This is a genomic window from Rothia similimucilaginosa (assembly GCF_029850875.1).
Lineage (GTDB): Bacteria > Actinomycetota > Actinomycetes > Actinomycetales > Micrococcaceae > Rothia.
This window is the reverse complement of record NZ_JAOVAM010000003.1, coordinates 1-57,671: the sequence shown is the minus strand read 5'-3', so window position 1 is coordinate 57,671 and position 57,671 is coordinate 1. Positions and strand designations below refer to the sequence as shown.

46 protein-coding genes and 1 tRNA gene (1 of these 47 running past the window's edge) are annotated in these 57,671 nt (G+C 59.0%); 24 read left to right on the top strand and 23 right to left on the bottom strand.

Going from position 1 to position 57,671, the window contains the following annotated elements; genetic code table 11:
* Together QFX05_RS03085 and QFX05_RS03080 are read right to left on the bottom strand one after the other, a co-directional pair.
* On the bottom strand, positions 1–208 hold the 5' portion of the coding sequence (locus QFX05_RS03085; RefSeq protein WP_279740821.1) for a pyrimidine dimer DNA glycosylase/endonuclease V. It extends 296 nt beyond the left edge of the window; the window shows 208 of its 504 coding nt (coding positions 1–208); it begins with the start codon at positions 206–208; the stop codon falls past the left edge of the window.
* A 2-nt stretch (positions 209–210) separates the two neighbouring features.
* Positions 211–1,977 (bottom strand): DUF7059 domain-containing protein, encoded by a 1,767-nt coding sequence (locus tag QFX05_RS03080; protein ID WP_279740819.1) that lies wholly within the window; start codon positions 1,975–1,977, stop codon positions 211–213.
* Between the two features lie 94 nt (positions 1,978–2,071).
* Here QFX05_RS03080 and QFX05_RS03075 point away from each other — a divergent pair, with 94 nt between their 5' ends.
* The 3 genes from QFX05_RS03075 (at position 2,072) to QFX05_RS03065 (ending at position 6,953) form a co-directional block, all read left to right on the top strand.
* Entirely contained in the window at positions 2,072–2,530 is a 459-nt protein-coding gene (locus tag QFX05_RS03075; protein WP_279740818.1) for a pyridoxamine 5'-phosphate oxidase family protein, read from the top strand.
* A 324-nt stretch (positions 2,531–2,854) separates the two neighbouring features.
* Positions 2,855–5,671: a type I DNA topoisomerase gene (gene topA / locus QFX05_RS03070; protein WP_279740816.1), complete on the top strand. Its 2,817-nt coding sequence runs from the start codon at positions 2,855–2,857 to the stop codon at positions 5,669–5,671.
* Between the two features lie 310 nt (positions 5,672–5,981).
* The gene (locus tag QFX05_RS03065; RefSeq protein ID WP_279740814.1) at positions 5,982–6,953 is read left to right on the top strand and encodes a Ppx/GppA family phosphatase; all 972 of its coding nucleotides are present in this window, start codon (positions 5,982–5,984) and stop codon (positions 6,951–6,953) included.
* A gap of 397 nt (positions 6,954–7,350) precedes the next feature.
* Here QFX05_RS03065 and QFX05_RS03060 read toward each other — a convergent pair whose 3' ends face one another.
* Complete coding sequence (locus QFX05_RS03060; protein WP_279740812.1) at positions 7,351–8,670, bottom strand: chloride channel protein; 1,320 nt, start codon at positions 8,668–8,670, stop codon at positions 7,351–7,353.
* Positions 8,671–9,062: 392 nt separating this feature from the next.
* On the opposite strand from QFX05_RS03060, the gene proC reads away from it, so the two are divergent.
* Entirely contained in the window at positions 9,063–9,908 is an 846-nt protein-coding gene (proC, locus tag QFX05_RS03055) for a pyrroline-5-carboxylate reductase (RefSeq protein ID WP_279740811.1), read from the top strand.
* 170 nt (positions 9,909–10,078) lie between these two features.
* Here proC and QFX05_RS03050 read toward each other — a convergent pair whose 3' ends face one another.
* Together QFX05_RS03050 and QFX05_RS03045 are read right to left on the bottom strand one after the other, a co-directional pair.
* Complete coding sequence (locus QFX05_RS03050; protein ID WP_279740809.1) at positions 10,079–10,741, bottom strand: potassium channel family protein; 663 nt, start codon at positions 10,739–10,741, stop codon at positions 10,079–10,081.
* A complete protein-coding gene (locus QFX05_RS03045) occupies positions 10,734–12,359 on the bottom strand; it encodes a TrkH family potassium uptake protein (RefSeq protein WP_279740806.1) in 1,626 nt (541 codons plus the stop codon). The genes QFX05_RS03050 and QFX05_RS03045 overlap by 8 nt, the downstream gene beginning before the upstream one ends.
* Before the next feature lie 411 nt (positions 12,360–12,770).
* On the opposite strand from QFX05_RS03045, the gene QFX05_RS03040 reads away from it, so the two are divergent.
* The 4 genes from QFX05_RS03040 to QFX05_RS03025 all read left to right on the top strand — a co-directional run bounded on the left by QFX05_RS03040 (position 12,771) and on the right by QFX05_RS03025 (position 17,446).
* Positions 12,771–14,129, top strand: a complete 1,359-nt coding sequence (locus QFX05_RS03040) for a metalloregulator ArsR/SmtB family transcription factor (protein WP_279740803.1) — start codon at positions 12,771–12,773, stop codon at positions 14,127–14,129.
* Between the two features lie 99 nt (positions 14,130–14,228).
* On the top strand, positions 14,229–16,238 hold the full coding sequence (locus QFX05_RS03035) for a FadR/GntR family transcriptional regulator (protein ID WP_279740800.1): 2,010 nt from the start codon (positions 14,229–14,231) through the stop codon (positions 16,236–16,238).
* 263 nt (positions 16,239–16,501) lie between these two features.
* The gene (locus QFX05_RS03030; RefSeq protein ID WP_005504750.1) at positions 16,502–16,600 is read left to right on the top strand and encodes a 30S ribosomal protein bS22; all 99 of its coding nucleotides are present in this window, start codon (positions 16,502–16,504) and stop codon (positions 16,598–16,600) included.
* Positions 16,601–16,756: 156 nt separating this feature from the next.
* A complete protein-coding gene (locus QFX05_RS03025; RefSeq protein WP_279740798.1) occupies positions 16,757–17,446 on the top strand; it encodes a histidine phosphatase family protein in 690 nt (229 codons plus the stop codon).
* A gap of 134 nt (positions 17,447–17,580) precedes the next feature.
* Here QFX05_RS03025 and QFX05_RS03020 read toward each other — a convergent pair whose 3' ends face one another.
* The 6 genes from QFX05_RS03020 to gluQRS all read right to left on the bottom strand — a co-directional run bounded on the left by QFX05_RS03020 (position 17,581) and on the right by gluQRS (position 24,694).
* Positions 17,581–18,039, bottom strand: a complete 459-nt coding sequence (locus tag QFX05_RS03020; protein WP_279740796.1) for a PLD nuclease N-terminal domain-containing protein — start codon at positions 18,037–18,039, stop codon at positions 17,581–17,583.
* A gap of 102 nt (positions 18,040–18,141) precedes the next feature.
* Positions 18,142–19,056 (bottom strand): 1,4-dihydroxy-2-naphthoate polyprenyltransferase, encoded by a 915-nt coding sequence (locus tag QFX05_RS03015; RefSeq protein ID WP_279740794.1) that lies wholly within the window; start codon positions 19,054–19,056, stop codon positions 18,142–18,144.
* Positions 19,057–19,167: 111 nt separating this feature from the next.
* Positions 19,168–20,547 carry an AMP-binding protein gene (locus QFX05_RS03010; protein ID WP_279740792.1) on the bottom strand — a complete coding sequence of 460 codons (1,380 nt, stop codon included), beginning with the start codon at positions 20,545–20,547 and terminating at the stop codon, positions 19,168–19,170.
* Between the two features lie 157 nt (positions 20,548–20,704).
* Positions 20,705–21,658, bottom strand: coding sequence for a 1,4-dihydroxy-2-naphthoyl-CoA synthase (locus tag QFX05_RS03005; protein ID WP_279740790.1), 954 nt, complete (start codon positions 21,656–21,658; stop codon positions 20,705–20,707).
* A gap of 141 nt (positions 21,659–21,799) precedes the next feature.
* On the bottom strand, positions 21,800–23,287 hold the full coding sequence (gene putP, locus QFX05_RS03000) for a sodium/proline symporter PutP (protein ID WP_279740789.1): 1,488 nt from the start codon (positions 23,285–23,287) through the stop codon (positions 21,800–21,802).
* A gap of 381 nt (positions 23,288–23,668) precedes the next feature.
* On the bottom strand, positions 23,669–24,694 hold the full coding sequence (gene gluQRS, locus QFX05_RS02995; RefSeq protein WP_279740788.1) for a tRNA glutamyl-Q(34) synthetase GluQRS: 1,026 nt from the start codon (positions 24,692–24,694) through the stop codon (positions 23,669–23,671).
* 308 nt (positions 24,695–25,002) lie between these two features.
* Here gluQRS and QFX05_RS02990 point away from each other — a divergent pair, with 308 nt between their 5' ends.
* A complete protein-coding gene (locus QFX05_RS02990) occupies positions 25,003–25,911 on the top strand; it encodes an MBL fold metallo-hydrolase (RefSeq protein WP_279740787.1) in 909 nt (302 codons plus the stop codon).
* Between the two features lie 108 nt (positions 25,912–26,019).
* On the opposite strand, the gene QFX05_RS02985 is transcribed toward QFX05_RS02990, so the two are convergent.
* The 3 genes from QFX05_RS02985 to QFX05_RS02975 form a co-directional block, all read right to left on the bottom strand.
* Positions 26,020–27,039, bottom strand: a complete 1,020-nt coding sequence (locus tag QFX05_RS02985) for a glycosyltransferase (protein ID WP_279740786.1) — start codon at positions 27,037–27,039, stop codon at positions 26,020–26,022.
* 276 nt (positions 27,040–27,315) lie between these two features.
* The gene (gene menD / locus QFX05_RS02980; RefSeq protein WP_279740785.1) at positions 27,316–29,145 is read right to left on the bottom strand and encodes a 2-succinyl-5-enolpyruvyl-6-hydroxy-3-cyclohexene-1-carboxylic-acid synthase; all 1,830 of its coding nucleotides are present in this window, start codon (positions 29,143–29,145) and stop codon (positions 27,316–27,318) included.
* A 79-nt stretch (positions 29,146–29,224) separates the two neighbouring features.
* Positions 29,225–30,268 (bottom strand): o-succinylbenzoate synthase, encoded by a 1,044-nt coding sequence (locus tag QFX05_RS02975; protein ID WP_279740784.1) that lies wholly within the window; start codon positions 30,266–30,268, stop codon positions 29,225–29,227.
* Positions 30,269–30,561: 293 nt separating this feature from the next.
* Between QFX05_RS02975 and QFX05_RS02970 the strand changes: the two genes are divergently transcribed.
* The 3 genes from QFX05_RS02970 to QFX05_RS02960 all read left to right on the top strand — a co-directional run bounded on the left by QFX05_RS02970 (position 30,562) and on the right by QFX05_RS02960 (position 33,789).
* Positions 30,562–32,187: a phosphatase PAP2 family protein gene (locus QFX05_RS02970; protein WP_279740783.1), complete on the top strand. Its 1,626-nt coding sequence runs from the start codon at positions 30,562–30,564 to the stop codon at positions 32,185–32,187.
* Between the two features lie 168 nt (positions 32,188–32,355).
* Positions 32,356–32,733, top strand: a complete 378-nt coding sequence (locus QFX05_RS02965) for a cupin domain-containing protein (RefSeq protein ID WP_279740781.1) — start codon at positions 32,356–32,358, stop codon at positions 32,731–32,733.
* Positions 32,734–32,955: 222 nt separating this feature from the next.
* Positions 32,956–33,789: an oxidoreductase gene (locus QFX05_RS02960; RefSeq protein WP_279740779.1), complete on the top strand. Its 834-nt coding sequence runs from the start codon at positions 32,956–32,958 to the stop codon at positions 33,787–33,789.
* 101 nt (positions 33,790–33,890) lie between these two features.
* Here QFX05_RS02960 and QFX05_RS02955 read toward each other — a convergent pair whose 3' ends face one another.
* The 3 genes from QFX05_RS02955 to QFX05_RS02945 all read right to left on the bottom strand — a co-directional run bounded on the left by QFX05_RS02955 (position 33,891) and on the right by QFX05_RS02945 (position 36,470).
* Positions 33,891–34,670: an amino acid ABC transporter ATP-binding protein gene (locus QFX05_RS02955; RefSeq protein WP_279740778.1), complete on the bottom strand. Its 780-nt coding sequence runs from the start codon at positions 34,668–34,670 to the stop codon at positions 33,891–33,893.
* Positions 34,671–34,703: 33 nt separating this feature from the next.
* Entirely contained in the window at positions 34,704–35,507 is an 804-nt protein-coding gene (locus QFX05_RS02950) for an amino acid ABC transporter permease (protein ID WP_279740777.1), read from the bottom strand.
* Between the two features lie 132 nt (positions 35,508–35,639).
* Positions 35,640–36,470, bottom strand: coding sequence for an ABC transporter substrate-binding protein (locus QFX05_RS02945; RefSeq protein WP_279740775.1), 831 nt, complete (start codon positions 36,468–36,470; stop codon positions 35,640–35,642).
* A 253-nt stretch (positions 36,471–36,723) separates the two neighbouring features.
* Here QFX05_RS02945 and QFX05_RS02940 point away from each other — a divergent pair, with 253 nt between their 5' ends.
* The 4 genes from QFX05_RS02940 (at position 36,724) to QFX05_RS02925 (ending at position 40,686) form a co-directional block, all read left to right on the top strand.
* A complete protein-coding gene (locus QFX05_RS02940; protein WP_279740774.1) occupies positions 36,724–37,455 on the top strand; it encodes a demethylmenaquinone methyltransferase in 732 nt (243 codons plus the stop codon).
* A 54-nt stretch (positions 37,456–37,509) separates the two neighbouring features.
* Positions 37,510–38,571: a polyprenyl synthetase family protein gene (locus tag QFX05_RS02935; protein WP_279740772.1), complete on the top strand. Its 1,062-nt coding sequence runs from the start codon at positions 37,510–37,512 to the stop codon at positions 38,569–38,571.
* A gap of 379 nt (positions 38,572–38,950) precedes the next feature.
* Positions 38,951–40,534, top strand: a complete 1,584-nt coding sequence (locus QFX05_RS02930; protein WP_279740771.1) for a sodium-dependent transporter — start codon at positions 38,951–38,953, stop codon at positions 40,532–40,534.
* Positions 40,535–40,542: 8 nt separating this feature from the next.
* Complete coding sequence (locus tag QFX05_RS02925; RefSeq protein WP_083311170.1) at positions 40,543–40,686, top strand: methionine/alanine import family NSS transporter small subunit; 144 nt, start codon at positions 40,543–40,545, stop codon at positions 40,684–40,686.
* A 97-nt stretch (positions 40,687–40,783) separates the two neighbouring features.
* On the opposite strand, the gene rarD is transcribed toward QFX05_RS02925, so the two are convergent.
* Together rarD and QFX05_RS02915 are read right to left on the bottom strand one after the other, a co-directional pair.
* Complete coding sequence (gene rarD, locus QFX05_RS02920) at positions 40,784–41,755, bottom strand: EamA family transporter RarD (protein WP_279740770.1); 972 nt, start codon at positions 41,753–41,755, stop codon at positions 40,784–40,786.
* A gap of 164 nt (positions 41,756–41,919) precedes the next feature.
* The gene (locus QFX05_RS02915) at positions 41,920–43,263 is read right to left on the bottom strand and encodes a DUF6882 domain-containing protein (protein ID WP_279740769.1); all 1,344 of its coding nucleotides are present in this window, start codon (positions 43,261–43,263) and stop codon (positions 41,920–41,922) included.
* Positions 43,264–43,543: 280 nt separating this feature from the next.
* Between QFX05_RS02915 and QFX05_RS02910 the strand changes: the two genes are divergently transcribed.
* On the top strand, positions 43,544–44,908 hold the full coding sequence (locus tag QFX05_RS02910; RefSeq protein WP_279740768.1) for an SseB family protein: 1,365 nt from the start codon (positions 43,544–43,546) through the stop codon (positions 44,906–44,908).
* Between the two features lie 216 nt (positions 44,909–45,124).
* On the opposite strand, the gene QFX05_RS02905 is transcribed toward QFX05_RS02910, so the two are convergent.
* Both QFX05_RS02905 and QFX05_RS02900 read right to left on the bottom strand, forming a co-directional pair.
* A complete protein-coding gene (locus QFX05_RS02905; RefSeq protein WP_279740767.1) occupies positions 45,125–46,615 on the bottom strand; it encodes a catalase in 1,491 nt (496 codons plus the stop codon).
* 130 nt (positions 46,616–46,745) lie between these two features.
* Positions 46,746–47,333 (bottom strand): Fur family transcriptional regulator, encoded by a 588-nt coding sequence (locus tag QFX05_RS02900; RefSeq protein WP_070685758.1) that lies wholly within the window; start codon positions 47,331–47,333, stop codon positions 46,746–46,748.
* 196 nt (positions 47,334–47,529) lie between these two features.
* Between QFX05_RS02900 and QFX05_RS02895 the strand changes: the two genes are divergently transcribed.
* Positions 47,530–47,793, top strand: a complete 264-nt coding sequence (locus tag QFX05_RS02895; protein ID WP_070685756.1) for a hypothetical protein — start codon at positions 47,530–47,532, stop codon at positions 47,791–47,793.
* A gap of 131 nt (positions 47,794–47,924) precedes the next feature.
* Positions 47,925–48,809: a zinc metalloprotease HtpX gene (gene htpX, locus QFX05_RS02890; protein ID WP_070685754.1), complete on the top strand. Its 885-nt coding sequence runs from the start codon at positions 47,925–47,927 to the stop codon at positions 48,807–48,809.
* A gap of 206 nt (positions 48,810–49,015) precedes the next feature.
* Here the strand turns inward: htpX and QFX05_RS02885 are convergent, their stop codons facing one another.
* Positions 49,016–49,507: a YajQ family cyclic di-GMP-binding protein gene (locus QFX05_RS02885; RefSeq protein WP_070685752.1), complete on the bottom strand. Its 492-nt coding sequence runs from the start codon at positions 49,505–49,507 to the stop codon at positions 49,016–49,018.
* A gap of 141 nt (positions 49,508–49,648) precedes the next feature.
* Here QFX05_RS02885 and QFX05_RS02880 point away from each other — a divergent pair, with 141 nt between their 5' ends.
* The 3 genes from QFX05_RS02880 (at position 49,649) to QFX05_RS02870 (ending at position 51,142) form a co-directional block, all read left to right on the top strand.
* Positions 49,649–50,035, top strand: a complete 387-nt coding sequence (locus QFX05_RS02880) for a hypothetical protein (RefSeq protein WP_070685751.1) — start codon at positions 49,649–49,651, stop codon at positions 50,033–50,035.
* 250 nt (positions 50,036–50,285) lie between these two features.
* Positions 50,286–50,367: transfer RNA gene (locus QFX05_RS02875), tRNA-Tyr, on the top strand.
* A gap of 397 nt (positions 50,368–50,764) precedes the next feature.
* Entirely contained in the window at positions 50,765–51,142 is a 378-nt protein-coding gene (locus tag QFX05_RS02870) for a thioredoxin family protein (RefSeq protein ID WP_005504813.1), read from the top strand.
* Positions 51,143–51,239: 97 nt separating this feature from the next.
* On the opposite strand, the gene QFX05_RS02865 is transcribed toward QFX05_RS02870, so the two are convergent.
* The gene (locus QFX05_RS02865) at positions 51,240–52,469 is read right to left on the bottom strand and encodes a DNA-3-methyladenine glycosylase family protein (protein ID WP_279740764.1); all 1,230 of its coding nucleotides are present in this window, start codon (positions 52,467–52,469) and stop codon (positions 51,240–51,242) included.
* Between the two features lie 221 nt (positions 52,470–52,690).
* Between QFX05_RS02865 and QFX05_RS02860 the strand changes: the two genes are divergently transcribed.
* Positions 52,691–54,553: a DUF2079 domain-containing protein gene (locus tag QFX05_RS02860; RefSeq protein ID WP_279740762.1), complete on the top strand. Its 1,863-nt coding sequence runs from the start codon at positions 52,691–52,693 to the stop codon at positions 54,551–54,553.
* Between the two features lie 658 nt (positions 54,554–55,211).
* Entirely contained in the window at positions 55,212–57,314 is a 2,103-nt protein-coding gene (locus QFX05_RS02855) for a DEAD/DEAH box helicase (protein WP_279740759.1), read from the top strand.
* Positions 57,315–57,671: the final 357 nt, after the last annotated feature.

Genomic DNA, 57,671 nt, shown 5'->3' with positions numbered 1-57,671 from the left:
GGGCATCCGCCTCATCCGCCAGTCCGGACAGGTAGGCGGCAACCGCCTCCAGCGGCTGCGGATGGGCACGAAAACGAATCAGCTGCGGATGGTTCGTGTACCCGCGAGTCAGACCCCGCAGAACCTTCTGCGCCAGCAGGGTTTCACGCCAACAAGCGACCAGGGCGCGCCGATCGAGTAGGCAGGGGTGAAGGGACCAAATACGCACGCCTAGCCCTGCGCTTCTGCCGCATGTGCCTCAGCGGCATTTTCACCAGCCGATTCTGCGCCCGCGTGCTCGTCACTAAAGTGCAAGAAGCTCTTGAGCACCAGCTCACGCACCGCGTGCAGCAGAGTGTCGCGCGGATGCTGCTCCTGCGTACCGCGTGCCGCGGCGGCAGCCTCATCGTATTCGGGCCATGACAGTAGCATGGCAAGAGCCGCCACAATCTGACCCACGGCAAGCTCACCATCGCTCGCCGAAGCAAAGCCCGCCGTCTCGGTGGAGAGCAGCTGGGCGCGGCACAGACCCGAACCAGCACGCAACAAAATGACGCTGGGATGCTCGGCGCCGGGGCGGCCGTGGCGTTCCTCAGTGACGTCCTCGGCGACCTCCAGGTGTGCGGTGAGGATTGCCTCATCGTCCATAGCGGCGAGACGGTCGTAGCGGCGCACAGACTCAGTGAGGGCGAGGGCGATGGGCTGCTGAATCGGGTAGGTAATCTCCTCGAAACGCTGCAGGGGCTCGGTCAGGCCTGCCGCGGTCGCCTCGGTCGGGCGGCGCAACCAAATCATGCCGAAACTAATAGAATGAACGTTCCTGGAAGCGAAATCGTTCAGATACGCCACATAGGTCTGCTCGTAGTGGCTACGGTCGCGGTTCTCACTCGCATCCTTCAACCAGGTCTCCGCGTAGGAGGCGGGGGTCAGCGCCTCACGCTGAATAAACCACGCCTCTGCACCGCCGTCAGCAACCCAGGCGCGCGGGCGCTCATCCCACGGACGCGGTGCTTCCGGGTCCTCAGAATCACGAATAATCTCCCAATTACCCAGCATCTGCGCGCGACCACCGGGCACCAGCACCGACGGCAGCTGACGCACCAGCGTGCTCACAATTTCGTCACCGGGCAGGCCGCCGTCACGGTAGGTGAACTGCTCCTGCGCACTCTCACCGGCAACACGCGGGGTAATCACGAACGGCGGGTTCGACACCACCAGGTCGAAAAGCTCACCGGCAACCGGCTCCAGCAGGGAACCTTCACGCAGGCTCACGCGCACCTGCGGGTTCTGCGGATCAATATTGAGTGCCTGCGCGTTCAGCAGCAGGTTAAAACGGGTGAACGCCAGCGCACGCTCCGAAATATCGGTGGCGGTCACGTGCTCAGCGTGGGCGAGCAGGTGGAAGGTCTGAATACCGCAACCGGTACCCACATCCAGAGCACGCTTGACGGGGGTGCGCTCGGTAATCTGCGCAAGAGTTAGGGAGGCGTGACCAATGCCGAGCACGTGATCCTTACGGAGGATGCCGGGGCGCTGATGCGCACCCAGGTCAGCGGCAACAAAGATTTCGGTGCCGTCATCGGCGGCGTGCGGGCGTACATTAACGCTTGCAGTCCAGCGGGCAGAATCCGCAGTGTCGCGCTCAATCAGCGCGGCATCCTCGAAATCAACCAGAGCCTTGCCGAAAACCTCGGTTGCCTCAGCCTCAGTGAGCGGGCGAGCCAGCAGGAAAAACGCAAGCAGGCGCGCCAGGTTCTTCTCCTCCACGCTGTAATCGCCGCGCAGAATCTGCTCCACACGCCACAGGCCCGGCACCACCTGGTCACGAGCCAATGCCTCAGCCGCCTCAACGCCCAGTAGCTCCTGCACAGCGTCATAGCTGTAGTTCAACGCCAGCAGGCGTTCACGGATGCGGGTCAGGCGGGCGTAATCATCGCTGCGGGGAGCATCCGCAACAGCGGCGTACTCGGGAGCGAAAGTGGCGGCAGAAATAGTCATGCACACCATTCTACGCACTCGAACAGCGCTCCACTTGCTGACCAAAACTGTAACCTACTCCAAGAGCAGTCACCCCATCGCATACACTGAAACCATGAGTAACCTGTACCCCGATGAAAGTATTAGCGTCGACAAGTGTTGGGAGCGTCTGCACGCGAACACTCTCGGCCGCCTCATCCTCACTGACGGACAGCACGTCGATGTGCTGCCCGTGCTCTACGCCGTTACCCACCAAGACGACAAACAGGAAATCTACATCCGCACCACCCGCGGCAACAAGTTCTCCTCCGTGGTGGTCAGCCGCCGCGTCGCCTTCGAAATCGACGAAACCCTCGAAGACGGCATCCGCTCCGTCATCGTGGTCGGTATAGCCCACTGGCTGCCGCCGGAAATGACCCCGCAGATTGTGCGCACCTTCGACCTGCCAGACTCCGAAACCCACGAAATGCAGTGGGTGCGTATCGTGCCGCAGACTGTGTACGGCCGCGAATACCCGCTGCTGCCCGCATACCTGGACGGAACCCACCCAGACTCTGACACTCTCACCAGCTAGAAGCGCAGGTAAGCGGGTGCGGTGCGCTCCAGTACCCGTGCACACACCACCGCTCCGGTACCGTATGATGTACCGAGTACCCCGCGCACTCATGCAAGCTCAACACTCCCGGCCCACATAAACCAGAACCGGGTCAGCTAGCCTCGCGCCGGGACACCGCGCGCTCGCCGCATGAAATGCCCCGAACGCACCACATCAACTCAACACAAACTACATCCCCACCCACCACTCACCCACGTACATCACAACCTGCCGACGCTCACAAGCGCCAGCGTAGGTTATGGTTGAATATGTAGCTTTTCAATACACAGATAGAGGAGTGCCGTGCCCGCTCAGGCAAAGACTGGAAAAGCCCTGCTGATTGTGGAGTCTCCCTCCAAGGTCAAAACCATTAGCAGCTACCTCGGCGAGGACTACCTTGTCGACTCGTCCATGGGCCATATCCGTGACCTTCCGCAGCCCTCCGAACTGCCCGAAAACCTCAAAAAGAGCCCCGTGGGCAAGTTCGCTGTCAACGTTGAAGAGAACTTCGAACCCTACTACGTGGTCAACCCCGATAAAAAGAAAAAGGTCGCCGAACTCAAGCGCAAGCTCAAAGAAGTAGATGCGCTCTACCTGGCAACCGATGGTGACCGCGAAGGTGAAGCCATTGCGTGGCATCTGAAGGAAGTCCTCAAGCCCAAGGTACCCGTCTACCGCATGACCTTCCCCGAAATCACCCGGGAAGCCATTCAGCGTGCCTTCGGTGAACTGCGCGACATCGACCTGCACCTGGTTGACGCACAGGAAACCCGCCGTATCCTCGACCGAATCTACGGTTACGAAATCTCCCCCGTGCTCTGGCGCAAGGTCGGCCGCGGCCTCTCCGCAGGTCGCGTGCAGTCCGTCGCAACCCGCCTCGTTGTTGAGCGCGAACGCGAACGCATGGCATTCGTCGCCGCCAACTACTGGAACCTGTCCGGACGCTTCCTGACCGCATCCTCCGAAGGCTTCGACGCCAAGCTGGTCGCTGTAGACGGCAACCGCATCGCCACCGGCAAGGACTTCGCCGACGACGGCACCCTCAACACCTCCAAGGTCACCCACCTGAACGAGGAAGCCGCCCGTGCTCTCGCCACAGCCCTGCAGCCCGCCGCGTTCTCGGTGCGCTCCGTTGAGACCAAGCCGTACAAGCGCCGCCCGGCAGCGCCGTTCACCACCTCCACCCTGCAGCAGGAAGCCGCACGTAAGCTGCGTTTCTCCTCCCGCGTGACCATGCAGGTGGCGCAGCGCCTCTACGAAAACGGTTACATCACCTACATGCGTACCGACTCGGTGGCACTGAGCGAGCAGGCAATCTCCGCCGCACGTCGCCAGGCATCCGAGCTGTACGGCGCCGAGTTCGTGCCCTCCGCACCGCGCGTGTACACCTCCAAGAGCAAGAACGCACAGGAAGCCCACGAAGCAATCCGCCCCGCGGGTGACACTTTCCGCACCCCGGACGCTGTGCGCGGCTCCCTGTCCAACGATGAATTCCGCCTCTACGAACTGATCTGGAAGCGTACTGTCGCCTCCCAGATGGCTGACGCGACCGGTTCCACCGCCTCCGTACGCCTGGGCGCCGTGGCATCTAACGGCCAGGACGCCGAGTTCGCCGCATCCGGTACCGTCATCACCTTCCGCGGCTTCCTTGCCGCCTACGAGGAGGGCGTTGACGCATCCCGCGTGGCTGAGCGTGAGGCGAAGGACGCTGAGAAGCGCCTGCCGAACCTGACCACCGGCGAGGCACTGACCGCCGAGGCGATTGAGCCCGCCGGTCACGAGACCCTGCCGCCCCCGCGCTACACCGAGGCGTCCCTCGTGAAGACCCTGGACGAGCTGGGCATTGGCCGCCCGTCCACCTACGCGGCGGTTATCTCGACCATCATGGACCGCGGATACGTGAACGTTCGTTCTGGTTCGCTGATTCCATCCTGGATCGCGTTCTCCGTGGTGCGCCTGCTCGAATCCAGCTTCGGACCCTACGTGAACTACGAGTTCACTGCGCAGATGGAAGAAGACCTCGACCGCATCGCCCGCGGCGAAGAATCTCGCGTCGAATGGCTGGGCGAGTTCTACTTCGGCGGTGGCTCCAAGCGCGGCCTGAAGCCCATCGTCGACAACCTCGGCGAGATTGATGCCCGCAGCATCAACTCCATCCCGATTGCGGACGGCATTGTGCTACGTGTGGGCAAGTTCGGCCCCTACCTGGAAGCCGAAGGCACCCTCGACACCGAGACCGGCGAACTGACCGAACCAATCCGCGCGAACGTACCCGCCGACCTGGCACCGGACGAACTGACCGAAGCGAAGGCACGTGAACTGCTCGAACAGGGCAAGTCCGACGGCCGCGTGCTCGGCGTGGACCCCGTCTCCGGCAACCAGATTGTGGCACGCGACGGCCGCTACGGCCCCTACGTCACCGAAGTTATCGAAGAGATGACCGAGGAACAGATTCAGGCGTACCTGGACGCGCAGCCGACCGAATACTACAAGAACGGCAAGCCCAAGCCGAAGAAGAAGCCGAAGCCCGTCAAGCCGCGTACCGCGTCCCTGTTCAAGTCCATGGATTTGGCGACCGTGACCCTGGAGCAGGCACTGCAGTTGATGAGCCTGCCGCGCGTACTCGGTACCGACGCTGAGGGCGCGGAAATTACCGTGCAGAACGGCCGCTTTGGCCCGTACCTGAAGAAGGGCACGGATTCCCGCTCGATTGGCAGCGAGGACGAGATCTTCACGATTACGCTGGAGCAGGCGCTGGAGATTTACTCCCAGCCGAAGCAGCGCGGTCGTGCGGCGGCTAAGCCCCCGCTGGCTGAGCTGGGCGTGGACCCGGTCAGCGAGAAGAAGATCGTGGTGAAGGACGGCCGCTTTGGCCCGTACATCACCGACGGTATTACGAACATTACGGTTCCGCGTGCGGAGTCGGTGGAATCTCTGACCCACGAGCGTGCGGTGCAGCTGCTTGCTGACAAGCGTGCGAAGGGCCCGGTCAAGCGTAAGACCGCCGCGAAGAAGACTACTGCCGCTAAGAAGACGACTACCCGCAAGACTGCGGCGAAGTCCACTACCGCGAAGAAGACGACCACTCGTAAGACCGCGGCGAAGAAGACCGCCGAGTAGCCGAGCGTGTTCTATCTGAACTGAAAGCGCAGGATGCGCCCCTGATTCCCCGCGTAGGGGTGGGGCGCCTCCTGCGTCTTTTGCATGCCCGGGGAACGGATACCCGAGGAATGGGTGCCCGGCGTGTTCGCAGGTTCGGCGCGTTTTGTGCCCGCGCTGTATTTCTTGTGCCCGCGCTGTGCTGATGCTGGGCATCCGTTCGGATTGTTTGCGGAGTGAGCCGCGCCTCTGACAGACTGGAAGAGGCGCCGCACCTGCGGTACCGCACACAGACAATATCCCGCCGCGGGGCGGGGGAGGGGAGCGCATCGTGCGCCTGGGAGTTCTGGATGTCGGGTCGAATACGGTCCACCTGCTACTGATTGACGGCAGCCCTGGAGCGCGCCCCGAACCGTACGCGTCCCATAAGATTCCGCTGCAGCTCGTGCAGTACCTCGACGCTGAGGGAAATATTTCGCAGGAGGGCGCGGACGCGCTGACCCACTTCGTGACCAGCGCTCGCGACTTCGCAATCGAGAATGAGGCGGAGGACCTGCTGGCGTTCTCCACGAGCGCTATCCGTGAGGCGGGTAATGGTGCGGCGGTGCTGCATCAGGTGCGTGAGCAGACCGGTGTGAGCCTGAACGGTATTTCGGGTGATCAGGAGGCGGCGATTACGTACTTTGCGGTGCGCCGCTGGCAGGGCTGGGGTGCGGGCCGCATCCTTGATTTTGATATTGGTGGCGGCTCGTTTGAGTTCTCGACGGGTACGAATGCGTTGCCGGATGCGGCGATGAGCGTGCCGTTGGGTGCGGGCCGTTTGACGCGTGAGTTTTTTGATGAGCAGCCGCCGAAACCGAAGCAGGTGAAGCGTCTGCGTAAGTATATGCGTGAGCAGATTGCCCCGGTGGCGGAGAATCTGTTGCGTTACGGTACCCCGGATATGACGGTGGGTACGTCGAAGACGTTCCGTTCGTTGGCGCGTATTTGTGGTGCGGCGCCGTATTCGGCGGGCCCGCATGTGAAGCGTGAGATGCATCTGCAGGATTTGCGTTTGTGGACTCGTCGCATGGAGGCGATGACGGTGTCTGAGCGTGCTGATTTGCCGGGTGTTTCGAAGGCACGTGCGGAGCAGATGCTGGCGGGCGCTATTGCTGCGGAGGCGGCGATGGAGGCGTTCGGCATTGAGACGATGCGTGTGTGCCCGTGGGCGCTGCGTGAGGGCCTGATCCTGAAGCGTATTGAGCACCTGGCGGAGGGTACGGGTACTCCGGTCAACCCGAAGACCCTCCTGGGTGAGTAGCGGGGGTGTAAAGACACTCAAACGCCGAATTATGATATTCAAGAAGAATCCCAGCCTACGCATCCGCAAGGGTAAACACATGTTGTTTCTCGCTATGGGGTTGTAACCCGTGCAGAAATTGGGCCATAGGTTAGTTTCTGAGACCATGGCTTTTAACTACGACCAAAGACGCTAACCTATGGCATAAATCCGTAACCTATGACCGGAATCTCCGGCTGCGTCAGGTAGGTGAGAGCTGGTTATGGGTTATGCCTTGCCTTTTCGTCGATAGGTTAGTGACTTTAATGCGGGTTAAAGACCCACGGAGAAGACACTAACCTATCGAAAACCTCGGTCTAAAAAGCAGGCGGCCCCGGACGCACACACGCATCCGGGGCCGCCCGCCACCTGTCAGAACCTACTTCTTAGCACCAAACGCCCGCGTCCACACCCAGCGCGTCAGCACCGCCGTACCCACCGCAACCGCCATCGGCAACCACGCACTCGCACCCTGCCCCGTAAAACCAATCAACAACGTCAACGCAGACAACGGCGCATTCATCGACACACCCAAAAACGCTGCCGTACCCGTCAACGCCGCCGCATACAACACCATCGACGCACCACCCGGCACCCCGCCCAAACCCGGGAACGCCCACAGCACCAGCGCCGCCACACAAAACGCAACCGCCGCACCCAACGCCAAACCCGGCGTCAACGTACCACCATAAGAACCGAAACGCAGACTCAACACCACCACGGTAGCCTTCGCAATAGCCAACGCCAACACATACACTGCCGCCGCCGCAGTCAAACCGCTCACCGCCGCATCCAACGACACATTAAACGTATGCTGAGTCAGCAGACGACCATTACCCAGAATCTCCGGAAGCCACAGCGAAACCACCGCGACCAACGCAAACGCCACAGGAATACGCCACAGAAGAGAACGATCCTTCGCCTTCAATTTCTCCGCACGCTGCGACAACGCCCTAAAACCCAACGCCAACGGAGTCAACACCACACCCGTCAGCGCCGCCACCGTCAGCGTCGTCGCATCCAACGGAAGCTGCGGCACCGGGTACGTCGGCTCATTGACAATCACCAGATTCGCCGTGACCGTCGCCGTCCACACCGTCACCGCACCCACATACAGCGACCGCAGGCTCAGACCAACAGCCATCGCCTCCACAAGGTACACCACGCCACCAATCGGCACCTGATACACCGCCGCCAAACCGGACGCCGCACCCGCCGCCACCAGCAGACTACGCTCACGAACACCCAATAGCGGGGCACCGTCAGCGCCCACAAAACCAAGACGCTCCAGCAGATTCGAGGTACGGCCAGCCGCCAAAGCACCCAGCTCACGAGGCGCGACCTCCTTACCCACCGGGGAACCCGCACCCACCGCAACAATCTGAATCACCGAATGCGAAATCTGCCGCCACAGCGAAGGGGTACGGTCCTCCTCGGTAGCACCGGCAATCTGCGAATTCACGCCGACTACACGCCGACCGCCCGACTGCAGGTAGTACCACACCAACGCCACAAACGGGCCCAATGCCGCCAAAATCAAGGCGCGGCGTGCCGGGTCAGCGCCGTCAGTGACCATCGGGTGATGTCCCTCGGCCTGACCGAAAGTCAGCTCCTGCATAAAGTCCAGAACATAGTGCAGGGCAATTGCACCCAGACCGCTGAACACGCCCGTGACCAGTGCGGCAAGGGTCAGCCCCATCAGGAGGCGAAACGAAAAAGAGTGGGAACCCGCAGGAATATGCGGGCTATTTGAGGAGGAAGCAGTATGGGAAGACATAGAAAAATGAGGGGTGTCGTGTGTTGGTTGGGCGCTTCATACCCGGCACAAAACTGCTGCCGCTGAAGCTGCTTTCATTCTACGCCCGCGCGTTCTACGGCTCGTGGGCGGGCCACAAGCTGAGAAACGGGGCGGTACATGGTGGGGCATGCAGAGTGAGTCTGCCGCCCAGAAAAAGTACCAGAAACACGAGCCAGGTCACATGCCCGTAGCCGTACCCGCTATGCTGGAAGGGTACGTCTCCACACGCCCGCCGCGCACAGCACACCGCGCGCTCCCGCAGGGCGCAGGCACCCCATTAGGAAGGATCAACGATGACCGCAACTATTGCTTTTCTCGGCACCGGCTCTATGAACGGCTCTATCGCTGCGGGTCTGCTCGCTGCAGGCCACGACCCCGCCCACATCCGCGCCACCGTGCGTAGCGAAGAATCTCGCGCCGCCCTCGCCCAGCGCCTCGGCGACAAGGTCGAAATCATCACTACCGGCGGCGAAGCCGACGGCAACCACAAGGCAACCGCTCACGCAGACGTCGTGCTGCTCGGTGTGAAGCCCTACGGCATCGTCGAGCTTGCCCGCGATATTGCGCCCGCCCTCGCACCGAATACTGTCGTGGTATCCGTTGCTGCTGGTGTGACCCTCGAAACCCTCGCCGCGTGCCTTCCTGCAGGTCAGCCCATTATTCGCTGCATGCCGAACACCCCCTCCTCCGTGGGCAAGGGCGTGCTCGCGATCTCCACCACCGAATCCGTGAAGGATGAGCAGAAGAAGCTCGTCGAAGAGATCCTGGGCACCGTCGGTCTGGTCGTTGAGGTTCGCGAGGACCAGATGGATGCGGTCACCGCTGTCTCCGGTTCCGGTCCGGCATACGCGTTCCTGCTCGCGGAGGCGATGGCTGCCGCGGGCGCGGAGCTCGGTCTGGATCATGAGACCGCTCTCAAGCTTGCCAGCGCAACCGTCGCCGGAGCGGGTTTCTTGCTCGACACCAACCCGGATGCGCCCGCCCTGCGTCGCGCCGTGACCAGCCCGAACGGCACCACCGAGCGTGCACTGAACACCTTCGTGGACGGTGGCCTCTTCCAGCTGACCAATGATGCGATGCGCGCTTGCACCACCCGTTCGGCGGAAATGAGTCAGCTGTACACCGCTGACGAGGACTAAGCAGCGGGAATTAACCAGCGGGGACTAATACTGCCCGGTAGCATCCCTCTGATTGGGTAAAACTATAGAAAAAACAGCCTCCTCCCGGCAGAACGGGAAGAGGCTGTTTTCTGTGTCTATTCGCGGGTTGCTCAAACGCGGGCTCCTCAAGGTAGCGAGGAAAAATATTCTTAGGGGCGTGCCGCGAAACGCTCAATCAAATCCACCTGGCCGGACACAATCAGAATGTCGTGCGAGTGAATGCTGGTGGTCGCGTCCGCGTAGGTGAAGTCCTCACCGGGGGACTTAATACCGACCACGGACACGCCGTACTTGGAGCGGATATCCGACTCGGCGAGGGTGAAGCCGTGGGTTTCCTTCGGCGGGCGCATCTTCGCAATCGCGAAGTCGTCATCAAACTCAATGTAGTCCAGCAATCGACCCGAGACGAGGTGCGCGGTGCGGCGGCCGGCATCCGCCTCCGGGTAGATCACGTGGTGTGCGCCAATACGTTCCAGAATCTTGCCGTGTGCGGGGGTTATAGCCTTCGCCCAGATACGCTCCACACCAATGTCTACGAGGTTTGCGGTAATCAGCACAGACGCCTCCACGGAGGTGCCCACACCCACAACGGCGGAGCCGAACTCGTCAGCACCCAACTGGTGCAGGGTGTTGATATCGGTCGCGTCTGCGGAGACCACGTGGGTCAGCACGCCGGACCATTTCTGTACCAGTTCGGGGTCCTTCTCGATGGCGAGGACCTCTTTATTCTGCACACGCAGCTGCGCGGCAACAGCAGCACCGAAACGGCCCAAACCGATCACGAGGACGGGGGCGTTATGTGCACTAGCCAATGGTGGGCCTTTCTTCGGGGAACTTGTAGAGGCGGCGGCGTGAACGCATCGCCAAGCCGGTTGCGGCGGTGGTCGTGCCGATACGGCCAATAAGCATGAGCACGCTGAGCACGTACACGCCCGCAGGTGGCAGGCTTGAGGAGAGCCCGCTGGATAGGCCGCAGGTGCCAAAGGCGGAGATGACCTCGAACATGACTTCCTTGAGGTCTGCGCCGCTAATCATAACCAGAGTCGCTGCGCCGATACACACCATGGTAGCGCTCATAACAAGCACCGAGATAGCAATGCGTAGGGATGACTCGGGGATGGTGCGGTTGAACGCGGCAACCTTCTGGTCGCCTCGTGCTTCGGCAAGGATGGACAGAGCAATCACGGCAATGGTGGTGACCTTCACGCCGCCCGCGGTCGAGCCGGAGCCGCCACCAATGAACATGAGCATGTCCGTCAGCAGGGTGGAGACGGGCGTGATGGTGTCCATATCAACTAGGTTGAACCCGCCCGAACGCATCATCACGGAGGCAAAGATGGCGTTGAGGATTTTATCGCCGGGGGAGTAGGAGCCGATGGTTGCGGGGTTATTCCATTCGAAAAGACCCCAGAAGAAGGCGCCAAAACCGAAGAAGAAGAGGGTTGTGACCACGGTCAGTTTTGCGGTCAGCTGCCAGCGTGAGGGGTGTAAGGGGCTACGCTGAATCGCAATGAATACGGGGAACCCGAGTGAACCCAGGAATACGGCGGCACAGATGGGTCCGAGAATGAACAGGTCGTGGCCGTAGGGTACGATACCGTCCGAGTGTGGGGTAAATCCGGCGTTGTTGAAGGCGGAGATGGCGTAGAAAACGCCGTGCCATAGAGCCTCGTGTGGTGCTTCACCGAGCGCGAGGAAGCGCGGGGTGAGGAGCATAGCAATGAACGCTTCGATGGAGAAAGATGCGTACGCTACTGCTTTGACGATGCCGCCGACCTCACCGAGTCGGCTGATGTTGAGGTCTTCCTGCGCGATGAGTTTAGTGCGCAGACCCATTTTGCGGCCGATAGCCAGCGCGAGTAGGGAGGTGATGGTCAGCGTGCCCAGGCCACCCACTTGGCAGGCGATAAGAATTATTGCCTGACCGAAGGTTGACCACTGATCTGCTGTGGAGACCGTGGTCAGACCGGTCACGGTGACCGCGCTGGTTGAGGTGAAGACTGCGTTGTGTAGCGCGATGCGCTGCCCGTCTGCCGAAGAAATTGGCAGGGACAGCATGATGGTGAAGAAGCTAATGACCAGGATGAAGGCGCTGATTGCGGTGCGCGAGGGGGACGCCAGAACAGAGGAGTCGATGAAGTCGCGGAAGCGTTCGAGGGTTTTCCGGTCGAGCTCTAGCAGGTTGCGTTTGTGCTGAGCATCGGGACTCTCGTGGGTGTGGTCGCGCAGGGCGGGCATGCGGTCGAGCTTAATGCCGGGTACGCTGGTGAGGATACTGAGGTTTTCAGCTTCGAGACGGTCGCGGCGGCTTTGGCGAGTCTGCTGCTTTTGGGGCTCGGAGGTGGTGCCGCTGAGGGTATCCCAGCGGCGGTTGAGCTGGCCCTGGGGGTGGTGGTGTCGGCGCCGGGTGCGGCGGATGATGCGTCCCATGCGCCTCCTTCAGCGGTGTCTGGGTATTGGTACGTTGGGTGGCGGTTTGAGCCTGTGTTTAACGCCTTCTAGTGTATCGCGCTGGGTGCCTGCTGAGGGGGTTGAGGCTTTGGTGGTTTGGGGCTAAATATGTGAGCTTGGAGAAGGCGTGTGACTGGTTTTGTGGGTGGAACCACGAAAACTATATATTCTGCATTAGCTATATAAGTATTGAGAGGCTGGTTGGTTCGCATATGCCTGGGATGAGATACAGGAAATCAACATTAGATGTGATAGGCACTTCATGCTTTTCTCCCTTTCAGAACTTCATGTTGGGCTAGTGCTCAGGGGCTATTCAGAATTTTTGAAGGTAATTTCTGTATCAGCCTCATTCTAAGCTTGAGACGCCACTTTATATGTCATAATCGCTATATGCATTCTGATGTTTTTTCTGTCATCGCAGATTCGACTCGCCGCCGAATTGTGCGTATTCTCGCTGAGCAAACCCACACAGTGGGTGCAGTGGTTGAAAAGCTGGGTATGAGCCAGCCGACCATTTCGAAGCACCTGAAAGTCCTTCGTGATGCAGATGTGGTCTCCGTGACCGTGGAAGGGCAGCGTCGCCTCTACTCCCTGAACCCGGATGTATTCGCCACCGTGACCGAGTGGATTAATGAGACCGTTCAGATTGCGCACCAGTCCAATGAGGCGCACGTACCCGTGGCACTGCCCGGTGGCGTAACTGCGTCTGCCTCCGATAAGGCGACGGCTGAGAACGCAGGCGAGAAGCCGGTCGAGAATACCTCTGAAAAGAATGCTCCGAAGCCCGAAGTTGAAGAACCCACTCAGAAGCTTGCGCCCGCCGCAACTGTACCAGCTACAACTGCACCTGCTGCATCCGAGAAGAACGCAACCGCGGAGACCGACTCTGAGACTTTCGCTGTTGAGGCACCCACCCCCGAGGAAATCGAGCAGGCTCGTATTCAGCGCGTCCGCGCACAGCACCTGACCCCCAGTGCGCGTATCTACTCGCGCCCTGCGGAGCAGACTGCTGATAGTGCCGCTTCCGAACCTGTCGTTGAGAAGGCAGGAGCTGATGAGCCCACCTCGCAGGAAGAGGTAGTGGATAGCACCCCGATGCGCCCCTTCACTCCCGCATCCTACGGGTATGACGCTGGGGTGACCCCCGCGGCGCCTGCTGAGGCTAAGCCCGTGGTAGCGGAGAATCCGGTGGTAATCGCTCAGTCTGCGGCTGCGGTGTCTTATGGTGTCGACCCTTCCACGGTTGTGGGTGGTTCGATTCAGCCTATTGCTGCCACCCCCGAGGCTGCTGCGTCTGAAAAGGTCGCCGACGAAAAGGTTGCTGTTGAGAAGCCTGTTGCACCCGCTGAATCCGTCAGGGAAGAGACAACACGCAAGGAATGTGCAGCTGAGGAATCTGCAATTAAGGATTCTGCAACTGAAAAGTCTGTGATTGAGAAGAACGTAGTGGATGAAGCCGCGGCAGAAGAGCCCATGAATGCTGAACCTGTGAAGGCTGAATCTGCTGAGGAAGTAGCTTGGCCGGTAGAATCTACTGAGAAGGCTGAGCTCGGTAAGGTCGAGCCTGCCAATGATGAGTCTGTCGAGGGTGAGTCTGCTAAGGCTGAAACCTCTGCTGAGGAGCCCGAGTATCAGACCATGCCCTCCTACGATTCTGTGTACCGCCCCAACACTGAGGCGAACAGTGCTGAGGCGAAGGACAACCACCGCGGTGGCCTGTTCGGCTTCCTGCGTGGCCGCCGCCGCTAAGACAGGCGGCTGGGGACTGCCCCGCCAATCGCTTCCGATATTAACTCTCTGTAAAACGCACACACTTTCACTCACTTTTTGACCGAAAGACGCATTCACGTGGCTATTCATCGTAAAATTCTGCGCTGGCTCGAGAACGAACTGTTCGAGGGCAACATTCAGCTGGGCCAGGACCTGCCTAGTGATAGTGAAATTGCGCGCGCTATTGGTGTGAATCGTTCCCGTACCCGCGAGGCTCTACGCACCTTGGAAGATATGGATTTGGTGCAGCTGTACAACGGTCGCGGTAAGGAAATTCTTGTGCATTTGAGTGAGGAGCCGGCTTCCGCGGCGAGTGCTGCTCTACGCCTGCACATGTCCAGCTCGCGTTACCCGACTCGCGATCTGGTGCAGACCCGTATTTTGCTGGAAAGCTGGGCGATTGCGCGTATTGACCCGAAGACCGCCTCCTTCGCGGAAATGGACGAGGTCCTGGCGCAGATGGAAGATTTCGACCTGTCGATTCGTGATTTCCTGGAGCTTCTGCTGACTTTCCACCACCAGGTGATGCGTTGTGCGGGGAATGAACTGCTGGTGGGTATGCTCGCGTCGGTGCGTCAACCGAGCTTTGAGTCGATGCTATCGCTGGTGGGTCGCATGCCGCTGTGGAGTAGTGCTGTGGAACGTCTGCGTGCTGAGAGCCGCGCTATTGCGGAGGCTTTGAAGGCTGGCGATTCGGCGACGGCTCGTGCCATGGTGATTGCTCAGTTGCGCGGCATGTATTCCGATGCCGGTATTGATTTGGAGCAGGAGGCGACCTCTGCGAACGGTCTGCCGGGTGAGCCGGTTGCTTCTGAATTTGCGCCGGTTGATGTGGATGAGTTTACCACCGATGACTTTGATGATTTGATGCAGGACGATGCGTCCTTCGCCGATGTGGGGGCATTGCCTGCCCCGCATGCTCCTGTTGCGGCATCTGCTGAGCCGACTCAGGTTTCTGCTGCGGTGTCTGAGCAGTCTGAACACGAGGTTGCCCATGGCGATGAGGCGGTGTCTGAGGTTCCCTCCGAGCCGACTGATACTACAACTGGTGCGGATATTTATACTTTTGACAAGGTGGAACGCTCCAGTCCCGCTGCGTCTCAGGCCGCACCTGCTGCGGCTTCTGCAGCCCCCGCACAGCCTGCCGCTCATTCGGTGAGCCCGGATGTGCCGCTGAGCTTTGGCACCCCGCGCCGTAGCACCGCCCCCGTTGCTTCTGCAGCTTCGGTATCTGGTGCCCAGACACCCGCCGCCCAGGCTCCTGTCTCGCAGACTCTCAGCTCGCGGACTCTCAACGGTCAGTTGCCGAGCGTCTCTGCCGCGTACGCGCAGGAAGAGGCTGAGGGCCCCGCAAAGGTTCTGCGTGCTTCTACGGCGGCTCCGCGTCGTCGTAGCGGTCAGATCATTTCTCCGGTGCGTGCGACCATCATTAAGCCGGTGGATCGTAGCAAGATGCTGACTGCGCCTGCCCGTACCGCGCGTCCTGCGGCTGTTGTGACTGCCGCGGCTCCTGCGGAGACTGAGCCGGAGAATGTTATGCGTGCTCCGGCGCGCCAGGAGGCGCCCGCCGTTCAGCCTGCTGAACCTACCCGTCTTGAGGCGGCAGCGACCATCCACGACACCTATGAGAAGCTTCCGCATGATGAGCCGGTGCAGGAGTACCGCGGCATCTTCTCCAAGATGAAGCGTTTCTTCGGTGTGGATGTCTACGAGCCTGAGGTTGAGGATAGTACTGAGAAGGCTCAACCCGAGGCTAACACCGAGGCGAAGCCTGAGAAGTCCGCTGTGGGTGTGGGGGCGTTGGCTCGTGCCGAGGCTGAGCGCGTTGAGCGTTTGAAGGCGTTGCACGTGGCGGCTGAGGAAGAAGCCGCAGCGGAAAGCTCTGCTGAGGAGGGTTCTGTAGAAGAGCCGGTTGAAGAACCTGCTGAGGAATATAACCCCGCGCAGGAATCGGCTGAGGAGCCGGTAGAGGTCGACTCCCAGACTGAGGAGAGCATATCTGAGGGCACTGCTGTAGCTTCTTCCGGTTCGGTGCTGTCTCATGGCCGCGCTAAGGGCTCGAAGAAGTCTAAGAAGAAGCGTCGTTAGGGCTGCCGAATCCCCAATTTGACCCGCATATACCCTCGACATACCCGTGGGAAAAGCGGAAATTCAGGGAAAAACTCCTGAAAAGCCGCTCTCGAATGGTGAAAATGGGGGTAAACCTAGTACTCTAGGTAGGTAGCGCTCTAAAACGCAAGGGTATTTCTGTGCCTAAAATGCGTTTTGGATCGGTTATACCGGTATAAATATCCCCGGGTAGCTACCGAGTCGAATGGCTCGGCCGGGTACGAGTAAAGTGAGGAAATCCTATGGGTTCCGTTATCAAGAAGCGCCGCAAGCGTATGTCCAAGAAGAAGCACCGCAAGCTGCTTCGCAAGACCCGCCACCAGCGCCGCAACAAGAAGTAAAAAGACTTCTTTTGCCCCGCCCTCCGTATGGAGAGGCGGGGTTTTTATGTTCCTGCGGTTTTGCGGGCTGGGTTTTATGTCGTGTTTTTGTATTTGTAGAGCGTATGTGCGGGTCACCTGTTTGGGGTGGGGCGCGCTATTTGAGAGACTGGGATTATGACTGAAACTTCCACCATTAAAGTTCACCTCATGCGTCACGGCGAGGTGCACAACCCCGAGCGTATCGTGTACGGCCGTTTGCCCGGCTACCGTCTGTCCGATAAGGGCCAGCAGATGGTGCGTCTGAGCGCTGAGGAGTTTGCGGCTCGTGCTGAGCGCGGCACCCGTTTCGTGCATCTAGTCTGCTCGCCGTTGCAGCGTACCCGTGAGTCTGCTGCCCCGGTTGAAAAGCTGCTGGGCCTGACTGCGCAGCCGGATGAGCGCGTCATTGAGGCGGATAACTACTTTGAGGGTCTGCACGTGAACTCGCAGGAGCTGCTGAGGAACCCGCGTCACTGGACTAAGCTGTACAACCCGGCGCGCCCCTCCTGGGGTGAGTCGTACATGGACCAGATTCGCCGTATGGCTGCGGCTGTTCAGGATGCGGCGTGTACCGCCTATGAGCGCGGCGGTGAGGGTGCGGAGGCGATTATTGTGTCGCACCAGCTGCCGATTTGGATTACTCGCCTGGGTGTTGAGGGTCGCATGCTTCAACATGACCCGCGTGCCCGTGAGTGTAACCTGGCGTCGATTACGACTTTGGCGTTTAGCACCACTGATTTTGAGCATGAGATGCCGCATTTTGTGGAGTATTCGGAGCCTGCTGCGCCTCTGTACGGTGGTGTGATTCAGCTGCCCGGCAGCTAACAAACCCGGTAGCTAGTTCCTGAAGCTGTTTTTGAGCGTAGTAAGAGGCTGTGAGCATATCCGTTACGGATATGCTCACAGCCTCTTACTGTAAACCTTGAGGGGCACAGGAGCTACAAATCTAGCTGTCTTAACTAGTTCTGCCCGTTACCCTGAGTCGGGGTGCCGTCCCCAGGATCTCTAAGCTCAGGATCCTTAAGCTCGGGGTCATTAGGTTCGGAATCCTTATAATCAGAACCCTGCTTGTTGTTCGATTCTGCTTGGCGGCTGCGGCGTTCGCGTTCTGCTTTTGCCTTGAGCCAGCGCAGGTACTCTTCATCGTCGTCGGGGGAAGATACCGGGGGCACCGGGGTGTTGCGTCGCTGACTGAAGCTGGGGCGAGGAGCGCCTGCTGCGGGCTGTGCCTTGGGGCGGCCCAGGATGAGCCACATGATCGGGCCCACCATGGGGAAGAACAGGGTGACGAGAATCCACAGCCACTTGGGCAGGGTTCGCGCCTCGTGTGCGGGGGTGCGGACGGCATCCAAGAAGGTGTATAGGGTCAGCCCCACGATGAGGGCGGCGCCGCCAATAATCAGCATGGCTCGAATCATAAGCACTACTATGACATACCGCCGCGTTATTGCGGAACTATGAACCGGGTGCCCGCTAGCGGCGTAACAGCGCGGTAATCCGGTGCAGATTCGTGCGTCGGCTTAGTATCCGGTGAACACCTGAATTTCGTGGCTAATAATATCCAGCGAACCCAGCCATACGGCGAGGGCAAGAATCACGGAGTACACGAGCGCCACAATACCCGCCTGTTTGAGGACCGGAATCAGCTCGCGGCCGCCGCGTGTCCACACGGTCAAGCAGGAGTGGATGGTCGGGCCGACCAGCAGGAAAATTAGCAGGAACCAGGGGTTCTCATCGAGCAGAAGCACTACCAGACCCAGTGCCAGGGCCATCTCCACAATGTAGGTGATGCGCGACCAGCGTTCGCCCAGGCGGACCGCCAAGGTCAGCTTGCCCGCCTCAATATCGGTGGGAATGTCACGCACATTATTAGCCATCAGCAAGGCACAAGAAATCAGACCAACGCCGATAGCGCCAACCCAGCCGAGCAGGGTCAGGGTGTGCGCCTGAGTGTAGAGAGTGCCCAGGGTGGCAACTAGACCAAAGTAGACGAAGACGAACACGTCGCCCAGGCCCATGTAGCCGTAGGGGTGCTTGCCGCCGGTGTAGCCCCACGCCGCAAAGACGCTGGAGGCGCCAATCGCCAGGAACCACCACTGGTTCGCCAGTGCCACCAGGGCAAGACCCGCAAGCATCGCTAGACCGAAGCAGGCGAAGGCGGCGAACTTGACGGAGCGGGGGCTTGCCGCGCCGGAACCGACGAGGCGTAGCGGACCCACGCGGTCTTCGTCGGTGCCCTTGATGCCGTCGGAGTAGTCGTTGGCGTAGTTCACGCCGACCTGCAGGAAGAACGCTACGAGGAATGCCAAGAACGCGTAGAGTGGCTTGAATTCGTTGATCTCGTAGGCGGCAGCTGAGCCGGCAATAATGGGGGCGACGGCGAGCGGCAGGGTGCGCAGGCGAGCGCCTTCAATCCATTGGGCGGCAGTTGCCACGGGGGTTCCTTCCGGGTCTAAGTGCGTATGATGCGTGGGTGTTGTGACGGTGACGGTTAGGGCGTGCGGGCGGTTGCGTGTACGGGGTGAAAACCCGCGGATGAGCCTGCTTTAGCCCTGACGATAGTCTCTGTCCAGGATACTGTATATTTTTGCGCGATCCGGCTTGCCGGTGCTGGTAAGAGGGAAATCCGGCAGGATGCTCAGCTGCTTGGGTGCGGCGGGGGCGCCGAGCTTTTCAGTGCAGCGGGCACGTAGCAGGGTGCAGAGTTCTTCGTTTAGGGCGGGGCTATTCTCGGTAGAGGCAGCTACGGTATCGATAGAGGGTACCAGCGTGACCGCGGCGGCAATGGCGGTACCCCAGCGGGCATCGGGTAGGCCGACTACGCAGGCTTCGCGTACGGCAGGATGCTCTTCGAGGACGGTTGCCACGGCGCGGGCGGAGATTTTTATGCCTCCGCTGATGAGCACGTCGTCGCTACGGCCGAGCACCTGCAGGCGCTGCTCGCTACAGTTCTTGTTGCTGTCGGGAGCCAACCGACCGTAGTCGTCGGTGCGGTACCAGCGGGTGCCGTTAGCGGCGGTGAAGAAGTGCTCGGCGGTGCGGGCGGTATCGCCAATGTAGCCGCTGGCGAGGTGCGTGCCGCTGATCCAAATACGACCAACCTGTGCGGGCTTCCCCTCAATATCCGGCACGGCGGGCATACCTTCTTCAGGCACGAGCTCCACCCGCATACCGGGCAGAACAGAGCCGGAATAGACACAACCGCCGGCGGTTTCGGCACTACCGTAGGTGGTCACCGTGGTCAGACCCAGCGTGGTGGAGACGGCGAGCAGGTCAGCGCTGGCGGGGGCGCCTCCGAGCAGGATTCCGGTGAAGGAGCCGAGTGCCTCGTGAATCTCAGAGCCCAGGTGCGGGTCGGCGTCCGCGCTTTCAAGGAGCTTATGGAGCTGGGTGGGCACCAGGGAGATAAACCGGCGTGCTGAGTTCATCTGCTGAACCGCCTGCAGGAAAACTTCGGGGCTAAAGTGCACCGATTCGGTCACGGAGCGGGCAATGACCGGGGTGGTACCGGCAAGTACGGAGCGGGCGAGCACCTGTGCACCGGCAATATAGTGCGCCGGAAGGGCCAGGAGCCATTGCGAGGCAGCATCGGAGTTTGAGCCGAAGAAGTTCTCGGTGGCTGCCGCACTGGCGGCAAGAGCTCGCGCGGTCAGTGCGGTGCGTTTGGGGGTTCCGGTGGATCCGGAGGTGCCCACCACCAGGGCAATAGGGTCCACAGCCTCTACGCCCTCGGAGCCCGCGCTTTCCGCCTCTGCACTCTCCGTACCAGCACCCGCCGCGTACCCACCCAGCAGCTGCTCAAAGGCTCCTAGCATGGCGTGAGGGTCGGCGGGCTGATTGGCACGCACCTGTACCGCCTGCGGGTGCAGGGTAGCCTCCTGCGGGGCGGGGGAAGGCACGAGCCCGGGTACGGGGGTGTTCATCATAAGAGATCCTTGAGTGGTTGTGTGCGCCGGGGGGGCTATGCCGGGTTGGGGAGGCATCAAATGCGCCGGAGCCGGATTCTTAGCTGAAGGTATCAGGGGTTGAATCCGGCTCCGAGCCTATGCATCTGAAATTACTTCTGCGGAAAGGGGCTGCCTCTTAGAAGTAGTAGGGGTAGTTGGACCAGTCCGGGTCACGCTTCTGCAAGAACGCGTCGCGACCCTCCACAGCCTCGTCGGTCATGTACGCCATGCGGGTTGCCTCACCGGCGAAGACCTGCTGGCCGAGCATGCCGTCATCAGGCAGGTTGAAGGCGTACTTGAGCATGCGAATTGCCTGCGGGGACTGGCGGGCAATGTGTGCCGCGTATTCCAGGCCCTTATTCTCAAGCTCTGCGTGGGGGACTACGTCGTTGACTGCACCCATTTCGTACATGCGCTGTGCGTCGTATTCCTTGGCGAGGAAGAAGATTTCGCGGGCGAACTTCTGACCCACCTGGCGTGCAAGCAGCGCCGAACCGTAGCCTGCGTCGAAGGAGCCGACGGTTGCGTCGGTCTGCTTGAACTTGCCGTACTCTTCGGAAGCGATGGTCAGGTCGGCTACCACGTGCAGGGAGTGGCCGCCGCCTGCAGCCCAGCCGGAGACGAGGGCGATAACGACCTTGGGCATGGTGCGGATGAGGCGCTGCACTTCTAGGATGTGCAGTCGGCCTGCGCGTGCCGGGTCGATGCTTTCTGCGGTGTCGCCGCTGGCGTAGTGGTAGCCGTCGCGGCCGCGGATGCGCTGGTCGCCGCCGGAGCAGAATGCCCAGCCGCCGTCCTTGGCGGAGGGGCCGTTGCCGGTGAGTAGTACGGTGCCTACGTTGGAGGTCATGCGGGCATGGTCGAGGGCGCGGTAGAGTTCGTCCACGGTGTGCGGGCGGAATGCGTTGCGGACCTCGGGGCGGTCGAATGCGATGCGCACGGTGGGCAGATCGCGGAGGATTTCTCCGTTTTCGTCGCGCTCAACCTGGCGGTGGTAGGTGATGTCGGTGAAGTCTTCGAAGCCTTCGACGATGCGCCAGTTGGCGGGGTTGAAGATGTCCGAGACCTTTTCGGGAAGTTGTGCAGTCATAGACCCTATTTTACGTTGCCCGGGCATTGCCTGAGGTTGTGGCATGGGGTGCCCGCATATAAGAAGGCCCGGACCGCGTGTGTGCGGACCGGGCCTTAGAAGTTGGGTAAGGAACCTTACCCTGCCTCAGTTATTTGTAGGTTACTCGACCTTTGCGAGCTCTACTGCGCGGTCGAACTCTTCCTCAATGACCTGGTTCTTCTTGTAGGTAATCAGGGAGACGATGATTGCGACCAGCATCGCCGAAGCAAAGCCGGGAACCATTTCGTAGAGTACGGACTTCATCGGGCTCTGACCCCATGCGAACGCCACAACGGCACCGGTAATCATGGAGGCAAGCGCGCCCTGGGTGGTTAGCTTACGCCAGTAGAGGGAGAGTAGAACGGTCGGTCCGAATGCCGAACCGAAACCAGCCCACGCGAATGCGACCAGCTGCAGAATGGAGCTGTTGGGGTTCCATGCCAGGGCACCGGCGACCAGTGCCACGATTGCCACGCCTGCACGGCCGAGCCACAGGGACTTGGCGGCGCTGAGCTTCTTTGAGGAGAAGATACCGTAGAGGTCCTCCACCAGAGCGGAGGAGCACACGATCAGCTGTGAGGAGAGGGTGGACATAATTGCCGCCAGAACCGCAGCCAAGATGAGACCTGCAATAAAGGGGTGGAAGAGAATCTGCGAGAGGTCCAGGAAGACCGACTCCGCGGTTTCCGGGTTGGTGAGGGATGCCTCGGGGTGGCGTGCAAAGTAGGCGATACCCATGAATGCACCGCTGAGCGCACCGAACACGGTCAGGACCATCCAGCTGATGCCGATGCGGCGGCCGGACTTTGCGTCTTCGGGGGTGCGCATTGCCATGAAGCGCACGATAATGTGAGGCTGGCCGAAGTATCCCAAACCCCATGCGAGGGATGAAACAATGCCGGCGAAAGTGGTGCCTGCGAAGATGCTGAGTGCGTCGGGGCGAACCTGGCTGATGGATTCAACCACCGGGTCCACACCGCCAAGATCGATGATGGTGATAATCGGCACGGCAATGAGTGCTGCAAGCATGAGCAGACCCTGAACCATGTCGGTGTAGGAGGCGCCCATGAAGCCGCCGAAAAGGGTGTAGAACACGGTAATGCCTGCCAGCAGGAGCATGCCGGTGTGGTATTCCTGGCCGAAGGAGGACTTGAAGAACAGACCACCGGACACCATACCGGAGGAGACGTAGAAGGTGAAGAACACCAGAATCACGATGCCGGAGACGATGCGCAGCACGCGCTTGGTGTCATGGAGGCGGTTGCTCAGGAAGACGGGGACGGTCACGGCGTCGCCTGCTACTTCGGTGTAGCTACGCAGTCTCGGTGCCACGAACTTCCAGTTGCACCATGCGCCAATGGTCAGACCGACGGCGAGCCATGCCTGGGAGAGACCGCTGAGGTAGACGGCGCCGGGCAGACCCATGAGGAGCCAACCGGACATATCGGAGGCGCCTGCTGAGAGAGCGGCGACCGTGGGGGAGAGCTGCCGCCCGCCCAGCACGTAGTCGTCGAGGCTGTTGTTTTTGCTATTTGCCCATAGGCCGATTGCGATCATGGCAACAAAATAAATCGCCAGCGCGATGACCTGGTATGTACTCGCGGCCATAATGTTCCTTCTCTCCTGGTGATAATACGTGTCTATGTGTATTTATGCACTACGCCATAACTTTATGAGTGGCATAGGATACAGTCTAGGCTTTGAAAGGCTGAAAATAAAGTCTATTTGACGGTTAGAGATGAGAAGTTGTGGAATAAATATGTATTTGCTGTGTAAATTTTATGGTCGTACAGGTGGGGGGCTGTGGGAGCATGTGCGAAAAAGTGCCCTAAAAATCCCTGAATTTCAGGGTTTCGGGCACTTGAGTCAAAGATATGTACTTGAAAAGCAACGCAAACGCTCAATGGCATATGCATATAAAACGGATTAAACGAAAAATTTAAAAGCCGTTCAGAGTGTTGAACTGTCGTAAAACAATGTCACAGAAGCTTAGAAATCCTTCACGACCCACGGCTCAGAAGCCATACGAGCCGGGTCAAAACGCTCCAAAATTGCCGCGGCATTGGGCACCGGAGCATCCGCCGAATGGACAGAGCCATCGACGTTATACACCGGAATAGAAGCGGCAATCCACCCCAAAATCGTCGGGATTTCAATGCCCGCCTCACGCAGCTGCGGCAGGGTCACCGCACCATCACGCTTTGCCAGACGCTTACCTTCCTCGTTGAGTGCCAGTGGTACGTGAGCGTAACGCGGCTGTGCCAAACCCAAAAGCTGCGCCAAATACGACTGGCGAGGCGCAGAAGGGAGTAGATCATCACCGCGCACAATCTGCTCAACCCCCACAAAGGCATCATCCACCACGGAAGTCAGGTTATAGGCGTAGGTGCCGTCATTGCGTACCAGCACAAAATCATCCACCAGCCCCGTGTAGGCACCGTAAAAATCATCCTGCACCGTGTAGCTCGTGTGCTCAGCGCGCAGGCGCAGAGCTGGCGGACGCTGAACGCCACGCTCCTTCCGTTGTGCTTCTGTCAGCCCACGGCAGGTACCCGGGTATGCGCCCGGCGCGCCGTGCGGGGCACTTGAGGCCTCCTGAATTTCGCGGCGAGTACAGAAACACTCATAGACGAGTCCCGCCTCGCGTAGCAGTTGAACCGCCTGCGCGTAGGCGGCAATGCGCGTGCTCTGGTACAGTACGCCTGCTTCCTTGCCCTCGGTGCTTTCGCTGCCCTCAATACGCCCTGTCGGGGCGCCGGGGCTCGCATCCCAACCCAAACCCAGAGCCGCCAAATCAGCAATCTGACGCTCCGCAGCACCCGGGCGCACGCGATCCAAATCCTCCACACGCAGATAGAAGGGATTGCCACTGCGGCGCGCCATCGCCCACGCCAAAATAGCGGTACGCAAATTACCCAGATGCAAGTCTCCCGAAGGGGAAGGGGCGTAGCGTCCGGTGCCGCTGGGGAAAGGCTGAGCTGAGGGGTTAGAAAATGGGGTAGGGGAAGAAGTCATACTCCTATCCTATAGGGGTGTTAGATGCGGGTTTAACCGTACGCACAACTCTAGATTGAGTGGCATCGTGGCATAAATACTGCGTCTATGGATGCACGCCGGACTCTTTGAGGAGCTCCTTTGGCGATGCTGCGCTGTTCAAACAATCCGGAGAGGTTGATAATGCTCACCACGTTCCTGTTGCTAAAGATAAGTTTGTGCAAAATAATGCACTTTCATTGCCTTGAATCGTTAACGAACAGTAAATTTCTGTTCTCTGAAGCCTGAATAACCCCTCAGACGCTAAAAATTCCAGTAGGGTTGTATTTATGGCTCGTACTATTGAACTCGCAGACGGTGTGTACCGCATTGCGACCGATAACTACCGACTGAACACCGGATTGGTCCTCGGGCTGGAACGTGCACTAGTCGTAGATACCGGCGCTGGTCCCCGTCAGGCAACCGAAATTTATGATGAGGTTCGCCGTCTCACGCGCCTTCCTATTACCGTCGTAAACACTCACGGTCACTATGAGCGTTTCTTCGGCAACGATGTTTTCGCGGCAATGGGTGCCGAAGAATTCTGGGCGCATCCTCGCGCCGCGCGTGCAATCCGTAAATACGGTGAGGCGCAGCGTCCCTATGTCGAGACGCTGGAACCGGAAATGGCACATAACCAGGGTGCCGCCACTAATATTGTTATTCCCAACCGCTTGGTCGCCAATAGGGGCGACGGCATCACTTTCACCCCCATCGACCTGGGTGAGCGTAGCGCGACCCTGATGTACATGGGACCCGGTCACACCGATGGTGACATTATGGTCGGTGTTGAAGATGTGCTGTTCATGGGTGGTCTGATTGAAGAGGGTACCGACCCCTACTTTGAGGATTCTTTCCCCGATCGTTGGATTGATACTCTCGGTGCGGTGCTCGAATTTGATCGCTACCGCGTGTTTGTGCCCGGTAACGGTGAGCCGGTGGACCGCACCTTCGTGGAGCGTGAACGGAACACCATGGTGACCGCTATTGAGTCGATTCGTTCCTCCACTTTAGATCGTGATGACGAGGCGACGACCGCAGCAATGTATAAGCTGCCGTATGCGCCGGGTGCTACTCGCTTCCTGCTGGATCGTTTGGCTCAGCTTGAAGACGCACCGGTAGCGGCGTACCTCGAAGCGGATCACCCGGATACCAGTGGCTTCACCGGTCCGATTACTCTGGGTCAGGCTTTGCACTAAACCTCTATATGCAATATGCCTAATGGAGCATAAATACAGGTGAGGACTGGTTTCTATGACGGAAACCAGTCCTCACCTTTTATATGCCCATAACCTTAGGGTACGTATTTAGCGCTGAACGTACTGGGTGCGCATTGCCTCGCAATCAGTCGCCAAGGAAGCGGGGATATCGCCCATTGCCTTGCAGAGCTGCATAAAACGGTGACGCCAATCTAGATGCTGCAGAGCCTGACGAATCTGATGTTCACCCTGCGCGGGGGTCCAGCGGCAGGTGGCTTCGGCAACCTGCGTAAGGCCGGCGCGTGCATCCGTGTGATCAATGTCGATGGTCGCGCCGTCCCAAAGGATTTCACGTACGGTGGTGGTGTTCGGGACCTTGCCGACAACGGTCACGCCCGAAGCCAGAGCATCGGTCCAACGGCCGGTGATGTACTCCTTGGTCGGGTGAGTGTAGGATGCCGGGCTGACCGAAGTGGAGAATGCCAGCAGGAACTTCGCACGGTTCAGAGAATCCTGCAGGTGCTGAGCCGATTCGCGGTCGTTTGCGCCGAAGGGCGGGCGGCCCTCAAAACTCAGACTCAGCTCCGTGGCGAGGGCGGCTGTTGCCTCGTCATCTTCGTATGCGGCGGGCTGACGACCCACACGCAACAGATCGGTGCTCTTCGACTCCAGCGAAGCCAGACGGTCACTGAACTTGCTCCAAACATCCGCGCCCCAGGGCAGAACGCCGGGAGTCTTCACACCCGCAGCGGTCCAGGGCTGAACGTCATCAACGTCGGCAACGAAAATACGGTCGTAGGTGGAGGATTTAGCCACCGCGGGAATACGGTCATCCCAGAAGCTATCAATCACCCAGCCGTAGATAGCGCCGTAGCGGCGGAAAACGAAGGAACGCTGCGAAATGGCGTACAGCTGACCGGGATCAGAAGCAATCACCACGCATCGATTGGAACCGCCCTTGAGGCGGGGCAGACGTGCCAGAAGCTTCGTTTCCTTGCTGAGGGATGCGCCCACATCCACGGTGTGTATAGTACCGCCGGTGTAGCGAGCGAGAAGCTCCGCCATAGCGTGTACGGGAACCCAACCGGCTCCGGAGGGGACAGCGACAATAATATCGAGTGAGCTCATGAGAATCCTTGGGAGCAACGCCCGCCGCATACACCGGGCTCACCGGGGTAAAACCTCGGGTTGTGTGCGGTGTGCATCAGCGGCGAGAGCGTGAATGTCAATAAAAGATAGATAAGGTGCCTTGCATCAGCAGGCGCGCAGAAAAACGCGAATGTAGCGGCGAGTGAAACCGCTACGACCGGCTAGATTCAGCCACGGAAGGCTACGGCACAGGTAGTTTTCAGTATATCGGTCAACTCTGCGGATGGGGCTTACCTGCAACCTTTAGAAACGGCTTTAGGGTGTGTGAATGCACACCTCAATGCCTGATTCGGTACCAAAACCGGCAGCCATGCGCGCCAGATCAGTATTCGGGGCGGCAGCCACCGTAAAGAAACGATCCACAGCGGCGGTGAACTGCTTCTGACGAGCTATATCGCCGTGTTCAAGGGTCGTGAAAATACCGCCGCCGGCATCGTCAAAGACCTCAACGCGTAGTTCGGGCAGAAGCTCAGTATTTGGCAGGTTCAGCGAGGACACATCGTGCTGGAAGGTTAGGTCACCGCACAGCAGAGTCACCGGCAGCGCGGCGCCGCCAATGACCGGGCGGGAATTCTCATCCATGCCGGCAGGGTAATAGCCCGACAGGGACACGCCAATAGCGGTCGCAATGGTGCCGTCAATACCGGCAAGACCGCGATTAGCAAATACGCGCGTGGGGGCGGGCTCGCCCAGGGCGGGGGCTGCCGCATCCAAATCACGCACCAGGTTTGAGGATCCCAGCACCATGAGGCGGCGCTGAGTCACCGCATCCTGCCAGACGCGGCGGGCGTAGGAGCGGCCAGCTGTGCGGTTGCGGTAATTAGTGTAGTCAACCGAACTTTTAGCATCGGGGTGTTCGTAGGCGGCAATGGCGCGCAGGCATTCCTCCTGTAGCTTGCGTGCCGGGGTAACCCACTGCTCCAGCCAGCTCAGCTCGTCCACCTGCTCATTAGCGGCAACAGAGGATGCGCACGCAAACTCAGCAAGCTCGTGCGGGGTCGATAACTCCACGAAGGAGCGAACCCCCGGCTCGTACCAGCTGGCGCGGCGCGGGGCGTAGAACGCGCACTGAATATCTTCGCGTTCCAACAGCGCCGTAATCGGGCGCGAGAGCGTAGGGTGTCCGAAGAGCACCACATGCTCAATCTGCGCGGCGGGGGCGAACGAACCGTCAGCGAGTAGCTGCGGGTAGTGAGGAATGGAGGTCACGCCGTGGCGTGCCTCGGAGGAAGGCTCCGCAAATAGCGGCAGGTTCAGCACGCGCGCGAACTCCGCCGCAAACTCGCCGGCACCGTCAGCGGCAACCACCACGGTGCGATGCGTCGGAGTTAACTCCGCCAGGTCCGCCTGAGACTCCAAAGAATCCAGAAGCCAACGCTGCTCAGCGCTGGAGAGCCCGGGACTCTCAGCGCGGGCGGCGCGGGCGCGGCCCTCAGCCTGCGGGTCGTAATCCTCCAGTAGGCTCAGCGCCCACTGCGGAAGCATCTGCGCAAAACGACCCGAGGGGGTCAGCGGCGTATCGAAACAAATATTCAGGTGCACAGGGCCAATCGGCTCCGTCGAGTGCTTGCGCCAGTGCTCGGCGCTACGACCGGTCAGCGCATTCAGACAGGCGGCAAAAGCCTGAGTCTGCTCACCCTCCACCTGCTCGGGGTAGGAAGTCAAATCAGCTTCAGCGCGCACAAAAGGATGGAAGAAACTTGCCTGACGGGTCGTCTGATTCACGCCGCTACCGCGCAGATGCTCCGGGCGGTCCGCGCTCAGTACCGCCAGGGGCACGCCAGCGTGGTACGCCTCCATGACGGCGGGTACGTACTCGCCCAGTGCCGTACCGGAGGTGCACACCAGGCCGACGGGCTGACCGGATGCCTTGGCAATACCCAGGGCGGTAAAGGCTGCACTTCGCTCGTCCACGCGCACATGCGCAATGAGCGCGCCGGCTTCAGCGGCGGCGGCAATAGCGTAGGCAAGAGGTGCACTACGGGAACCCGGAGACACAACAACATGCCGCATACCGGCACGAATCAGCGAGTCGAGTACGGATACTGCGGTGAGCATGGCGGGGGTTGAGCGGTTCTCAGTCACCGTACCATTCTAAAGCCGTAAGGTATTTCATTCAGTTATGGTTACCCTTCACAGGTGCGACCTTGACAACTAACAGTCTTCATAGCCCGGCGGCGCGTTCCAGCACCCGGTAGCAGTCGGTGACGCGGTTTACCCACCACTGGCGGGTCTGTTCATCGGTGGCAAGACGCTCCAGACGCTGCGGGCTGGGGGTGATGGCACGCAGGTCCATAAACCCGTCGCAGGCGATGAGCGGCTCATCGGTGACGTCTTCAGCCATGAGGGAGACCGTGCCCAGGCCGCACCCGTACCTCAAAGTCGGTAGGGAAGCTGCCAGGGAGGCACCGGTGGCAATGCCCACCGAAGACTCCAGCGCAGAAGAAACCACTGCCGGAAGCTGCGCCTGCTTCACCAGTACGAGCGCACGACGTACACCGCCCAGCGGCGCCGCCTTAACAACCATCAGGTCCGCGGCGTTCGCACGGGCCACCTTCAGTGGGTCTTCCGCCTTACGAATCGACTCGTCTGCGGCAATTCGGACGGGCAGCCCCTCCTTAGCAATGGCAAAGCGGAGTGCAGCCATGTCCTCAATGGATGCCACCGGCTGCTCGGCGTAAATAATGCCGTAGTCGCAGAGCTTGTGCAGTGCCTCAAGGGCGCCACCGAGGGTGTAGCCCATGTTCGCGTCCACCTTCAAACGGGCATTCGGGAGAGCATCTCGTGCTGCCGCCACACGCGCAATATCGTCGGCGAGGCTCTGACCCTTCTCAGCCACCTTGATTTTGAGTTCCTGAATCTCACCCTCGTACTTGGTGAGCACCTGCGGAACACGCTCCGCTGCTACCGCCGGCAGGGTCGCGTTCAGCGGGATGCGCGTACGCACCGGCTCCGGTGCGGGTAACCATGCTGCCTCCAGAGCGCAGGCAAGCCACGCGGCAGACTCCTGCACGCCGTACTCGAGGAAGGGTGCGAACTCGCCCCAACCGTGCGGGCCGCGGATCAGTGCGCTCTGGCGGCTATTGACCCCGCGGAAGGTCACGGTCATCGGAATTTCGACCGTGAACAGGTTCTCCAGGACTTCCCGCAGGGGCGGCAGGGGAATGCTTGTGAGACGAAAACCGTAGCCGAGAGGTGGCACGCTCATACTGGTGTTCAAGGTATCTGCCCTTCTTTGATGCGCTATGAGCTCACCATAGCATTCTGGGGGCGGGTGGGCGCGCTCGCACCCTATCACGCATTCTCTGGAAACTCTCAGGTTATGGTCGAAAAAACTTTAGTTTTTCATAGCTTAACCTGGAATAGTAGGTAGTTATTCGCCCGAAAGAACAGGCGCTGTGGTACATGAAATCGGTGGCTTGGGGGCTACCGCCCAAACAGTGGGTACCGGCAGGGTGAATACCGCTAATAGATATGAGGGCCAGAAGGTACGGAGAGGTTATGAAGAAGACATCAAAAGAGCAAGCAACAGGTGCGGGGAATCCCGGTTGGGGTGATTCGGAGAACCTGGATGCTACTCGCGCTCTTCACCCTTCTGATAACGCGCCTACCACGGCTTTTAGCTCTGATGCGGCTGCAGTGCTCTCTGACTATCAGGACCCTACCCAGGTGCTTAGAGCCCACGAAACGGCCACCCCTGCTGCAAGGCACAGTGATGACCGTACGAAAGTTCTGAAGGATTACGGTTTATCGCTGGCTCACGAAGCTGCGTCTGTAGGTCCCACAAATGAGGGTTCCGCGAACGCTGAATCCGCGAATACCGAAGTTATTTCTTTGCACCCCGAACTTTCAGAGGTTATAGGTGCAACCCGTCCTCTGCCGCGTGCCTACCGCGCCCCCATCAAGATTCCTGAGACGATTCCCTCGCTACAGGAACGTGATTCTCAGGGCAACTACAGTGCGGATGAGCCGATGCAGGCTACTCGCCGTCTCAATCCACCGAAGCCTCCGGTGAGCGGTTTTCCGCTAAACAATCAGACGGGCGCCTCCCCAATGGGTGCGCGCCAGATGGGTGTGCCTCAGATGGGCGCGCAGCAGCCTGTTCCTCCGCAGATGCCCCCGCAGGCGCCTCCGCAGCCGGTGGCTTATCCGCCCGAGGCGTATCCTGCAGCTGCCTACCCGAACGGTGCGTATGTTCAGACCGGTCAGGTCCCCGTGGATGCTTCGGGCCGCCCGGTGGATCGTCCCGGCGAAGAGCAAGGGCACCATCTTCCGAGTAGCGGTATTCTGATGCGTCACGTGATGGCGTTGCTGTTCTTGGGGCTGTTGCTCTACGGTGTGTTCGCGTTCTTCATTTACACGACGACCGGCCAGCAGGTTGATGAGCAGGCGTACACCGAGTATGCAAACCAGTTCAAGAGCTACAGCGGTCCGACCCTGACCGCGCTGGATTCTCTCCCCGCGGTTGTCGGCATGATTGCCGTCTTGGGTCTGGTCGCGGTGCTGATTTGGAAGCATCGGTTCCTGCCCTTGCTGATTGGTGTGTTGGTCGGGGTTGCCGCGGTGACGAGTACGTATCTGCTCAAGCACTATCTGATTGTGAAACCTGATCTGGGCGTTCAGGAGGCACTGATCAACTCGGCACCCAGCGGCCACACGACCTTCGCGGCAGCAGCGGGTGCGGCTCTGTTCTTGGCGGCACCTCGTTTTTTGCGGCCTACGGTAGCGCTGTGTGCCGCGTTGGCGACCTGTCTGACGGGTGCCTCCACCATTATTAACGGGTGGCATCGCCCGGCGGATGTTGTGACCGCTATTCTGGTTACCGCCATCTGGACGGTTGTGGGTATGGGTGTGCTGCGTTATGTGCGTCCAGCAGATTTTGCGGTTCCGGCGCGTGGTGGTTTGGTGCTGGTGCCGTTGATGACGATTGCAACGCTGTTCCTGTCGTTCTGCGCGGTCATCCTGTATCTGATTGCGATTTTTGCGCCGATTCCCGGTGGTGCATTTACCGCGGCAACCTGCATGATTACTGCGGTGAGCTTTGGTACGACGGCGATGTTGGTGAGCCTGTTGCGTCCGCGTAATAGTAATCGCTCCGCCTATTCTAAGGTGTGGAGTTACCAGTAAATATTGTTCCCCTTCCTGCGCGGGTGTTTTAGTTTGATGTGAGCTGAGGCATTGTTTCGTTGCTAGCAGGGGAATACAATAATAAATAATTTAGTATTTTCTATACCAAATATAGGGAGGGGATTGTGTTCCCCCTTTCGCTCACCCCTGAAGAGAAAGGTGCGTACCATGGCAGGTACCCTTGAAGGCCGCGTCCTCGTATTTCCCCAGCTCACCGAAGCGCTGACCCCCTTTGACGATAAACCCCAGGCACGCAAGATCGTTGATGCCGACGGCGGTAACCTGACCCTCATGGAACTGGCTGCAGGCCAGTCCTGGCACGAGCACCATAGCGTACACCCCATCTTCGTGCAGGTGCTCAAGGGCGAGGTCCTCTTCCACGTGAAGGACCGCGATATTACCCTGGTGCCCGGCAAGCCCATCCACGTGACTGCCAAGCTGCTGCACTCCCTGCGCGCCGTGCAGGACTCCACCCTGCTGGTGACTATGCTGACCGGCGAATCGCACCCCGAACCCAAGGTCAATATTGACGTCGAAGAGGTCTAAACCCCGGTCTCTAAACCCCTGATCCCAAAACATTAGCTCGCCGCCGCATCTGCACAGGATGCCGCGGCGAGCTTTTTGTATGCCTTCATGCCCTTACGTATGCCGGTGAGAATACCCTCACGCTACACCCCGAGCTCTCTGCATGCTTATACACCGCGTGTAGCGTACCCTGAGAAGTACACTCCCGCTAATACTGCAGAGGACAACCCGAAAGGATACGCAATGCCCAAATCAGTACAACGCCCCGTCGTTCTTCTCACCGGCGCCAGCTCCGGTATTGGATACGACGTGGCGCCGCTACTGGTGCGCTACGGCTACACCGTATACGGTGCCGCCCGCCGCGTTGAGAAGATTGAAGAGCTCGCCTCCGAGGGTGTGAAAGCGCTGAGCCTGGACGTTACCGATGAGGCATCCATGGAAGCCGCCGTACAGCAGATCATTGACGCAGAAGGCCGCATTGACGTGCTCATCAACAACGCGGGCTACGGATTTTACGGCGCTATTGAAGACGTCCCCATCAACGAGGCACGTCGCCAGTTCGAGGTGAATCTCTTCGGCCTGGCGCGCCTCACCCAGCTGGTGTTGCCGCATATGCGCGCACGGGGTCGCGGGCGCATCCTGAACCTCTCCTCGATGGCGGGGCGTATTACCATGCCCCTCGGAGCCTGGTACCACGCCACCAAGTACGCCCTCGAAGCGTTCAGCGATGCATTGCGCATGGAAGTTGAAGAGTTCGGTATTGACGTGGTCATTATCGAGCCCGGCGGTATTAAGACCCCTTGGGGCCTCATCGCGGCAGACCACCTGGAGGAATCTTCCCGAAACGGTGTCTACGCTGAGCAGGCGCAGCGTGTTGCTGCAAATATGCGTAGGCTCTACTCGCCGTCCTCCAACCTCTCAGAGCCCAAAGTGATCTCTAGGACTATTCTGCGAGCCCTGGAGGCGCGCCGACCCAAGACCCGCTACCTGGTGGGTTTCGGTGCTAAGCCCTCCGTGTTCCTGCATACCGTGCTGCCGGACCGTCTCTTTGACAAGGTGGCGCGCCGTATCTTCTAGAACCGAAATAGCCGCGAACTAGAGCATTAAAAAGCGGGCGGTGCTGCGCGAAACAGAATGTTTCGTACAGCACCGCCCGCTATGTTTTTCAAGAGCTAGTACTAGTCTACTACGGTGTGGGTCGGATCGAGCACGCGCGCCAAGAAAGCCTGAGTACGTTCGTGCTGGGGGTTGCCAATCACCTGATCGGCGGGGCCCTCCTCCACGACCACGCCGTCGGCCATGAAGACGACCTTATCGGCGACCTCGCGGGCGAATGCCATCTCGTGAGTCACCACGATCATGGTCATGCCCTCGTTAGCAAGGTTGCGCATAATACTCAGAACCTCGCCGACCATCTCCGGGTCGAGCGCACTGGTCGGCTCGTCAAAGAGCATTAGGTCCGGGTTCATGGACAGCGCGCGTGCAATAGCCACACGCTGCTGCTGACCACCGGACAGCTGAGCCGGGAAACGGTCTTCCTTGCCTTCCAGACCCACCTTGGCGAGCTGCTCGAGGGCAACCGCCTCCGCCTCCGCCGTGGAACGGCCCAGAACCTTAATCTGAGCGATCGTGCAGTTATCAAGAATGTTCAGGTGACCGAACAGGTTGAACTGCTGGAACACCATACCCATGTGGGTACGCACGCGGTTAATGTCTACGTCCGGGTCGGTGACCTCGGTATCGCCCACCATGATGGTGCCGTCGTTCGGCTCCTCCAGCAGGTTCACGCAACGCAGCAGGGTGGACTTACCGGAACCCGAAGGGCCGATAAGGCACACGACCTCGCCCGGCTCGATCTGCATGTCAATGCCCTTAAGAACCTGAACCTTGCCGTAGGACTTGTGCAGGTTGGAGATGCGCACCGAGGAGGCGGCCATGGATGAAGTTGAAGCAGTCATAGTATCTTCCGTAATCCGTATCTGTCGTTGCGCTTACTTGCGGCCCGCAAGCTGGGTGCGGCGCTCAAAATATGCGGAGAGCTGGCCCAGCGGAACAGTGATAATCAGGTAGCACAGACCCGCAACCACCAGGGGAGTCAGACCCGCGTTAGCGGCGGTCAGGCCCTCACGGCCGAACTTTGCCAGCTCGTACTGAGAAACCGTCACGCCCAGCAGGTACACGAGGGAGGAGTCCTTGGTTAGCAGGATAACCTCGTTGGTCAGCGGGGGCAGAACCACGCGGAACGCCTGCGGAATAATGATCGAAATCATTGCACGAGTGTGGGACATACCCAGGGAACGTGCCGCCTCCATCTGGCCCTTCGGAATCGCCTGCAGACCCGCACGCAGAACCTCACTAATGTAAGCTGCCGAAACCATACCCAGGGACAGGGTCACCGGAATCAGGTTATCCACGAAGCGGATCTTGAACGCCAGGGGAATACCGTAACCGAAGGCGAAGAAGACCAGCAGCGCCGGGATACCGCGGAAAAGCTCCACGTACAGGGTCGCAATCCAACGGTAGGGGGCGATGGAAGAAATACGCATGAGCGCCAGCAGCAGACCGCCGGAGAGGCCCACGATAAAGCCCAAGGTGGTGTACAGCAGGGTGTTCTTCAATGCCACGGTGATGACGTCGGGGAACTGCTGAGCCGCAACATCAAGGTTGAATACCTGCTGGCTGAGGGTCTTCCAGTCAGCCAGCAGAATGGCCGTCAGGGCGATAACTGACAGAAGGGCGTACTGTGCGTAGCTGAAGAGCTTCTGCTTCTGGCGGGGTGAGAGTTTAGAGGACATGCGCTTTCTTATCCGTGTGCTATTCGGTCAAGAGCGTTTTATACGCTCACAAGGGTAAAGGCCGGAGAATCCCCCAACCCAAAAGTAGTAAGGGTACTCCTGAATTGGGGGAGAAGCTAACCGGCTAGACGCTTAGGAAGCGGAGGAAGAGGCGCTCGTGGAGGTGACACCAACCCACTTGGCCTTCATCTTGTCGAGCTCGCCGTTTTCCTTGAGCTTGGTAATGGTGGCGTTTGCCTTGGTCAGCAGGGCTTTGTTGTTGGAGGAAACTGCTGCGGCAATCTGCTCGGTGTTATCGGAATCCTGGTAGGCGATCTTGAAGGAGTCCGGGTTGTTGGTCAGTGCCTCGGAAACCACGGAGAGGTTCGCTGCGACTGCCTTGACCTGACCGGTCTTCAGAGCGGAGAACATGAGGGAGGTGTCTTCGTACTGGATGACCTCTGCACCGTTTTCCTTGGCGTAGGATTCGCCGCTGGTTGCCTGCTGTGCACCAACGCTGACACCCTTTAGGTCTGCTGCGGAGGTGATGGAGGAACCCTTGGGGACCAGGATTGCCAGGTTGTCGTCAAAGTAGACGGTGGTGAATTCCATCTTGCTCTTACGTTCATCGGTTACTCCGATACCCGCCAGAGCGATATCGCACTGACCGGTGACAAGGCCGGTACCGGAGTCCAGACCCTCGAAGCTGATGGAGGTCAGCTGAGCCTTCACACCCAGGTCGGAGGCGATAGCGTTGGCGATGTCTGCATCCAGACCGACGATGCTACCGTTTTCTTCGTATTCGAAGGGCTTGTAGGGGGTGTTGGTGCAGACGCTGAGGGTGCCGGACTTTACGAGGCTGACCTCGCCGTTAGGGTCGGTGTTCTCATTGGCGGTGGAGACGCAGCCGGTCAGTGCCAGGGGGAGCACTGCCAGCAGTGCGAGGGGTTTGAGGGATACCATTTTGAAGATTGCGGTGTTCATTGGGATGCTCCTGTGTGAGGTGTGTTCTATGAACTCTAGGCTCCATTGTGCGCCCCTATGTTAAAAAATGCAAGAATATACATAAATATTCATAAATTTTGCTGAATGTGCATAAATCCCATCGAAAAAACTGAATAAAACCCCGAATTGGCGACTTAAAAATAACTTCAGAACGCACCTTAACGCACCGTGCGACACTACTACGGGTTACCCAACTATTGAATCTAGTAACCTCCATGCCACAATTGAGAGCGTGAACGCAGAGAAGAACACCCGCGCAACCCGCGCAACCCTAGACAAGAAAACCAGCGATATCGCCGCCATGTTTGATACCGTCGCTGAACGCTACGACCTCATGAACGGCATCCTCTCGCTTGGTCAGCACATCTACTGGCGCAAACAGGCCGTCGCCGCCGTCGACGCGCGCCCCGGCCAGAAAGTACTGGACGTAGCCGCAGGTACCGGCGTCTCCTCCGAACCCTTCGCCGACGCCGGCGTGGATGTCATCGCAGCAGACCTCTCCGAAGGCATGCTCGACGTGGGCCGCCGCCGTCGTCCCGACATGACCTTCGTGCAGGCAGACGTCACCGCCCTGCCCTTCGAAGATGAAACCTTCGACGCAGTCACGATGTCCTACGGCCTGCGCAATGTCGCTGACTACCCCAAAGCACTGAGCGAAATCTACCGCGTGCTCAAGCCCGGCGGCCGCATCGTTATCCTCGAGTTCTCCACCCCAACCTTCGCCCCCTTCGGCGCGGTCTACAAGAACTACATTATGAAGGCAATCCCGCCGATCGCCCGCGCAATCTCCTCCAACCCCGAATCCTACGAATACCTCGCCGAGTCCATCATCACATGGCCCAACCAGCAGGAACTGGCGCAGAAGTTCAAGGAATCGGGCTTCACCTCCGTGCAGTACCGCAACCTTACCGGCGGCATCGTCGCCATTCACCGCGGTTTCAAGCCTGGAGCCCATAACGCATAGACACCGCCTTCACACTCTACCGAAGATACCAACACCAAGAAGATAGAAGACACCGTGAGCAACGCAGAGCAACCCATTGCCGCAACCGACCTGCTGGGAGATCTCGACCTGAAGCTTCCCGCAGGCTTCGAACTCATCGCCGCAGACCCCAAGCTGGGTCCGCAAATTCTCTCCTCTCTCGCACGTATTGAGGAGCGCCTGGCAGAAGCCATTGAACAGACTGACCATCTGGCAGACGTCGCATCCCGTCACCTGCTCTCGGCGGGCGGCAAGCGCGTGCGCCCACTGCTGGCACTGCTCTGCGCAGCGGTCGACGGCGAAATCAACGATGACGTCATAGAAGCTGCTGTGGTCGTTGAGCTGACCCACCTGGCAACCCTCTACCACGATGACGTGATGGATGATGCGCCCAAGCGCCGCGGCGTGGACAGCGCCCAGATGATTTGGGGCAACTCCGTCGCGATTCTGACCGGCGATCTGATCTTCTCCCGTGCATCCCTACTGGTGTCCGAGCTGGGCACCCGCCCCATGAAGATTCAGTCCCAGACTTTTGAGCGTCTGGTGCTCGGCCAGCTCTTCGAAACCACCGGTCCGCGCGAGGGTCAGGACCTACTCGACCACTACATTGCTGTCATTGAGGGCAAGACCGGCTCCCTGATTGCCGCAGCCGGTGAGTACGGCTCCCTGCTTTCGGGTGCTTCCGAAGACGTTATCTCTATGGTCAAGGCGTACGGCGAGCTGGTAGGCGTGGCTTTCCAGCTGGCCGACGATGTGATTGACATTGTCAGTGACGGCAAGACCAGCGGTAAGACCCGCGGCACCGACCTGCGCGAGGGTGTGCCCACCCTGCCGACCATCCTGCTGGACCGTGCGGTAGCTGCCAACAAAGAATCCGCTATTGCTGTTCGCGCCCTGCTGGATGCCGATTTGAGCTCCGATGAGGCCTTGGAGACTGCAGTGGAGGCGCTCGCCGCCCACCCGGTCACCCAGGAAGCATGGCAGATTGCCTACGACTGGGCGGACCGCGCGATTGCCGCGATTGCTCCGCTGCCCGAGTCTACAGCAAAGGCTGCACTGGAGTCTTTTGCTCACGCTGTGGTTCACCGCGAAGGCTAAAACCTGCCGTTTAGCGTGTGCCCGAGTCTAACGACTCCGGGCGTCTCACACTTCAAAACCCCCGCTAAATCTGCCTGGATTTGGCGGGGGTTTTCTGTCTTTTGGCTAGTCCGCGCCGATTTATGGGATAGCTAGGGGTATGTGCTTTACCCCAAGAAGTTCCGCATACTGGGGCCTTTTTGACCAGCTCTCCGCCTTTAAGGTAAACCTTATGGAATGTCCGAGGTGCACATCCACCCCTCAGAAGCCTGACGGCTCCCACACCCAACCCGTGTTGGAGAGCCGTTTACTATTTCTGGACGCGAGTAGAACCCAACCACTCCAACGGGTTATTCTCGCACCAACCATCCGCGTCCCCACACATTCGAGGTTTACAACTATGGGAGCATCTACCCCTAAGGCGCCCACGAAGCGCGAAGGCTTCTCTAGCCGTCGCGTCTTTATCTTTGCCGCCATCGGTTCTGCTGTTGGTCTGGGCAATATTTGGCGTTTCCCCTACATCGCATTTGATAATGGCGGCGGCGCCTTCATGATCCCCTACATTGTCGCCCTGCTGACCGCCGGTCTGACTTTCCTTTTCTTTGACTACGCTATCGGTCACCGTGCGCGTGCGTCGTCCCCGCTAGCTTTCCGCCGTCTGAACCGTAAGACCGAGTTCATCGGCTGGTGGCACATGGGTATTAATTTCGTCATCGCTATCTACTACGCCGCTATTGTGGCGTGGTCGCTGCGTTACATGGTTTTCTCCTTCACCAATGAGTGGGGCGACAATCCGAAGGCGTTCTTCCAGGGGGAGTTCCTGAAGGTTGCAGACACTCCCGGTGTCTCCCTGGACTTCAACATGAACGTCCTGATTCCCATGGTTCTTGTGTGGGGCGTCCTGCTTGCTGTGATGGCTCTGGGCGTTCAGAAGGGTGTGGGTGCAGCCAACATCATCTTTATCCCGCTGCTGCTGGTCATGTTTGTTGGTCTGGTGATTTACTCGCTGACCCTGCCCGGTGCTGCTGATGGTCTGAATGCTCTGTTCACTCCCAGCTGGGACTCCCTGGCTAACCCCGATGTGTGGGTTGCAGCTTATGGACAGATTTTCTACTCCCTGTCTATCGGCTTCGGCATTATGATTACCTACTCCTCCTACCTGAAGCCTAAGACTGACCTGACCGGTTCCGGTGCTGTGGTTGGTTTCGCAAACTCCGGTTTTGAGCTTCTTGCGGGTATCGGTGTGTTCGCTGCTCTGGGTTTCATGGCTCAGGCTGCTGGCACCCAGGTGAGCGAGGTTGCAACCAGCGGTATTGGTCTGGCGTTCATCGCGTTCCCGACCATTATTTCTCAGGCGCCCGGCGGCGTGCTGATTGGTATCCTTTTCTTCGGCTCCCTGCTCTTTGCTGGTTTCACCTCCCTCATCTCGATTCTTGAGGTGATTATTGCCGGTATTCAGGACAAGTTCGCGACGTCCCGCCTGGCATCTACCATTCTGGTGGTTGTTCCGATGGCTCTGATTTCGCTACTGCTGATGCCGACCACCACCGGTCTGTACGTGCTTGATATTCTCGATAACTTCGTGAACCTCTTCGGTATTCTGGCAGCTGGCTTGTGCGCCATTATCGTGGTTGCATACGTGGTGCGTGCACTGCCGGCTCTGGCTGAGCACCTGAACCGCTACTCCTCCATCAAGGCTGGCAAGATTTGGATGATTCTGCTGGCTGTCGTGACCCCGCTGATTCTGGGCTACTCCCTGATTCAGAGCGTCATTAAGCTTGTGGCAACCCCCTATGAGGGTTACCCGGCAGATATGCTGGCTATTTTCGGTTGGGGTATGAGTGCACTCCTGCTGGTTGGCGCGATTGTTGTTTCTCTCTTGCCCTGGTCGAAGAAGTCTCGTGCTGCTGAAGAGCCTCCGGCGCCTCCGGTGATTGCCGGTCAGGTGGAGCACGGCCACGTTGATTCGACCATTACCCGTTAGGAGCCCTCATGTCTATCTCCGCAATTGTGATGCTCATTGTGGCAATCCTGATTATCTGGGGTGGCCTGGGTTTGGCTCTGCTGAACCTGCACCGTCAGCCGGATCTGGATGCTCTCGATGATGCTGCTGAAGCTCAGGGTTCTGAGCTTTAGAGTGTGAACGCGATACACAGTGATGCCCCGCAGGCTAACGCCTGCGGGGCATCACGGTGTTTTATGCGGGACTGCGTTTTGCGCGGGGTAGGGAGAGCTACTTACTCTGTACGTCTTCAGCCTGCACGAGCGGGATCATGCCGGTTTCCGGGTCGGACAGCGCGGAGACGCGGTAGGCACGGGAGGCACGCAACGCATCCACAGTGAAAATGACGAGAGCGACCCAGATGAGGCTCAGACCCAGCACCTTATCGGCGCTCATCTGCTCGTGCAGAACGGTCAGTGCCAGAACGAACTGGATGGTCGGGCCCAGGTACTGCACCATGCCGATGACGGAAAGCGGAAGAGCTTTGGTGGCCGCAGCAAAGAGCATGAGCGGCACAACGGTGACCACACCCGTGGAGGCGAGAAGCCAGAAGTGTCCGGGACCCTCACTGAGGAGAGTCATCTGTCCCTGCGCGTTGAGCACCAAGAGGGCGGCAACGCCGAAGGGCGCCAGGATGAAAGTCTCTAGAGACAGCGAAATAATGGGGCTGACATCGTGGGCGATGCGCGCCTTCAGCAGACCGTAGATGCCGAAGGTGAACGCCACGCCCAGACCCGTCCACGGCACCTGGCCATAGATGAGGCTCATGATCAGCACCGCAATACAGGAAATCGCCACAGATACCCACTGTGCCGGGCGTAGGCGCTCATGCAGGAAGATGACGCCCAGCACCACGGAGACCAGTGGGTTAATGAAATATCCCAGGGACACGTCAATGGTGTGGCCGCTGGTTGTCGCCATCACGTAGATAAGCCAGTTCGCACAGATGAGGAATGATGCCGCCGTCAGCACCAGCATGATGCGGCGGTCCCGTAGCGCACGGCGGAAGTCTGCAGTTACCCTCAAAATCGGTAGCAGCAGGGCGCAGAAGATGAGGGAGAAGACCACACGCGCCACGACAATCTTAATAGGGCCTGCCGGTGCCATCATCACAAAATACAGGGGGAGCAGACCCCAAATAATGTAGGTGCCGATGATGGCGATGAACCCGTTGCGGGTGGTGTGCTTCTGTGTTTCTGACATGGTTTCTTCTTCTGAACTAAGTTCTCGGTTACGTTCTTCTAATGCTAGTCCTCGGGATGCGCCAGCGGGGGCTTTGAATAGCACTGGGGGTACTCTACCTGCCGGGCACGCCTCAGGCGCGGTACCACGAGGATACCGCGCCTGAGGAATGTTGCGTATTCGGTTTAGAGGCCGAAGAAGCGGGAGAAGAAGCCCTTCTTCTTGGGCTGCGCTGCCTTGTGGCGTGCAGATTCTTCCTGCTCGCGGCGAGCTGCCTCTTCGTGCTCTGCCTGCAGGTCGGGAGTTGCACCAGAGCTGCGGATGGGCTCCACGTGCTGCTCCTCATACTCTGCTGCATCCTGCTCAACCTCGACGGGCTGCTCAGCAACAGGTTCAGCTGCGACCGGCTCCTTAACATTAACGTACTCGCCAGAAGCCTCAACGGTCTTGTGCTCGGGCTGCTCGGTACCGATGGATTCGTCGGTGTAGACGCGAGCCTGCTCGGTCTCTTCTGCTTCGTACTCGCCAGGCAGGGTCTCCACGGTAACCAGGCCGGGCTCTGCGTGCTCTGCCGGGTCCTGATCGAAGGGAGCATCGTCTGCGGGGTAGAGGTTCTCGGTGCTCTCGACGCCGGCAACCTCGGTCTCTGCGACCGGTGCGTGCTCGGCAATTTCGACGGCGCGCTCAGCTTCAGCCTCGGCACGTGCAGCGGCGCGTTCTGCCGCCTCCTGCTCGCGCTGTGCGTTCTGAGCCGCTGCCTCAGCAGCTGCCACGCGCTCAATCTCGGCCCGAAGTGCTGCAAGGGATTCGCGACGCTGTGCGGCAGCGGCTGCGCACTGCTCCAGAACTTCGGGGCCAACCTGAGGTTCAGCCTGCTCGATGCCACTGATTCGGCCCTCGTCGAACCACAGGCGCAGGGCGCCGTCGGTTGCAGTCAGCACTGCGGTTGCTTCGGTATCCCAGGCAATGTGGAAGCCACGCTGCTGAGCGTAGGAGTCCACCGCCAGAACCTGGTTGTGTACCTCTTCGCTCTGCAGGGTCTTAGCAATGACGCGGCCAATACCCTTGTAGGTCGGTGCCTCGAGGGTCAGCTCAGCGCCCTCTAGCAAGGTCCATGCGCGCACACCAGCACCTGCGGGCAGCGGGTAGTGTGCGTACAGGCCGCTAATGGTCTTGGTCGCCAGGGTCAGACGGCGTGCCAGAGACTCGGAGAGGGGCAGCTCGTCGGTGGTCAGCTCAACCAAGCCGTCACGCTCACCTGTTTCACGAGCCTGAATAGCGGCAGAAACAACGGAGTCGGGGAAGTAGCCCAGCTGCTGCCAAGACCAAATCCAAGTACCGCGGTTCTCAGATTCAGTGCCCAGTAGATGCGGCTTGAGCGAGAGCGGGGGAGTGGAGTCAAAATCCAGAGACTGGGAGGTGAAATCCACATTCCACTCGGAGGTACCCACGAGCTCGGCGAGTCGAGCCTGGTACTCGGTGGAGATAAAAATCGATGCGTCGATAAGGTCCTGCAGAGAATTCGTCATGCTTCAAGATTATCAACCTTTTAGCGTTCACCATGCCGTGTATCCCCGGTTTTAATGTGCGCTTTAGGCGTATTGGGCTATAAGGTGCCTGATTGAGCCGTATCCAAGAGCTCTGAAGGAGAGGTAGAGCATATATCTTCCGGCGTAAACTATCTGCGTGGAGTGCCCGTGTTCGTTAGAATCGAAGGGACGGCTTCTTCCGGCACCCTGTAAGCCGACACTACGACCGGACACGGATGCTTCCAGCCGCGCCGTAATCACACTCAAGGATATATGAACTATGACTGAACCCCGCCTCGCCGAGACGAGTAGCCGTGCCGCGCGCATCCAGGACGCGCTGAACAACATTGGAAGCTGGCTGCTGGATGTCGTTAGTGTTGACCCCGGCTGGAGCGAAATGGTGCTGGACGTCAAACCTCTGGTAGGTCAGATTTTCGTGCGCGTGCGTGAATTCCGCAACGGTGAAGAGTTCATCGGTACCATCGGCCCGCTCAAGGATGGATCACCCATTATTGCTGAGGTTCGCAAGCTGCAGCGCGCTGCCTACGACGGTAACCGCGGCACCTGGTTTACCGCCTCCATCGTGGTTGCGGCTACTGACTGGCCCAACCCGCAGTTCAGCGTGGGTGCCTCCTACAACCGTGACGACGAGCCTGCTAGCTGGAAGAATGAAGGCACCCTAACCGCAACCGACGTGCGTGAGCACTTGGCTGAGTTCCCACGTGATGCTTCGCGTGTCCCCGCATGGGCTCGTGAGCGTATGGAGGGCCGTGCCCGCCACTCTGCCGTAGCTGCGCTGTCTTCGAGCGAGCATGAGATTCCAAACCCGTACTTGGTCTCCGCTCTGGAAACCTTCCGTAACGACGTGCAGGAGCGAACCCTCATTAACGTGGTTCGTACAATGCTCGGTGGTGACGTTCTGCTCGACGCGACCGGTTCCCTGCTGATTCCTTCCGAGACGGACGCAATGGGCCCCGAATCGGTGCTGACCCACCAGGTCATTCGGATGCCAGAGACCAGCATGCAGGCGCTGTGCGTGTTCTCCTCCTCCGAGCACATTGGCAAGAGCTACGTGCGTCAGGAATCCGAGGGGGATGAGCTGATTCTGCGTGAACCGGCGATGAAGGTCTTCATTGACTTCCTCAGCAATGAGGCGCTGGACTTGATCGTGGTTGACCCCGGTACTGACCATGAGTGCTACATTGAGCGCGCTCAGGTGCACTGGATTGTCACTTCTCCCCGCAATGACGGTGCAAAAATGGCGCTTGTGCAGGACAACATGCAGATGCTGCTCGGCTCGCTGGCGTCCCCGGCGTCCGTGCTGCTGATGGGTGTTGACCCGGCCGACCCGTCTGGTACCTCCTTCGTGTTTGACCCGGATGAGAATGGCAACCCGCAGAGCCTACTGGTGTTCACCTCGCCCATTGAGATTGCGGCACTGGACCCGCATGTTGAGGCGCGTTCGGCAAATGCCTTGGATATTCTGCGTTACGCCCTGGATATTGGCGCACCGAGCGTGAAGGTGAACGCAATTAACCCTTCCACTGTGTTGAGCGCGGCGCAGATTCGCGAGCTCCTCGATATTGTGCGTGGACAGGAAGCGGTCTTCGGCGCTTCTCCCGCTGGTGCTAGTGCATCCGCATAGTTCGTAAAACCCGTCACGTAAAATCGCCCGGAAGAAACACCCACACGGTGTTGTCTCTTCCGGGCGATTTTTGTGTTTGGAGAGGGTTGTAATCCTGCAAACGGGTTTAAAATATGGGGCCGGTGACTCAACCTCACTGAAAGTCACCGACCCCATAGTAGTAGCTAGCTGTGCGTCATGTTCTCGAATCTACAGGAGAACAGACGCTGCCGTATCTTATGAACCAGATGCGGCGGCTGCCACGGCCTCGCGAACGCGAGAACCGAGCTCAGGGTGAACGCTATCCCAGTATTGGAACGCGCGTTCACGAATCTCGTCGGAACGAACAGCGCCTACGTGACCGGAGATGTTGCTGATCAGGCGTTCGCGTTCTTCGTCGTTCATGGTTACCTCGTAGAGGGTGCGAGCCTGCGAGAAATCATCATCATCCGGGCGCAGGGTGTAGGCGGTGCGTACCAGCTCGCCATCAGACTCCCAGCTACCTTCGCCAGCGCGTTCCGCATCCGCATGCGGTCCACCCAGACTATTCGGCGCGTAGGTCGGAACGGAGGGGTCGTTGAAGTTATAACGCATCGAACCGTCATGCGAATAGTTGTTCACCGGCGCTGCGTGTGGTGCGTTCACGGGCAGCTGTGCGAAGTTGGTGCCGATGCGGTAGCGATGAGCATCCGGGTAGGAGAAGATACGACCGAGCAGCATCTTATCGGGCGAAGCCGCGATACCGGGCACAAAATTCGAGGGGGAGAAGGCTGCCTGCTCGATTTCAGCGAAGAAATTCTGCGGGTTGCGATCCAGCACCATGCGACCCACCTTGATCAGCGGGTAATCCGAGTGCGGCCACACCTTCGTCAGATCGAAGGGGTTAAGACGGTAGGTCTTCGCGCTCTCATAGGGCATGATCTGCACATAGAGCGTCCAGGCGGGGTAGTTGCCACGCTCGATAGCCTCGCGCAGGTCGCGGCGGTGGAAGTCAGCATCCTTACCCGCCATTTCATCGGCCTGAGCCTGGGTGAAGAACTCGTTGCCCTGCTCGGTCTTGAAGTGGTACTTAACCCAGAAGCGCTCGCCCTCGGCGTTAATCCACTGGTAGGTGTGAGAGCCGAAGCCGTCCATGTGGCGCAGGGTGCGGGGCAGGCCGCGGTCGCCCATCAGCCAGGTTACCTGGTGCGCCGATGCCGGATTGAGGCTCCAGAAATCCCACTGCATATCGTGATCGCGCAGACCCGAACCGGGCATACGCTTCTGCGAGTGGATGAAGTCGGGGAACTTAATGGCATCGCGAATGAAGAAGATAGGAGTGTTGTTGCCTACCAGGTCGTAGTTGCCTTCGGTGGTGTAGAATTTCACCGCGAAACCGCGTGGGTCACGCCAGGTATCGGGGGAGCCGGATTCGCCCGCCACGGTTGAGAAACGAATCAGCAGCTCGGTTTTAACGCCGGGCTGAAAGAGCGCCGCACGGGTGTACTGCGAAACGTCTTCGGTGGTTTCAAAGTAGCCGTATGCGCCGGTTCCCTTCGCGTGCACCACACGCTCGGGCACACGCTCACGGTTGAACTGAGCGAGCTTTTCAACAGTGTAAGCATCGTGCAGAACGATGGGACCATCGGCGCCCACGGTGAGCGAATGATCATCTGAAGCCACCGGCGTGCCAGTGCTCGTGGTGGTGTAAGAACCGGGATGAATGGGGTTCTGCGGGGTCTGATACATATTTGCTTCTCCTTGTGTTTTTGGTGATGCTATGTGGTTTTCGACGAGCATTCTTCCTGTTTTAGGGTGCAACTAACGAACACCGAGGGGCTGTTTTCACGCCCGGAGTAAGGTGTGGGAATGTGGTTCGTTAGTGCTGAACGCTCGCTGCGGCTTGCATCTGGCTCTTCGCCAGTTCTGCTTCTGCCTCAGTTTGACAGCCTGCGCAGACGCCTCGATACAGTACATCTGCGCTAAAGAGCGCCATGCCATGAAAATTACTGGGAGTCAGGCAAGGCGCGGAACCGACCGCACAGTCCACGTCTTCGACCTTGCCGCAACGTACGCAGAAGGCGTGGTGGTGGTTGTCGCCCGTTCGGGTTTCGTAGAGGGCGGGGGTTCCCGGCGGCTCAAACTTGCGCAACAGGTCGATATCGGTCAGATCGGCAAGAATCACGTAGACCGACTGAACAGTGATGGCGGGGATGCGCTCGCGGACTGCCTGCACAATGGTGTCGGCGGTGGAGTGCGGGTGATCCTGTACTGCATGGAGTACGGCGAGGCGCTGCTTGGTGACGCGGCGGCCCTTGGCGCGCAGGCCGGTGGTCCATGCTTCTTCGAGCTGTTCGGGGCTCATTGCGGGGAGCAGAGGTAGGCCGGTGGTGTGGGCACAGCCAGTATTGTGGTGTTCTGGATGCTGGGTCTTCTTCGTATCGGAGGTTGTCTTTGCGTCGGTCATAGGTATAAGTCTACACATTATTATGAGAAATTCATAATTATCTTATGAAAAACTCATAATAAGCCGGTGAAGTGTCCTTTTCATCCACTCTGTGGTGCCCCTCCGCCCCCCTCTGCTTCGGGTGTAAAAAGATGCCGTACAATCAAAGAACCTAGAGTAACCCGCACCGGCGATTACCATCAAGGAGGATAGGGGCATGGTATACGACTTCACAAATCCCATTTACATTCTGCTGATGGTTTTGCTCTTTGGTGTACCCATCGTGACCCCCGTAATTTACGGTCAATACCGCAGTACTACCACCGGTTTTGATCTGGAGGGGCAGCTGATGCTTGGTCTGCTCTTCACCCTTTTCCTGGGTGCTTACGGCACGATTCTGCTGCTCGGTATTTTCCCGACTGCTACGGCTCAGGTAATGGAGCAGGTGCCCCTGGTGAATATCCCGGGTGCCATTCCCTAACACCTTCCGCATAGTTCGGTGCGCCGGTGACGCTCTGGGTGAATCCGCGTGCCATAAGATGCGCTGGCGGGTGCTTACACGTACTCTATAGAGTCAAGTACACGCTGACCTATTTGCTCAGGAGGATACCCATGCACAGTCATAACAATGGATTTAAAACTGCCCTGCTGATGGGCTCCATGGTGGGCATGATGTTGCTCATTGGCGGTCTGCTCTCGGTGAGCTTCCGCTCCTCCATTTTCATCTGGATTATGGGTTTGTTCGGTTTGGCTTCGGTCGCGTACACCTACTGGAATTCCGATAAGCTCGCCCTGCGTTCCATGGATGCATACCCGGTTAGTCGTGAAGAGGTTCCGGTGCTTTACGACATTGTGGAGGAGCTGTCCTCCCGTGCGGGTCAGCCCATGCCTGCCCTCTACGTGGCGCCGACTATGACCCCGAATGCGTTCGCAACCGGTCGTAACCCGCAGAATGCGGCGGTGTGCTGCACCGAGGGTATTCTGCAGCTGCTGGATGAGCGCGAGATGCGCGGCGTGCTCGGCCACGAACTGATGCACGTGTACAACCGTGATATCCTCACCTCCTCCGTTGCGGCGGGTATCGCCTCTATCATCGGTACTGTGGCTCAGTTCCTCTCGTTTGGGGCGATGTTCGGTGGATCCAACCGCGATGGTGAACGCACCAACCCCCTCGCCATGTTCGTGGTTGCCATGCTGGCTCCCATTGCTACGCAGGTCATTCAGATGGCTATTAGTCGCACCCGTGAATTTGACGCCGACGAGGACGGCGCACGTCTGACCGGCGACCCGCTGGCTCTGGCCTCGGCGCTGCACAAGCTGGAGAGCGGTGTGTCCATGTATCCGATGGATCCGAACAACCGCAATACCGAGGCGGCAAGCGCTATGATGATTGCGAATCCCTTCGGTTCGTTGAAGAATATGCTCTCTACTCACCCGCCGATGGATCAGCGTATTGCGCGTCTGCAGCAGCAGGCTCGTGAGATGGGTCAGTACTAAGTCTTTTCTCGCCCTCGTCTCCGGGCTTGAATGTGACGCTCTATAAATATGGCGTTGCATGAATATGACCCGGGGTGACGATTGTGACCCGCGATGACGGGTCGGCAGACAAAAAATCCTCGGGGTGGCTACTGTGGAAGTAGTTACCCCGAGGTTTTTTATGTATTGGTCTCTAACCGTGCTCCCTCGCGGGGGAGTGCATGAGCTTAGCGGTAGTTGGTGAACTGCAGGTCAACCTCAAGGTCGGCGGACTTGAGCATTGCAATGACTTCCTGCAGGTCATCGCGGGACTTGGAGGAGACGCGCAGCTCATCGCCCTGGATGTTCGCCTTCACGCCCTTGGGGCCCTCTTCGCGAATCATCTTGGAGATTTTCTTTGCCTGATCCTGTGCGATGCCTTCCTTGATGGAGCACTCGATGCGGGTTTCCTTGCCGGATGCGTAGGGTTTGCCGGAGTCCAGGGACTTCAGGGAGATGCCGCGCTTGACCAGTTTGGACTGGAAAACATCCAGCACTGCCAGTGCGCGCTCTTCGGCGTTTGCCTTGATGAGGATTTTGTCGCCGGAGTAATCGATTTCTGCGCCAACGCCGCGGAAGTCGTAACGCTGGGAGATCTCCTTCTGCGCTTGGTGCAGTGCGTTGGAAACTTCCTGCTTGTCCACCTTGGACACAATGTCGAATGACGATTCGCTAGCCATGGGCTTTCCTTTCGTGAATGAGGTGCTTCTGGCACCGGTTAGTACTAGCCTACCGGGTTGGGGCTCTTGTTCACAGCTAACTAACAGAAATACGGGCCTGTTTTACAGGTGTTACCAACCTAAAAAGAGGACAATGGAGATATGACCATTCATAATCTGTCTGTAACGGACGCACACACGAGCGAGGAAGCTCGCGATCTGCAAACCCTGCTCTTCATTGACTTACATACCTCTCTGGGTGCTGAGCCCGAAGATATTCCTGAGGCTGAGCGCCTCAGCGAGTCTGACCACAACGATATTCACCTTGACCCACATTCGGAAGAATCTAAGGATTCTCCCTTTGAAGGCATTGGTATTACTCTGACTGAGCCTTCACTGGTGGCACGTTTCCGTGGTGTTCGCCGTGATCTGGAACGTGAGATTGCCGGTGACATGTGTACTGTGGAGCAGGCGCGCCGCTACCTGGAGCACCTGGAGATTGTGCTTCTGCTTGAACAGGATGGCGATATTCCTTCCCGTTCCTTCTAAAACTGCTGTAGGTGGTGGCTTTATTCACGGCTTTATTCATAAGGTGAGAGCACGCGCGCTGCGATAGATGTGTGCGATAGATATGGGTGCGCGGTGAGCGTGTGATGATGCTCTTGCGTGATGAAAAGACGATAAATGCAACCAGATATATAACCTTCGTCACAAAACCCTATGTGAAGTGTACAAGTCTCTAAAACTGCTGTAGAGTAGTCTCTGTTCGCTTGAGCGAGCAACTAGCACTTAGCTAGGCGGCAGGTTACCCGAGCGGCCAAAGGGGGCTGACTGTAAATCAGCTGGCACTGCCTACGGGGGTTCGAATCCCTCACCTGCCACAAATAGCCCGGTTACAAAAGTAACCGGGTTTTTGTGTATCTAAAACTAGTTTCAGGGTGGATCCCGTAGCCGCTTTCTAGCCAAGCCGCTTTCCACTGCGAAGATCTTCTACCATAGTGGTCTTCCACGGTTGAGCCCGTATTTTCTTGGTGCCCACATTGGGGGCTTTCCCCAGGACGCTGTAGGGGATAACCAAGGGGCTTCGCCTGCCGAGTCGGGCGCCTCCATTATTCGGCTATGAGGGCATTCGCCAGAGTATTCGCGGCACGCCCGTAAACCGGCTGAAACAGCCGCGAAAAGTACTTACTATGACCGCAATTTGTCATATCTTTCACAATGTTTGAATCCCAGGGCGAACAATTAGCGATTGGGGTCTTGAGGGTGTAGCTTTATCTCATGGCTACTATTGAAATTACTCAGCAGAACCTGACTGCTACCGTCGAGAGCAACGACATCGTCTTCCTGGACTTCTGGGCAGATTGGTGCGGTCCCTGCAAGCAGTTCTCTCCCGTCTACGAGGCGGCTTCGGAGAAGCACAGTGACATTGTTTTCGGCAAGGTCGACACCGAGGACCAGGGCCAGCTTGCTCAGGCAGCAGGCATCACCTCCATTCCCACCATCATGGGCTTCCGTGGCGGTATCCTGGTTTACCAGCAGGCTGGCGCACTGCGCGAAGACCAGCTGGAGACCGTAATCGGTTCGATCCGCGAGCTCGACATGGACAAGGTCCGTGCAGAGATCGCAGCAGCAGAGGGCTCTGCAGAGAAGAAGTAAGGCTCAACACTACAAAAGAGCTTGAACGGGGTGTACCCGCCGGCACAACCGGCAGGGGCGCCCCGTCCCCTTTTAACCTCGTGAGGGTGCAGGAGCATTAGCGGTCGCGGTGATCCTCAATGGTCATGCGCGCCCCGTAGCGCTGCTTCGAAAAGCCTGAAGCATGCATGAGCCGCACCAGACGCTGCCGATGCGGGCTAAAGGGCGCCAGCAGAGTGAGCATTCCCGCATCATCGGTGCGCTGACCGGTGAACAGCTCACCGACCGCGTGCGCCAGATGGTAGTCGCCCACGCTGATGGCGTCAGGGTGCCCGCACACCCGTTGCAGGGCCTCGGAAATACTCCACGGGCCCACACCGCGCACAGTGTGCAGGCTTCGCGCCAGTAGCGCGATGTCGCCTTCTGCCGCAATGTTTTTTAGAGATTCTGCGGAACGAGCGTAAGCGTACACAGCGTCGTAGCGGCTTTTATCAACGCCGGCCCGATGCCAATCCCAGGTAGGAATCATCGCCAGGGTCCGGGCGCTTGGGTAGACGCGCATTCCTTCCGGCTGATGCCCCAACCCGGTTAAAGGGGCGGGGGAACCGTACTTTCGCAGAACCCAGCCCAGGGCTCTGAACGCTTCGGTCTGGGTGATGCGCTGCTCCACAATGGCGTTGAGCATCTGCCGGTCCAGCTGCCCCGAGGCGCTGAGGCGGAGCCCCGGATTCTGCCGCCAGGCCTGCTGAACACGCGACGGAAGAGACTCAAAAGAAGACAGCGCGCCGAACTGCTCAGCGGGGTCGTGCAACCCCAGCCAGTACGTCATTTCCTGCGCTAACGCCTGAAGGTCGGCTCGCGCCTGCATCTGCTGATTAGCGGCACTATAAGAAACCCAGATGCGAATACGCACCGGGCGCATCAGCAGGCGATGTAGGGAGGGGAGGGCCTCGGGAAGCTTAGCGGGCTGCCCCAATCGTTCGGCGTACAGCACCGCCGGGAACTCATGAAACGGCGTGCGAGCCGTCAACCAAATCCTTTCGGCACCATCCGCGCGGCTCAGCGCACGATACGAAAGATCCTGGGCACCGCGGCGTAGCGATCCCAACGTCTGCACCAACTGCACCGGAACGTGCGGCTCAATCACAACCTCGCACACCTCCGGGCTCAGAACGCCCGGAAGAGACGAAACAGCGGGGGAGAGAGTACGAATCTGAATGCGTGGTTCGTAAAGAGCATCCGCAAGCGCCGGTGCATAGGGTACACCAGCTGCCGCCAAAGGATGCCGGGTGTGCCGTGCATCCGCTTCGGAGCGGCCATTCGGAGAAACAGGAGGAATCGTACTCACCCCACCAGTCTATTCCCTCATTGACGATGCCCAACCAATATACGCCCCTCAGCTAAAGTGACAGAAATACCCGGCAGAGCAGTCACACCGCTAATGCGATACCCTAAAAGATAGAGCAGAAATGAACGCAAACACCGCCACCGGCACTATACAGGCTATGCGTTCTGCCCGTTCACAAGGGCGCCTACAGCCCGGACATGCACCCCGAGAGAAGGACGCCTATGGCAGCGGAAGCACAAGAAGCATCCTCGAATACTGACGCACCTGAACAGAAGAACAGTACCGCCACCAGCGCGGGCCGTACTCAGCGCGCCAAGAAACAGTCGCGTCAGTCCCTTACTGAGCGCGTCAAGAGCATCCGCCCCCTAGAACTACTACCCGGTCTGTTGCTATCCGCCGCCGTCATGGCGTTGTACACCTACTATTCGCTGCAACAGATGAAGCACTGGATTACCCCCTCTTGGGATCTAGCGATTTTTACCCAGATGGCACAGGCGTACTCGCACTTCTCTGTACCCATCGTGCCTATTAAGGGGCCCAATTTTAACCTCTGGGGTGATCACTTCCACCCGATTCTGGTACTCCTGGGACCTGTCTATGCGTTGTTCCCCTCACCGACCACGCTACTGGTGGTGCAGAACGCCCTGGTTGCCTTCGCAAGCTTTGCCATTGTGCGCTTCACTCAGCGTGCCTTCGCGCTCGCCCAGAAAACTGAAGATACGCAGAAAACTGAAGATGCGCAGAAGAGCGAACCGACGCAGAACGTTCAATCCGCAAAACTTCAGGGCGTTATCCCGACCATCACCGGTCTGCTACTCGGCGCCGGATTCGCCCTCAGCTTTGGCGTTCAGCAAGCTATCGCCGCCCAATTCCACGAAGTAGCCTTCGCCGTGCCGCTGCTCGCCATGAGCCTCGGTTACCTGGTGCTCGCCTCTCGCGTGAGCGGCACCGAACGCGCACGCTACCTCGCCTATGCTTGCTGGTGGGCTCTACCCATTGCCTTCGTCAAAGAAGATATGGGCATTACTGTCGCAGCCATCGGCCTCATTATCTTTATCCGCACCGGCTGGCTGAGCACCGCCGTAGACATTCTGATGCCGCGCATCTCTGTGGGCACCCCGGCCCCGATGCGAATCCGCGTGCATCAGCTCTACTCCTCCTGGGCTCGCACCCCCGCCGTCGCCGAATCGACCATGGTCATGATTTGGGGCGTATTCTGGTCGGCCGTTGCCATCTACGTGATTCTGCCCTACTTCAACAGTGGGGGACACTTCGACTATGCAGACAAGGTGAACTTCTCTGCGGCTCTGGGCGACCCCTTCGGTTCGGCACTGCAGATGCTCAGCAACAACACCAAGCTGGCAACCCTCAGCCTGCTACTCATTACCGGGGCAGTCCTCTGGGTGATTTCTCCGCTCGCGGCAATAGTTCTACCGACCCTTGCGTGGCGTCTGCTCTCCACCATGGAGTCCTACTGGGCAAGCACCTGGCACTACTCGCTCGTGCTCATGCCCATCGTCTTCCTCGCCCTGCTTGACGCCGTCATGCGGATACGCTACGGCGTGGTTCCCGCAGTGGTTCCGATACGCTCGGCTACGCGCGCAATCGATAGCGCCTCCGCACAGAAACCTCAGACCAACACCCAGCCCAGCCGCCTCACCGTCACGGTACGCCGCATGCCCGTGTGGGCTCTACCCGCCGCGGCGCTCTTCCTTGCTGTATCCCCGATTTTTATGCCCGGCTCCCAGCAGCCCCTCGCATCCCTGGGTAATGTGCAGTTCACCGCCTCCGCGCTGACTAGGACTGACCAGATGAAGCAGGACGCCGTCCAGAAGGTACCCGAAGGGGTATCGGTCGCATCTGACCTGTCGATTCTGACTCAGCTGATTCCTGGTCGTACCGTCTACTGGATTGGACATGATGGTGAGCCTGCCCCCGACTACGTGGTCATCGACCGCATGAGCAACTCCTGGGGTGGCAACCCGCCGACCAACGCCGCACAGTATGCGGCTGACCGCTACCGCCACTCCTACGCGAAGTACGCGACCGTTGGCACGATTGATATTGTGCGGCGCGTAGATTAATCCGAGGAATACATAGGCATGATGCGTGCCTGAAAAGCGCCCGCCCTCCGGCTGTGAGGGTGGGTGCTCGCCGTTAAGAGATGAGGTTTTAAGCACCTTTTGAGGTCAGATAGGTGCCGCTACGGTACACTAGGTAGAACACGGGAACCCCCGATGAAGGTCTTGTGCGCACCCAGCACCCAAGGTGGTGCTGGAATTGTAGGTGCGCCGTACTCACCATCACCGATTGATACGCCCCATAAACTTGCGGTTTACACCGTACACGCGGGCTTCTCTTAACGATCTCTGGTCCAGCGTCTTTGCTACGTCTGCTGTAACAGATACACCACCGCCGTAGAGCGAGAAGGCGAACCACCAGGAATACGTGATATTACATGTGAGCATTACCCACCCTGTACACCCCTGTATCACAGGGACTACTGTGCGCCGAGCGTAGAGTATGAGTAGACGTGCGGATAATGTGCAGAGAAAATCAAGACCACCCCCAGCAAAAGCCGCTACCCGTAGCATCCGCAGAATACCTCTGCAGAATGTGCCGGTAACGGAGGCTCCCTGGACGTTCTACTCCCCAGGGGATGATGTGTGGCTGGGCCGTGAAGGGGACACCCGGTAAGCGCCGAAAAGCGTGCGCTTCCACCCCTACCGTATAGAGGAAAAATTGACTGAGAATACTGCTACCCCGGCCGAACTGAATGCCGAGGCAGAGGCCGTTGTGACCACCGAGAATACCCTTGAGAGCACTGCTGTAGAAGCAGAAGAAACCACCGTAGAAACTACTGCAGAAGCACCCGCCGCAGAAGAAACCGCCGAAAAGGCTGAAGAAGAAGGCGTACGCTTCACCGACCTGGGCCTGGATGGCCGCGTCCTGGCTGCCCTGGAAGAGGTTGGCTACGAGAAGCCGTCCCCCATCCAGGAACAGACTATCCCCCTGCTACTTGAGGGCCACGACGTGGTTGGTCTGGCACAGACCGGTACCGGTAAGACCGCAGCATTCGCGTTGCCGGCACTGTCCCGCATGGCTGAACTCGCCGACATCAACGGCGTCTCCCGCGACACCCAGGTTCTGGTTCTGGCACCCACCCGTGAGCTGGCTCTGCAGGTTGCAGAAGCCTTCTCCTCCTACGCAACCCACATGGCGGACTTCACCGTTCTGCCTATCTACGGTGGCTCCCCCTATGGCCCGCAGCTGGCCGGTCTGCGCCGCGGCGCACAGGTCGTTGTCGGTACCCCTGGCCGCGTGATTGACCACCTGGAAAAGGGCTCCCTGGACCTGTCCAACCTGCAGTACCTGGTGCTGGATGAGGCAGACGAAATGCTGCGCATGGGCTTCGCCGAAGACGTGGAAAAGATCCTCGAAGGCACCCCCGACACCAAGCAGGTTGCACTCTTCTCCGCAACCATGCCCAACTCGATCCGCAAGATCGCTCAGCAGTACCTGAATGATCCCACTGAGATTCGTGTCAAAGCTAAGACCACCACTAGCGCAAATATTACTCAGCGCTACATGCAGGTCATGCACTCCCACAAGCTGGATGCAATGACCCGCGTGCTCGAGGTCGAAAACTACGACGGCATTATCGTCTTCGTGCGCACCAAGAAGGAAACCGAGGAAGTTGCCGACAAGCTGAAGGCACGTGGTTTCGCGGCAGCAGCGATTAACGGTGACATCCCCCAGCAGCTGCGTGAGCGCACCGTTGACGCCCTGCGTGACGGCCGCATCGACATCCTCGTTGCAACCGATGTAGCGGCACGCGGTCTGGATGTTGAACGCATCTCCCTGGTCGTCAACTACGACATCCCCCACGACACCGAGTCCTACGTGCACCGTATCGGTCGTACCGGCCGTGCAGGTCGCGAGGGTGCAGCAATCCTCTTTGTCACCCCGCGTGAGAAGTACATGCTGCGTCAGATCGAGAAGGCAACCCGCCAGAAGGTCGAGCCGATGCATATGCCCACCGCAGAGGCAGTGAATGAGACCCGTAAGCAGCGCTTCGCTCAGCAGATTACCGAGACCATCGAGTCTGAGGACCTGAGCTTCTTCCGCCAGATTATCGAGGACTATGAGAACGAGCACGACACCACCGCTGAGGACATTGCAGCCGCACTGGCTATTATCGCTCAGCAGGGTCGCCCCTTCTTCCTGGATGAGGAGGAAGATATTGCCCGTAACTCTCGCCCCTTCTCTGACGATGATTCGGACCGCGGCGGACGTAAGGCAAAGCGCGCGCACAACGACGAGGGTATGGTCAACTACAAACTGAACGTTGGCCGTTCCTCCCGCGTGACCGCAGGTGCTATTGTGGGTGCGCTGGCTAACGAGGGTGGCATTAAGGGCTCCCAGATTGGCTCCATCGACATTCGCCAGCACTTCACCATTGTTGGCCTGCCCGAGGACCTGCCCCGCGACTTCTTCGATCGCCTGCGCGACACCAAGATTGCTGGCGAGTTCATCAACATCCGCAAGGACAACGGTCCCAGGGGTGGCGGCCGCAGCTTCGGTGGTGGTCGTCGTGAGGGCGGTTTCCGCGACTTTGATCGTCGTGAGGGTGGCCGTCGTGAAGGTGGCTACCGCGGTAACCGTGACGGTGGCCGTGACTTCGGCGGCGACCGCGATTTCAAGCGTCGTGACTTCGGTGGCAAGCGCAATGACCGTGACTTCGGTGATCGCGACTTCGGTGGCCGTGATAACCGCCGCGATGGCGGCTACCGTGGCAACCGTGACGGTGGCCATAACTTTGGCGGCCGCGGCAAGCGCTACTAAGATTTCGGCTAAGCTTGAACCTGCGGTATGAGGGCTTGCTGAGGCTATCGGTTAGTAGCCTTGTCATCCGCATATGATTCAAGACCGGCAGGGGAGTGATGAGCTCTCCTGCCGGTCTTTATGTATTTGTGTGTTGATGTGTTTCCAGCAGCTGTTGCGGTGGCATCTGGTCAATGCTGGGCTCCTGGTCTTCACTGGGCTCTCATGCGGCAATGCGGAGAACAATCAAGCATAAAATGTGGCGTATGCCATAGCTTTTCCGCTTGCGAGCATTCGTGAAGACCTGTATAGTTTTACCTGTTGCCCCGATAGCTCAGTGGTAGAGCGCCATCTTGGTAAGATGGAGGTCCCGGGATC

Bases quoted from the DNA above. Each gene is read 5' to 3' on its own strand.
- QFX05_RS03080 (WP_279740819.1), bottom strand. From the start codon at position 1,977: ATGACTATTTCTGCCGCCACTTTCGCTCCCGAGTACGCCGCTGTTGCG.
- QFX05_RS03075 (WP_279740818.1), top strand. From the start codon at position 2,072: ATGAGTAACCTGTACCCCGATGAAAGTATTAGCGTCGACAAGTGTTGG.
- QFX05_RS03060 (WP_279740812.1), bottom strand. From the start codon at position 8,670: ATGGGGCTGACCCTTGCCGCACTGGTCACGGGCGTGTTCAGCGGTCTG.
- proC (WP_279740811.1), top strand. From the start codon at position 9,063: ATGACCGCAACTATTGCTTTTCTCGGCACCGGCTCTATGAACGGCTCT.
- QFX05_RS03045 (WP_279740806.1), bottom strand. From the start codon at position 12,359: ATGGGACGCATCATCCGCCGCACCCGGCGCCGACACCACCACCCCCAG.
- QFX05_RS03040 (WP_279740803.1), top strand. From the start codon at position 12,771: ATGCATTCTGATGTTTTTTCTGTCATCGCAGATTCGACTCGCCGCCGA.
- QFX05_RS03030 (WP_005504750.1), top strand. From the start codon at position 16,502: ATGGGTTCCGTTATCAAGAAGCGCCGCAAGCGTATGTCCAAGAAGAAG.
- QFX05_RS03025 (WP_279740798.1), top strand. From the start codon at position 16,757: ATGACTGAAACTTCCACCATTAAAGTTCACCTCATGCGTCACGGCGAG.
- QFX05_RS03020 (WP_279740796.1), bottom strand. From the start codon at position 18,039: ATGATTCGAGCCATGCTGATTATTGGCGGCGCCGCCCTCATCGTGGGG.
- QFX05_RS03010 (WP_279740792.1), bottom strand. From the start codon at position 20,547: ATGATGAACACCCCCGTACCCGGGCTCGTGCCTTCCCCCGCCCCGCAG.
- QFX05_RS03005 (WP_279740790.1), bottom strand. From the start codon at position 21,658: ATGACTGCACAACTTCCCGAAAAGGTCTCGGACATCTTCAACCCCGCC.
- putP (WP_279740789.1), bottom strand. From the start codon at position 23,287: ATGGCCGCGAGTACATACCAGGTCATCGCGCTGGCGATTTATTTTGTT.
- gluQRS (WP_279740788.1), bottom strand. From the start codon at position 24,694: ATGACTTCTTCCCCTACCCCATTTTCTAACCCCTCAGCTCAGCCTTTC.
- QFX05_RS02990 (WP_279740787.1), top strand. From the start codon at position 25,003: ATGGCTCGTACTATTGAACTCGCAGACGGTGTGTACCGCATTGCGACC.
- QFX05_RS02985 (WP_279740786.1), bottom strand. From the start codon at position 27,039: ATGAGCTCACTCGATATTATTGTCGCTGTCCCCTCCGGAGCCGGTTGG.
- QFX05_RS02975 (WP_279740784.1), bottom strand. From the start codon at position 30,268: ATGAGCGTGCCACCTCTCGGCTACGGTTTTCGTCTCACAAGCATTCCC.
- QFX05_RS02970 (WP_279740783.1), top strand. From the start codon at position 30,562: ATGAAGAAGACATCAAAAGAGCAAGCAACAGGTGCGGGGAATCCCGGT.
- QFX05_RS02965 (WP_279740781.1), top strand. From the start codon at position 32,356: ATGGCAGGTACCCTTGAAGGCCGCGTCCTCGTATTTCCCCAGCTCACC.
- QFX05_RS02960 (WP_279740779.1), top strand. From the start codon at position 32,956: ATGCCCAAATCAGTACAACGCCCCGTCGTTCTTCTCACCGGCGCCAGC.
- QFX05_RS02955 (WP_279740778.1), bottom strand. From the start codon at position 34,670: ATGACTGCTTCAACTTCATCCATGGCCGCCTCCTCGGTGCGCATCTCC.
- QFX05_RS02950 (WP_279740777.1), bottom strand. From the start codon at position 35,507: ATGTCCTCTAAACTCTCACCCCGCCAGAAGCAGAAGCTCTTCAGCTAC.
- QFX05_RS02945 (WP_279740775.1), bottom strand. From the start codon at position 36,470: ATGAACACCGCAATCTTCAAAATGGTATCCCTCAAACCCCTCGCACTG.
- QFX05_RS02930 (WP_279740771.1), top strand. From the start codon at position 38,951: ATGGGAGCATCTACCCCTAAGGCGCCCACGAAGCGCGAAGGCTTCTCT.
- QFX05_RS02925 (WP_083311170.1), top strand. From the start codon at position 40,543: ATGTCTATCTCCGCAATTGTGATGCTCATTGTGGCAATCCTGATTATC.
- rarD (WP_279740770.1), bottom strand. From the start codon at position 41,755: ATGTCAGAAACACAGAAGCACACCACCCGCAACGGGTTCATCGCCATC.
- QFX05_RS02915 (WP_279740769.1), bottom strand. From the start codon at position 43,263: ATGACGAATTCTCTGCAGGACCTTATCGACGCATCGATTTTTATCTCC.
- QFX05_RS02910 (WP_279740768.1), top strand. From the start codon at position 43,544: ATGACTGAACCCCGCCTCGCCGAGACGAGTAGCCGTGCCGCGCGCATC.
- QFX05_RS02905 (WP_279740767.1), bottom strand. From the start codon at position 46,615: ATGTATCAGACCCCGCAGAACCCCATTCATCCCGGTTCTTACACCACC.
- QFX05_RS02900 (WP_070685758.1), bottom strand. From the start codon at position 47,333: ATGACCGACGCAAAGACAACCTCCGATACGAAGAAGACCCAGCATCCA.
- QFX05_RS02895 (WP_070685756.1), top strand. From the start codon at position 47,530: ATGGTATACGACTTCACAAATCCCATTTACATTCTGCTGATGGTTTTG.
- htpX (WP_070685754.1), top strand. From the start codon at position 47,925: ATGCACAGTCATAACAATGGATTTAAAACTGCCCTGCTGATGGGCTCC.
- QFX05_RS02885 (WP_070685752.1), bottom strand. From the start codon at position 49,507: ATGGCTAGCGAATCGTCATTCGACATTGTGTCCAAGGTGGACAAGCAG.
- QFX05_RS02880 (WP_070685751.1), top strand. From the start codon at position 49,649: ATGACCATTCATAATCTGTCTGTAACGGACGCACACACGAGCGAGGAA.
- QFX05_RS02870 (WP_005504813.1), top strand. From the start codon at position 50,765: ATGGCTACTATTGAAATTACTCAGCAGAACCTGACTGCTACCGTCGAG.
- QFX05_RS02860 (WP_279740762.1), top strand. From the start codon at position 52,691: ATGGCAGCGGAAGCACAAGAAGCATCCTCGAATACTGACGCACCTGAA.